The sequence below is a fragment of the Streptomyces liliiviolaceus genome (assembly GCF_018070025.1).
GTDB classification, from domain to species: domain Bacteria; phylum Actinomycetota; class Actinomycetes; order Streptomycetales; family Streptomycetaceae; genus Streptomyces; species Streptomyces liliiviolaceus.
Genome location: NZ_JAGPYQ010000002.1, coordinates 2355937 through 2411740, shown reverse-complemented (window position 1 = coordinate 2411740; position 55804 = coordinate 2355937). Strand labels below are relative to the sequence as shown.

The 55804-nt window shown below is 69.3% G+C and carries 64 protein-coding genes and 1 pseudogene (1 of these 65 cut by a window edge); 19 read left to right on the top strand and 46 right to left on the bottom strand.

The window, feature by feature from the left end; all coding sequences use genetic code 11:
- The 25 genes from J8N05_RS45855 to J8N05_RS45745 form a co-directional block, all read right to left on the bottom strand.
- On the bottom strand, window positions 1-104 hold the 5' portion of the coding sequence (locus tag J8N05_RS45855) for a TraM recognition domain-containing protein (protein WP_210893895.1). Its footprint begins 1687 nt before the window's first position; the window shows 104 of its 1791 coding nt (coding positions 1-104); its start codon is at window positions 102-104; the stop codon falls past the left edge of the window.
- A 31-nt stretch (window positions 105-135) separates the two neighbouring features.
- Complete coding sequence (locus tag J8N05_RS45850) at window positions 136-903, bottom strand: DUF317 domain-containing protein (RefSeq protein ID WP_210893893.1); 768 nt, start codon at window positions 901-903, stop codon at window positions 136-138.
- A 2-nt stretch (window positions 904-905) separates the two neighbouring features.
- Window positions 906-1430: a hypothetical protein gene (locus tag J8N05_RS45845; protein ID WP_210893891.1), complete on the bottom strand. Its 525-nt coding sequence runs from the start codon at window positions 1428-1430 to the stop codon at window positions 906-908.
- 74 nt (window positions 1431-1504) lie between these two features.
- A complete protein-coding gene (locus J8N05_RS45840; protein WP_210893889.1) occupies window positions 1505-2326 on the bottom strand; it encodes a DUF317 domain-containing protein in 822 nt (273 codons plus the stop codon).
- Between the two features lie 181 nt (window positions 2327-2507).
- On the bottom strand, window positions 2508-3350 hold the full coding sequence (locus tag J8N05_RS45835; protein WP_210893887.1) for a DUF317 domain-containing protein: 843 nt from the start codon (window positions 3348-3350) through the stop codon (window positions 2508-2510).
- Between the two features lie 190 nt (window positions 3351-3540).
- Window positions 3541-4335 (bottom strand): DUF317 domain-containing protein, encoded by a 795-nt coding sequence (locus J8N05_RS45830; protein ID WP_210893885.1) that lies wholly within the window; start codon window positions 4333-4335, stop codon window positions 3541-3543.
- Entirely contained in the window at window positions 4332-4715 is a 384-nt protein-coding gene (locus J8N05_RS45825) for a hypothetical protein (RefSeq protein ID WP_210893883.1), read from the bottom strand. Before J8N05_RS45825 ends, J8N05_RS45830 begins: the two co-directional genes overlap by 4 nt.
- Window positions 4716-4969: 254 nt before the next feature.
- On the bottom strand, window positions 4970-5377 hold the full coding sequence (locus J8N05_RS45820; RefSeq protein WP_247706974.1) for a hypothetical protein: 408 nt from the start codon (window positions 5375-5377) through the stop codon (window positions 4970-4972).
- A 16-nt stretch (window positions 5378-5393) separates the two neighbouring features.
- Window positions 5394-6026, bottom strand: a complete 633-nt coding sequence (locus tag J8N05_RS45815) for a hypothetical protein (RefSeq protein WP_210893882.1) — start codon at window positions 6024-6026, stop codon at window positions 5394-5396.
- The gene (locus J8N05_RS45810) at window positions 6023-6778 is read right to left on the bottom strand and encodes a hypothetical protein (RefSeq protein ID WP_210893880.1); all 756 of its coding nucleotides are present in this window, start codon (window positions 6776-6778) and stop codon (window positions 6023-6025) included. The genes J8N05_RS45815 and J8N05_RS45810 overlap by 4 nt, the downstream gene beginning before the upstream one ends.
- A gap of 25 nt (window positions 6779-6803) precedes the next feature.
- A complete protein-coding gene (locus tag J8N05_RS45805) occupies window positions 6804-7505 on the bottom strand; it encodes a hypothetical protein (RefSeq protein WP_210893878.1) in 702 nt (233 codons plus the stop codon).
- A gap of 263 nt (window positions 7506-7768) precedes the next feature.
- Window positions 7769-8194 (bottom strand): hypothetical protein, encoded by a 426-nt coding sequence (locus J8N05_RS45800; RefSeq protein ID WP_210893876.1) that lies wholly within the window; start codon window positions 8192-8194, stop codon window positions 7769-7771.
- A 99-nt stretch (window positions 8195-8293) separates the two neighbouring features.
- Entirely contained in the window at window positions 8294-8791 is a 498-nt protein-coding gene (locus J8N05_RS45795; protein WP_210893874.1) for a hypothetical protein, read from the bottom strand.
- 34 nt (window positions 8792-8825) lie between these two features.
- Window positions 8826-10625, bottom strand: a complete 1800-nt coding sequence (locus J8N05_RS45790) for a vWA domain-containing protein (protein ID WP_210893872.1) — start codon at window positions 10623-10625, stop codon at window positions 8826-8828.
- Window positions 10622-11764 (bottom strand): AAA family ATPase, encoded by a 1143-nt coding sequence (locus J8N05_RS45785; protein ID WP_210894406.1) that lies wholly within the window; start codon window positions 11762-11764, stop codon window positions 10622-10624. Before J8N05_RS45785 ends, J8N05_RS45790 begins: the two co-directional genes overlap by 4 nt.
- A 195-nt stretch (window positions 11765-11959) precedes the next feature.
- Window positions 11960-12157 (bottom strand): hypothetical protein, encoded by a 198-nt coding sequence (locus J8N05_RS45780; RefSeq protein WP_210894404.1) that lies wholly within the window; start codon window positions 12155-12157, stop codon window positions 11960-11962.
- Window positions 12158-12586: 429 nt separating this feature from the next.
- Window positions 12587-13018, bottom strand: a complete 432-nt coding sequence (locus J8N05_RS45775; protein WP_210893870.1) for a hypothetical protein — start codon at window positions 13016-13018, stop codon at window positions 12587-12589.
- 330 nt (window positions 13019-13348) lie between these two features.
- Window positions 13349-14557: a hypothetical protein gene (locus J8N05_RS45770; RefSeq protein ID WP_247706973.1), complete on the bottom strand. Its 1209-nt coding sequence runs from the start codon at window positions 14555-14557 to the stop codon at window positions 13349-13351.
- Between the two features lie 2 nt (window positions 14558-14559).
- Complete coding sequence (locus J8N05_RS45765; RefSeq protein WP_247706972.1) at window positions 14560-15120, bottom strand: hypothetical protein; 561 nt, start codon at window positions 15118-15120, stop codon at window positions 14560-14562.
- 23 nt (window positions 15121-15143) lie between these two features.
- Window positions 15144-15584: a hypothetical protein gene (locus J8N05_RS45760; RefSeq protein WP_247706971.1), complete on the bottom strand. Its 441-nt coding sequence runs from the start codon at window positions 15582-15584 to the stop codon at window positions 15144-15146.
- 368 nt (window positions 15585-15952) lie between these two features.
- On the bottom strand, window positions 15953-16747 hold the full coding sequence (locus J8N05_RS45755; RefSeq protein WP_210893868.1) for a hypothetical protein: 795 nt from the start codon (window positions 16745-16747) through the stop codon (window positions 15953-15955).
- Window positions 16748-17044: 297 nt separating this feature from the next.
- A complete protein-coding gene (locus tag J8N05_RS48030; RefSeq protein WP_282108206.1) occupies window positions 17045-17167 on the bottom strand; it encodes a hypothetical protein in 123 nt (40 codons plus the stop codon).
- A 299-nt stretch (window positions 17168-17466) separates the two neighbouring features.
- Window positions 17467-17922 (bottom strand): hypothetical protein, encoded by a 456-nt coding sequence (locus J8N05_RS47790; RefSeq protein ID WP_247706970.1) that lies wholly within the window; start codon window positions 17920-17922, stop codon window positions 17467-17469.
- Window positions 17855-18379 (bottom strand): hypothetical protein, encoded by a 525-nt coding sequence (locus tag J8N05_RS47785; protein WP_247706969.1) that lies wholly within the window; start codon window positions 18377-18379, stop codon window positions 17855-17857. Before J8N05_RS47785 ends, J8N05_RS47790 begins: the two co-directional genes overlap by 68 nt.
- Before the next feature lie 261 nt (window positions 18380-18640).
- Window positions 18641-19210, bottom strand: coding sequence for a hypothetical protein (locus tag J8N05_RS45745; RefSeq protein ID WP_210893866.1), 570 nt, complete (start codon window positions 19208-19210; stop codon window positions 18641-18643).
- A gap of 363 nt (window positions 19211-19573) precedes the next feature.
- Here J8N05_RS45745 and J8N05_RS45740 point away from each other — a divergent pair, with 363 nt between their 5' ends.
- The 3 genes from J8N05_RS45740 to J8N05_RS45730 are packed head-to-tail and all read left to right on the top strand — an operon-like array spanning window position 19574 to window position 22723.
- Window positions 19574-20650, top strand: coding sequence for a tyrosine-type recombinase/integrase (locus J8N05_RS45740; RefSeq protein WP_210893864.1), 1077 nt, complete (start codon window positions 19574-19576; stop codon window positions 20648-20650).
- A 4-nt stretch (window positions 20651-20654) separates the two neighbouring features.
- Entirely contained in the window at window positions 20655-20978 is a 324-nt protein-coding gene (locus tag J8N05_RS45735) for a helix-turn-helix domain-containing protein (protein ID WP_210893862.1), read from the top strand.
- Complete coding sequence (locus J8N05_RS45730; RefSeq protein WP_210893860.1) at window positions 20975-22723, top strand: site-specific integrase; 1749 nt, start codon at window positions 20975-20977, stop codon at window positions 22721-22723. Before J8N05_RS45735 ends, J8N05_RS45730 begins: the two co-directional genes overlap by 4 nt.
- 71 nt (window positions 22724-22794) lie before the next feature.
- Here J8N05_RS45730 and J8N05_RS45725 read toward each other — a convergent pair whose 3' ends face one another.
- From J8N05_RS45725 to J8N05_RS45695, 7 genes are all read right to left on the bottom strand, one after another.
- Entirely contained in the window at window positions 22795-24297 is a 1503-nt protein-coding gene (locus J8N05_RS45725; protein WP_210893858.1) for an ATP-binding protein, read from the bottom strand.
- Window positions 24298-24325: 28 nt separating this feature from the next.
- Window positions 24326-24772 (bottom strand): DUF6238 family protein, encoded by a 447-nt coding sequence (locus tag J8N05_RS45720; protein ID WP_210893856.1) that lies wholly within the window; start codon window positions 24770-24772, stop codon window positions 24326-24328.
- Between the two features lie 40 nt (window positions 24773-24812).
- Window positions 24813-26285 carry an SCO6880 family protein gene (locus tag J8N05_RS45715; RefSeq protein ID WP_210893853.1) on the bottom strand — a complete coding sequence of 491 codons (1473 nt, stop codon included), beginning with the start codon at window positions 26283-26285 and terminating at the stop codon, window positions 24813-24815.
- 75 nt (window positions 26286-26360) lie between these two features.
- The gene (locus tag J8N05_RS45710) at window positions 26361-27713 is read right to left on the bottom strand and encodes an SCO6881 family protein (protein WP_210893852.1); all 1353 of its coding nucleotides are present in this window, start codon (window positions 27711-27713) and stop codon (window positions 26361-26363) included.
- 18 nt (window positions 27714-27731) lie between these two features.
- Window positions 27732-28409: a hypothetical protein gene (locus tag J8N05_RS45705; protein ID WP_210893850.1), complete on the bottom strand. Its 678-nt coding sequence runs from the start codon at window positions 28407-28409 to the stop codon at window positions 27732-27734.
- A complete protein-coding gene (locus J8N05_RS45700; protein WP_210893848.1) occupies window positions 28409-28720 on the bottom strand; it encodes a DUF6112 family protein in 312 nt (103 codons plus the stop codon). Before J8N05_RS45700 ends, J8N05_RS45705 begins: the two co-directional genes overlap by 1 nt.
- A gap of 107 nt (window positions 28721-28827) precedes the next feature.
- Entirely contained in the window at window positions 28828-29943 is a 1116-nt protein-coding gene (locus tag J8N05_RS45695; protein ID WP_210893846.1) for a C40 family peptidase, read from the bottom strand.
- A 489-nt stretch (window positions 29944-30432) separates the two neighbouring features.
- On the opposite strand from J8N05_RS45695, the gene J8N05_RS45690 reads away from it, so the two are divergent.
- The 15 genes and pseudogenes from J8N05_RS45690 (at window position 30433) to J8N05_RS45620 (ending at window position 40963) form a co-directional block, all read left to right on the top strand.
- Complete coding sequence (locus tag J8N05_RS45690) at window positions 30433-31188, top strand: DNA-methyltransferase (RefSeq protein WP_210893844.1); 756 nt, start codon at window positions 30433-30435, stop codon at window positions 31186-31188.
- A 192-nt stretch (window positions 31189-31380) separates the two neighbouring features.
- Window positions 31381-31941: a DUF4913 domain-containing protein gene (locus J8N05_RS45685; protein ID WP_247707030.1), complete on the top strand. Its 561-nt coding sequence runs from the start codon at window positions 31381-31383 to the stop codon at window positions 31939-31941.
- Window positions 31938-32420 (top strand): hypothetical protein, encoded by a 483-nt coding sequence (locus tag J8N05_RS45680; RefSeq protein ID WP_210893841.1) that lies wholly within the window; start codon window positions 31938-31940, stop codon window positions 32418-32420. Before J8N05_RS45685 ends, J8N05_RS45680 begins: the two co-directional genes overlap by 4 nt.
- 16 nt (window positions 32421-32436) lie before the next feature.
- Window positions 32437-32670, top strand: coding sequence for a hypothetical protein (locus J8N05_RS45675; protein ID WP_210893839.1), 234 nt, complete (start codon window positions 32437-32439; stop codon window positions 32668-32670).
- Between the two features lie 13 nt (window positions 32671-32683).
- Window positions 32684-33436, top strand: a complete 753-nt coding sequence (locus tag J8N05_RS45670; RefSeq protein ID WP_210893837.1) for a hypothetical protein — start codon at window positions 32684-32686, stop codon at window positions 33434-33436.
- Window positions 33437-34009: 573 nt separating this feature from the next.
- Window positions 34010-34480, top strand: a complete 471-nt coding sequence (locus J8N05_RS45665) for a hypothetical protein (RefSeq protein WP_210893835.1) — start codon at window positions 34010-34012, stop codon at window positions 34478-34480.
- 11 nt (window positions 34481-34491) lie between these two features.
- Window positions 34492-34920 (top strand): hypothetical protein, encoded by a 429-nt coding sequence (locus tag J8N05_RS45660; RefSeq protein ID WP_210893833.1) that lies wholly within the window; start codon window positions 34492-34494, stop codon window positions 34918-34920.
- Window positions 34921-34933: 13 nt separating this feature from the next.
- A complete protein-coding gene (locus tag J8N05_RS45655; protein WP_210893831.1) occupies window positions 34934-35344 on the top strand; it encodes a hypothetical protein in 411 nt (136 codons plus the stop codon).
- 47 nt (window positions 35345-35391) lie between these two features.
- Window positions 35392-36243, top strand: coding sequence for a winged helix-turn-helix transcriptional regulator (locus tag J8N05_RS45650; RefSeq protein WP_210893829.1), 852 nt, complete (start codon window positions 35392-35394; stop codon window positions 36241-36243).
- Window positions 36240-36722, top strand: coding sequence for a regulator (locus J8N05_RS45645; RefSeq protein ID WP_210893827.1), 483 nt, complete (start codon window positions 36240-36242; stop codon window positions 36720-36722). The genes J8N05_RS45650 and J8N05_RS45645 overlap by 4 nt, the downstream gene beginning before the upstream one ends.
- A complete protein-coding gene (locus J8N05_RS45640) occupies window positions 36665-37936 on the top strand; it encodes an MFS transporter (protein WP_407700014.1) in 1272 nt (423 codons plus the stop codon). Before J8N05_RS45645 ends, J8N05_RS45640 begins: the two co-directional genes overlap by 58 nt.
- 34 nt (window positions 37937-37970) lie before the next feature.
- Window positions 37971-38290 (top strand): annotated as a pseudogene (locus J8N05_RS45635) (hypothetical protein).
- A gap of 49 nt (window positions 38291-38339) precedes the next feature.
- Window positions 38340-39563, top strand: coding sequence for an ATP-binding protein (locus J8N05_RS45630; protein WP_210893823.1), 1224 nt, complete (start codon window positions 38340-38342; stop codon window positions 39561-39563).
- On the top strand, window positions 39560-40444 hold the full coding sequence (locus J8N05_RS45625) for a DUF317 domain-containing protein (protein ID WP_210893821.1): 885 nt from the start codon (window positions 39560-39562) through the stop codon (window positions 40442-40444). The genes J8N05_RS45630 and J8N05_RS45625 overlap by 4 nt, the downstream gene beginning before the upstream one ends.
- Window positions 40445-40474: 30 nt before the next feature.
- The gene (locus J8N05_RS45620; RefSeq protein ID WP_210893819.1) at window positions 40475-40963 is read left to right on the top strand and encodes a hypothetical protein; all 489 of its coding nucleotides are present in this window, start codon (window positions 40475-40477) and stop codon (window positions 40961-40963) included.
- 303 nt (window positions 40964-41266) lie between these two features.
- Here the strand turns inward: J8N05_RS45620 and J8N05_RS45615 are convergent, their stop codons facing one another.
- On the bottom strand, window positions 41267-41656 hold the full coding sequence (locus J8N05_RS45615; RefSeq protein WP_210893817.1) for a hypothetical protein: 390 nt from the start codon (window positions 41654-41656) through the stop codon (window positions 41267-41269).
- 137 nt (window positions 41657-41793) lie between these two features.
- Here J8N05_RS45615 and J8N05_RS45610 point away from each other — a divergent pair, with 137 nt between their 5' ends.
- Window positions 41794-43248, top strand: coding sequence for a UDP-N-acetylmuramate--L-alanine ligase (locus tag J8N05_RS45610; protein WP_210893815.1), 1455 nt, complete (start codon window positions 41794-41796; stop codon window positions 43246-43248).
- Here J8N05_RS45610 and J8N05_RS45605 read toward each other — a convergent pair.
- The 13 genes from J8N05_RS45605 to J8N05_RS45545 all read right to left on the bottom strand — a co-directional run bounded on the left by J8N05_RS45605 (window position 43245) and on the right by J8N05_RS45545 (window position 55768).
- Window positions 43245-44642, bottom strand: a complete 1398-nt coding sequence (locus tag J8N05_RS45605) for a UDP-N-acetylmuramoyl-tripeptide--D-alanyl-D-alanine ligase (protein WP_210893813.1) — start codon at window positions 44640-44642, stop codon at window positions 43245-43247. The genes J8N05_RS45610 and J8N05_RS45605 overlap by 4 nt on opposite strands.
- A 245-nt stretch (window positions 44643-44887) precedes the next feature.
- A complete protein-coding gene (locus J8N05_RS45600) occupies window positions 44888-45211 on the bottom strand; it encodes an endonuclease/exonuclease/phosphatase family protein (protein ID WP_210893811.1) in 324 nt (107 codons plus the stop codon).
- 10 nt (window positions 45212-45221) lie between these two features.
- Window positions 45222-45719, bottom strand: coding sequence for an endonuclease/exonuclease/phosphatase family protein (locus J8N05_RS45595; protein WP_210893809.1), 498 nt, complete (start codon window positions 45717-45719; stop codon window positions 45222-45224).
- Between the two features lie 101 nt (window positions 45720-45820).
- Window positions 45821-46663: a zinc-dependent metalloprotease gene (locus tag J8N05_RS45590; RefSeq protein ID WP_210893807.1), complete on the bottom strand. Its 843-nt coding sequence runs from the start codon at window positions 46661-46663 to the stop codon at window positions 45821-45823.
- Window positions 46664-46741: 78 nt separating this feature from the next.
- Window positions 46742-47686, bottom strand: a complete 945-nt coding sequence (locus tag J8N05_RS45585) for an endonuclease/exonuclease/phosphatase family protein (RefSeq protein ID WP_210893805.1) — start codon at window positions 47684-47686, stop codon at window positions 46742-46744.
- Window positions 47687-47798: 112 nt separating this feature from the next.
- Window positions 47799-48647 carry a zinc-dependent metalloprotease gene (locus tag J8N05_RS45580; protein ID WP_210893803.1) on the bottom strand — a complete coding sequence of 283 codons (849 nt, stop codon included), beginning with the start codon at window positions 48645-48647 and terminating at the stop codon, window positions 47799-47801.
- 200 nt (window positions 48648-48847) lie between these two features.
- Window positions 48848-49747, bottom strand: coding sequence for a CPBP family glutamic-type intramembrane protease (locus J8N05_RS45575; RefSeq protein WP_210893801.1), 900 nt, complete (start codon window positions 49745-49747; stop codon window positions 48848-48850).
- 212 nt (window positions 49748-49959) lie between these two features.
- Window positions 49960-51354 (bottom strand): glutamine synthetase family protein, encoded by a 1395-nt coding sequence (locus J8N05_RS45570; RefSeq protein WP_210893799.1) that lies wholly within the window; start codon window positions 51352-51354, stop codon window positions 49960-49962.
- On the bottom strand, window positions 51354-52862 hold the full coding sequence (locus J8N05_RS45565) for an amino acid permease (RefSeq protein WP_247706968.1): 1509 nt from the start codon (window positions 52860-52862) through the stop codon (window positions 51354-51356). Before J8N05_RS45565 ends, J8N05_RS45570 begins: the two co-directional genes overlap by 1 nt.
- A 434-nt stretch (window positions 52863-53296) precedes the next feature.
- Complete coding sequence (locus tag J8N05_RS45560) at window positions 53297-54280, bottom strand: hypothetical protein (protein ID WP_210893797.1); 984 nt, start codon at window positions 54278-54280, stop codon at window positions 53297-53299.
- A gap of 196 nt (window positions 54281-54476) precedes the next feature.
- Window positions 54477-54953: an ATP-binding protein gene (locus J8N05_RS45555; RefSeq protein WP_210893795.1), complete on the bottom strand. Its 477-nt coding sequence runs from the start codon at window positions 54951-54953 to the stop codon at window positions 54477-54479.
- A 12-nt stretch (window positions 54954-54965) separates the two neighbouring features.
- Complete coding sequence (locus J8N05_RS45550; protein WP_210893794.1) at window positions 54966-55187, bottom strand: hypothetical protein; 222 nt, start codon at window positions 55185-55187, stop codon at window positions 54966-54968.
- Entirely contained in the window at window positions 55184-55768 is a 585-nt protein-coding gene (locus J8N05_RS45545) for a hypothetical protein (RefSeq protein ID WP_210893792.1), read from the bottom strand. Before J8N05_RS45545 ends, J8N05_RS45550 begins: the two co-directional genes overlap by 4 nt.
- Window positions 55769-55804: the final 36 nt, after the last annotated feature.

The window sequence follows — 55804 nt, the reverse complement described above, 5'->3', positions numbered from 1 at the left end:
AGCCAGGCGAGCTGGGACAGGGGGGTGACGACCGCGCCGATGCCGAGCAGGACACGGAACGCGATGTCGTACCCGTCGTTGGAGCGGGGGGAGGCAGGAGGCAAGGTACGCGGACTCCAGGCAGGAGGGGAGGTGTCAGCGGGTGCGGCGGGTGCCCGAGGTGCGCCGTGCGGGAAGGCCGGGCTCGGGCGGCGCTGCGGCGCGGCGGGCGGCGAGGGCGCGGACACGGTCCGGCAGGGCGGAGGCGACCTGGGTGGCGGGCACCTCCTTGCGGGAGACGGTGATGAGATTCGCATTGCGCGTCGGGAGGCTGGAGAGGCCCGCAGCGCGCGCCACCGGCCGGGGATCGGCGAGCGCAGCAGTGAACGCGGTGATCAGGTGCGCTGGGGTGTGCTCGCTGAAATGGGCCTGCCACAGGAGCGTGCGGAAGCTGCGGAGGGCGATGTCGACCCGCCAGGCGCCTGTCGGCTCGTCGGCTTCCACACGGACGGTGCCGTCAGGTGCGACGAGCCGGCTGTTGCGGTAAACCGCAGACCAGCCTGCGTCCCAAAGCGGCTTCCGCGGATCCTTGTGGTCTGCTCGGTCGGCGGTGGGGTCGGTCAGTGCATCGGTGAACGCCGCGATGATCTCGACGGGTGTGCGGGCGTCGAAGTTGGCGATCCAGGCGGGCCGATTCGGTGCGGGGGCATGCTGCAGCGTCCACCACCGTCCGTCGTGGTCGGGCTCCACCCGCAGGAGGGCCTGCTGGTCGGGGCTGGAGAGCAGGACGCGCGGCGCGAGGGGGTCATGGCCGTGGCTCCAGCCGCAGGCGTCGTGCAGGGGCACGGTGATCCACGCGGGATCGCCGCCGCCGGCCAGGCGCCGCGGCTGGATGAAGTCGACGCTGACGGTGTCGGCGGGCATGGTCACCTCCGTGCCGTGGGCGGGCGGCTGTTCGCCGGTGCGGGCAGCGCGGTGGGCGGCGGGGGCAGCGGTGAAGGAGCGGCGGTTGCGGTGGTGTTGATTTCACGCAGGATGTGACCGTGGCTGGCCCAGTCGTCCAGGTAGCTCCAGCACTCGGCCTGATGCTCGGCCAGGGCGGTGTCGTGGACGGGGGTGCCGGGCTGGGCATGGGCGGGGAGGCTGTCGCGCGTGCCCAGCCAGTCCTCCTGCAGGGCATCGAGACGGTCGAGGCCATAGCGCAGAAGGTCCAGTTGGTAGATCCAACGGCTCTGGATCAGGGCGTTCGGTATGCCAGAGAGCTGTTTGCCCGCGGTCTCCAGCAGGCGGCGTGCACCGGTGTGCAGCGTTTCGAAGGCTTCGGCGGTGTCCGCGTCGCGTCGCTGCTGGCGCAGGCCATAGGCGTCGTCGTCATGGGGCCAGCCGGCGAGGTCGGTGTGCTCGTCGGAGTAGGCGTCCCAGGAGTCGAGGATCTCCTTGCTGTCTCTCACGTAGTCGTCGAGGCGGCGCAGGAGGTCGCGGTGTGCGTCATGGTCGGGGGAGATGAGAGTGAAGTCCCGTCGTTTCAGCGGTGGACGGCGGACTGGGAGGTGTGGGCCTTCGCCGGGGTCGTTGCGGGGTTCGTCTGCTGCCGGCGGGCAGAGCGCGCCCGGGCACGGAGCGACTCGATACGCGCGGTGTACGCGCCGGCCACCTGCTGCGGGCTCAGCAGGCTGGGCTCATTTACGGCGTTGTAGTGGCCGGTGCGGTCGTACATGCCGCGCTGGAGCGGGCTGCGGTCGGCCAGCGCGGTGAGAAAGGCGCCGACGAGGTGAGTGGGCGTGCGCTCGTCGAAGTAGGCGTGCCAGATCTGGGAGCCGAGCCACGGTCCGTCGTTGGGCTCGCGGGTTTTGATGTGCCAGGACGGCCGGTCGTGGAATTCGCTCAGGGCGCGCAGTGCGATGTGGCACATGGAGTCCGGCGAGTGCGCCGTGTCGTCTGCGTCGCGGTGCCAGTTCGCCGAGGTCACCGGCTGCCACGGGTCCTGCTGGTGTACAGGCGGGGCGATGAGGGCGTCGGTGAAGCCGGTGAGGACCTCGGCGGGCACCAGTTCGCCGAACTCGGCGTACCAGCCGGGCTCGGTGTCGGTGGGTCCGGCCCGCAGCCGCCACCATGCGGAGGTGTTGGACTGCGGGTCGAACTGCAGGCGGTGACGCTGATCAGGACTGCGCAGGAGGATCTCGGCGCTCAGCGGGTCGGAGACGGCGCTCCATCCGGCGGCGGCCAGACCGTGGGTGACGTGGCGGATATCCCCGGGGCCGGCGAGGTGGCGAGGGCTGGTGTCGAAGGGGATCTGCCCGGCGAGCTTGTCGGCGAAGGCGGCGACCTGCCGTTCGCTCACTGCCACGAGCCACATCCCGCGGTGTTCCCCGAGGCGGAAGCGCGCGCGGGTCCTGGGACCTGGCCAGGCCAGCTGGTGCGCCCGGGCGGAGCGGGTGGTCTGGCCGGGTGCGGGTCGTGGTGCAGGTGCTCGGTGGGGGCGGTGCTGGTCAGTTCGGGCATGGAGGTCCTTGAGCTGGTCGGCTGGGTCAGTGCGCCGGGCGCAGGTGCGGCGGTGCAGCGCCGGTGGGCGGTGCGGGTGTGCGGGATGTGCCCGGCTGGTGGGGGTGGCGGGTGGTGCGTGTCTGGGCGGCGATGGTCGTGATCCGCTTGGTGTGGGCGGTGACCACCTGCGCGGGGGAGAGCAGGCTTGCTGTCTGGAGGGCCGATCGGTGGGCTGTTTGGTCGAACTTGCCGCGCTGCAGAGGAGCGGTGTCCGTCAGCGCCGTGAGGAAGGCGTCCACCAGGTGCGCGGGGGTGTTGTAGCGGAATCGGGCATGCCACAGGAGGGGCCCCAGATAGCCGTTGACGCTGGGTTCGCGTACATAGACCGACCAGTCGGGCGTGTCGCGGGACTCGCTGCGTCGGTGTTGTTCGATGTGGCACATGCCGTCGGCGGAGCGGGCAGCGCCGTGCGCGTCCCGGAGCCAGCCGGCTGCCTCCACCGCATGCCACGGGTCGGGTGGTGCGGCCGGTGGTGGGGCGGTGAGGGCGTCGGTCATATGGGCGATGACCTCGGCGGGAGCGAGCGCCCCGAAGGAGGCGTTCCAGTACGGCTCGTCGCGGCCGGAGAGTCTGGTGGAGATGTGCCACCAGCGGGCCAAAGACCCCGTCTCCGGGGTGAATTCCAGAAGATGGCGGTGGTCGGGGCCGGCCAGCGTCATGTGCGTGCTGAAGGGGTCGGAGATGCGGGTCCATCCGGCCGCTGCGAGACCGTGGGTGACGTGCCGGGCATCCCCGGGGCCGGCCAGGTGGCGGGGGCTGGTGTCCAGCGGTACCTGCCAGGCGTGCTTGTCGGCGAACTCGGCGAGTTGGCGTTCGCTTACCGGCACCGGCCACCTCCCGCAGCGTTCGCCAGGACACAGACACCCGAGGACTCGGTGAGCCGACCGGGCAGCCGTACCGGCTTGACCGGAGGGAAGGAGGTACGCGCGGATGCCCCGGCCGGGCCAGGTTGCCCGGTGCCGGCGGTGGAAGCGGTGCGGATCAATGCGGGCACGGTGGTCCTTGTGATCGGCTGGGTCAGCGGCGGGCGCGGCGGCCGGCGGCGTTGAAGCGCAGGGCGGTGCGGGGCTGGCCGGCACCCGCGTTCCGGGCCCATGCGGCGGCGCCGGCAGCCTGGATGCGGGCCTGCCGCCAGACGGCGAGCTGAGAGGGGAGAACCGAGACGGAGGTGGTGAAGATACGCATGCTGTGCGGGACGCGCCCGCGGGGGCGCATCACGGGCTCCGGACTGGCCAGCGCGGTGGTGAAGGCTTGCACGAGATGCAGCGGCGTGGTCGCGGTGAACGTGGCTGTCCAGCCGTTGCCCTGCTGGTCCCCCGCCCCGGACCACCACACCGGCGAGGCGGGCGGGTCCTCGTGGAACTGCATCCAGGACGTGCCGTCCGGACTTTCAGCGGTGAACTGCCCGCCACGACGGGCGATGGACCAGTGCTGCTGCTTCAGCGGCGCCCAGGCGGTGGGGGCGTGCGCGGACCGCGGCTGGGTCAGCGCGTCGGTGAGGCCGGCGATGATCTCCACCGGCGTCTGCGAGCCGAGCACCGCATTCCACGCGGCCTGCTGGCCGTGCGCCGCGCCGCTGATGGTCCATCCGCCGGGCATGACATGAGGGTTGTAGGAGACACGGACCGTGCGGTCCTGGCTTTCCATGATCAGGGGACCGTGTCGTGGGGACTTGTCCCGCCAGCCGGAGACGCGCAGGAATTCGGAGACGTGGCGGATGTCGCCGCCACCGGCGAGCGCACGTGGGCGGATGAGGTAGTGCTGTTCGGGCTGTGCCGTGGTGTGCAGGCCCGCGCGTGGTTTTGCCTTCACCGGCGCCGTCCGCCGGTCAGCGGGGCAGGGATGGCAAGCGCCGCCGTTGTGGGGGCGGGCTGGTTGGTGAGGCGGCGCAGGGCGTCGTGGTGTTCGTCCAGGTCGAGGGCGATGTCGTTGAGCTCGTTCGCGGCCCGGCCCAGCGCGCGCCACACCTGGGCAGGGAGCGTGCCCTGCTCGGCCTGGTCCTTGGCGAACCTGCTGCCGGTGATGAGGAGATGGGTGATGCCGCCGAAGACACCGTTGTCCGGGTCCCGGACGCGGGCGATGACCCGTGTGGCCTGGGGTGGGGGGAGATGGGCGAGCCGGTCGGTGAGTCGGCCGAGTTGCCTGGTGATGTCGTCGGCCAGGGCGATCGGGTCAGGCGTGGGGTGAGACATAGTCCTCCGGGCCGGCGGGTGAGTCCGGCCATGCGGTGATCGTGGTGGCCATGGGTGCTGGGTCTTGGCGAGAACGGCTTTTGGACGGGCACCGGCCAGCGTGGTGCCAGGAGCCGGTGGGGATACAGGTGCTCAGGTAGCAGATCCGCTGTCGGCAAGGACTTGAACCGGTGGCTGATCAGTGGAGGTGTACGAGGTGCTTCCGGTCCTTCGGGAACTGAGCGCGCCGGTGGCTCAGCCGCTGTCCGTGTCCCCTACGGGGCGCGTCGGACTGACGCGGGGGCCGAAGGGCGGGGAACCGGGGTCGGCTTCTGCACGGCGAGGCGCTCTGGGCCGGTGCGGGCTTCCTGTACGGCCTGCCGGAAGGCGGCTTCGTCGAAGACGTCGGGCGCACAGTTGACCTCGTACTCGGCCAGCAGCAGGGTGGCGATGGCCCGGGTCGCCAGTCGCTTCTGCTCGTCGGCATCGAGGTGTTCAGGCACGGTGTGCCAGATGAAGAGCGGCGCGCCGGCGGGCTGCTCGTGACGTTCCAGGCCGAGCTGTTCCAGCAGGCTGTGGAGTTCGGCGGGAGCGCCGCTCGCAGTGTCCGCGTGGATGGTGGTCGTCGGGGCCTTGATGTAGATCTCGACGTCCGTGCCGTACTCGTCGGCCAGGTTGGCCATGCGTCTGTCTCCAGGGTCAACGGTGGCGCAAGGTCGAGGGCCGGGCGGTGCCTGGCGGCGGTTGCGGTGCGCGCGCGGTGTGGTTGCGGGCGTGCAGGATCAGGTCTGCGGCCTGGCTCATGGAATTGGCGATGTCCCCGAGGCGTGCGAGGGGTTCGGGTTCCTCGCCGGGAGCAGTCCCCTGGAGGTCACTGGCAACGATCCCGGCCAAGACGACGACTTCCCTGAGGAGAGGCAGCAGCCCGTGGACGGGAGCGGCGATCTCGGTCAGTACCTCGGCGATCTCAGTGCTGGTCTCGGCGGCAAAGACTCGTGCGGCGAGATGGGCGAGGTAGCGCAGGGCCGCGTCGTAATCGTCGTTCGGCGTGGCCAGCGCGTTCAGGGCGGGGTCGAGGTGGACGCTGTGACCGGCGGCGAGCAGGGCGTGCGAGGCGGTGGTCGCCTTCAGACGCTGCTGCTCGACGGGCAGGCCGTGGGGAAGGCGGTGGTAGTCCCCGCGCGGTCCCGGAGCAGTGATGAAGCCCCCGGTTCGCTGGAGGATGTCCGCCGCCTTTTCGGTGCCGCCGATGGCAACCACCAGGTCCGTACGCGGATCCTGGGTGATGGTGACGTACTCCAGCACCCAGAAGTCGGGCTCCTTGACCGTCATCGAGCCCGAGTGGCCGGGGTACGGGTGCCGGCCGGGGCCGAAGGCGCGGTGGCCGGGGCGGAGGTGCGTGAGGTCCGGCCTGCGGGGTGCTGCAGGGCGGTGCCGATGCCGAGCGTGTCCAGGTGCGGGCCGATCTCCCGCAGGGCGCGGGCCTGGGCCTGGGTGTCGTCGCCCTTGAGGCGGTAGACGCCGCCCTGCGGGTCTCGGGTGAAGCAGTGGGCGATGAGGATCTCGCCGGCACGGTCGTCGAAGGGGACGGTGGCGATGCTGCCGTCCGGCTGCCAGGTCAGGACGACCAGATCCGGCTGGGAGGGCTGGATGCCGGCCAGGGCATGCCGGGCCTGGGCGAGCGCGCGGTCGTAGCGGGCGAGCAGGTCGTCTGCGACGCGCTCGGCGCTCAGGAACGGATCGTCCGTCAGCGCGATGCCGTTGGGCTCGCGGACGCAGCGGTATGCCTCGGCGGGCAGGCTGAGGGGGGCGAGGGCGGCGATGAGAAAGCTGTGGCGTTCGTCGTTCCGGTCGAGGAGGGCGAGCTGGGCGCCGTCGGGGCGGCTCAGGACGGCTGCCTGCTGGAGCGGGTGCTCGGCCAGTGAGGCGGCGACCAGGTCCAGGTCCCATATTCGGTCGGCCAGTTCGACGAGGTCGTCCTTCTCCTCCGGCGGGAGGTGCGTGCTGTGCCAGGTGCCGGGCAGTTCGCCGGCGAGGATGTCGGCGAATGAGGCAAGGCGCTCGGAAGTGTCGTGATCGCGCATGGTGTCCTTGGTCGAGGAGGTGGGGTCAGCGGTGGAGTCCGGCGGCGCCCGGGGGCGGCGGGGCCGGGAGCGTGCGCGGCGAGGCTGCAGGCGGGCAGGTGCACACAGCGGATCGCTCGTGTTCGGTGGCAGGGACCTTCTCGGTACAGGCGCTGCGGCCGGGATGCGGACAGTGCCGGTCGGCGAGTGCGTTGCGGGTGTGGATCAGGTCGGTGCGGATGACGTCGAGGTACTCGTCGGCGAGGTAGCGCAGCCGCCGGGCGGTGTGCGGATCGGCGGGCTGGCCGAGACCGTCGTGGAACTCGGCTGTGGCGGTGAGTACTTCCTGCAGCGCAGTGAGGATGCCGTCGTGGGAGGCCGTCAGTTCGGTCAGCACGTCGGCCGCCTCATCCGTGGTGGTGGCGTCGCGAAGACGCTCGGCGAGGTGGGCGACGGAAGCGCCGAGCGGCAGGAAACTGGCCGGACGGGCGTCGGTCTCGAAACCTGAGTCGCAGTCGACGAGGTATCCCACTGCTCGCAGGCGGGCGACGGCGTTGATGGCGAGTGACGACGCGTCGGCGTCGGCCAGGCCGGTGGGGACCCGGTGGTAGGTCTCGTGCAGACGCACGACGGGGATGAATCCCGCACGCTGAAGGATGCTGTACGCCTCGGAGTCCCCGCCCCGGGCGAGGAGTTCGTTCGAGTGCGGGTCGCGGCGGATGGCGAGGTATCGGCTGGTACGAGGCAAGGAGGAACGTCCCTCACGAAGATCGGTGCGTGGTATGCCGGGCGGTGGTCGGGGTGGCGGCGCCCCGGGGCTGGAGCAGGTGGGCCGCGATGCTGTCCAGGTCCTGCCCAATGAGGTGAAGGCGGCGGGCGATCACCTCCAGGTCCGGCGCGGGTAGGCAACGACCATGTATTGCGTCAGGCCCTCGCTTGAGGAGAGCGTCTGTCCCAGCGCCTCGGCGAGCGGTTCGTCCGGAACGCGGGTCCGTTCGTCCAGGCGGGGGATCACCGGCCGCCCCGGACGTCAGCGATGTGCACCAACTCGCCCAGGGCGGTGGTGGTGTACCAGCCGCAGTTGATCAGTTCGTTGCGGCCGGCGTACCGCGGCAGCAGCGCGTCCTCCATGGCCCGCAGGTAGATCAGGCAGTCCGGGCAGCGGCGCGCGAGGTGTACGAGGTAGCGGGGATGGGCGGTCACGTAGGAGCGGGCGCCGCCGGTCGCATTCCGCAGCCTCCACCCGTTCTCGTCGGTCGGGGTGTGCCACGACGGGGCCACAAGACGCATCGCGTCGCCCCACAGTTCGTTGCCGGCCACCCCCTTGAGGACGACGACCGTGTCGCCGGCCCGGAAGTGGGCGTGGGTGATGTCCCGCTCGGGGGTGAGCGGGTCGGGAGTCGGCGCGAATGCCGAAGTGGGTGGGGTATCTGGCATGAGTTCCTTCCACGCAATCGGTGCCGGGGTGGGAGGAACAATGGTCCGCAGGAACGCCGGTTTGGCTAACCGGCGTTTCCCGGTTATAGTCCGCCGCGATCAGCGAAATGGGTTCTCCGTGCCATGGTCCGCCTCGGTGGTCGCATCGAGGAGTTCCAGCAGGTCAGTGCCTTCGGCATCACGCTGGTCGATCCACCATCCGGCCCGGGTGACGGTGCGGGCCTTCTCCTCCAGGTCCGCCCAGTCCGTCTCGCTCCAGGAGCCCTCGATGACGAGCACGGCGTGCGCGGCGCTCATCAACTGGTGGCGGGATCGCTCGCCCCAGTCCAGGGCACGCTCAGGCCCGTCGAGCGGCGGCATGTCGAACCGGGCGGCCCACTCGGCGGCGGCCTGCTGTTCCTCGGCGCGTTTGGCGGCTAGCCACTGCTCCTTGGACTGCGTATCGGCACCGCGGGTGCTCCTCCAGCAGTCCGTGCAGTCCTTGCCGGCGAGCCAGCGGGCGAATCCGGCCCGGCGGTCGGCGGGACGGCCGGACAGGTCATGCGTGACCTCGTGACCGCACGGGTGCTGGACAGTCCAGGAGGTGCGCACTGTCATGTGGTTGTTCCTGCTTTCTGTCTTCCGCGTCGTCTCAGCGTGTCCTGCGGATGGCGTCTGTGGCCGCCGCAGCGATGGCGGCGGGAGCGCTGGAGGGCCGGGGCAGGTGCAGCAAGGTGGTCCCCGGCAGGTGGCGGGACTTCGCGGTGAGGGTGAGCTGGAGTACGGCGCAGCCGGCGGTCGTGAGCCGCTTGACGCGGGTGACGGCTTGAGCGGTTTCGTCGCTGCCGTACCGGGCGTCGGTGACGATCACGAGGAGGCGGCCGGCGCCGGGGCGGCTGAGTTCGAGGCCGTGGTCGAGTGCGTCGATGGCGTCGCCGAGGTTGTGGTCGCCGCCGTTGGCGGCGAACAAGGTCACGCGCTTCGGTGCTCGGTGGGTGGGTCGGGTCAATGCGGTCAGGTGCATGTCATAGGCGATGGTGGCGGTACGGGAGTCGGGGTCGGTCAGGGCTGCTGCGCGTGCCACGATCCAGGCAGCGGACGCGACGGGCGCGGTGGCGGCACGCATGGAGCCGGAGACGTCGACGGCGATACCCACACGCAGCGGTGGGGTGGGGGAGTTCCGGCGGCGGGTGTGGGTGAACGGTTGTGCGGTGGGGACCGATCCGGCCGCGCGCTGAGCGTCGCGGGCGAGGGCCGCGCGCATGTTGAGGCGGCCGGGCGGGGTGGGGCTGGTGACTCGCTCCTCGGTCCGCTCGCGGTAGGCGGCGGCGCGCAGGGCGCGGCTCAGGCGCGCGGCGGCACTGTGCTCGGCGGCGGTGGGCCTGCGGGTGCCGGTGACCGGGTTGTCGTGGGGCGCCGGTGTGCCGTCGGGGGTGACGGTGGTGCCACGGGTGTTGAAGACCGACGTGGCGGTGGCGGCGGCTTTGCGTCGCTGGCCGGCCCGCTGGGCGCGGTCCTGTGCCTGCGCCTTGGACTGCGCGGCCACGGCGTTGGCCGCTGCGACCTGTGCCGCGAGGTCGGCGGCGTCGGTGGCGGCCGTGCTGTCCATGACGACCCCCACGGCGCCGGACAGCAGATCGGTGAGGTTCTCCGGCACGGGCAGGGCGGGGGCCGTGGTGTCCAGAGCCTCGCACCATTGTTGAGCGTGCGCGAGCATGGTCGTGGCGTCGTGGTCGGCGCACTGGTGGGCTGCGGTCCAGATGCGGGTGAGGGTGGCCAGCAGGTTGGCGCCCAGCACCTTTTCGCACAGATCGGCGACGGCCCGGGTCTCGCCGGCGTCCAGGATGCCGACGTCCCGGCGGCCGAGGACCAGGGCCGCCACGGCGGCGGCGTGCTCGATGCCCTGGAGGGTGGGGTGGGCGATGTCGGGCATGACCAGGGTCCGGGCACTGGTGCGCAGGTACGTGCGGTCCGTGGGCCGCGTGATCAGGTGTGCGCCTTCGACACGGCTCTCCTCCAGCAGGAGCGCGGCCTCGACGACACGGGGGTCCGCTCCGGCAGGCTGTGTCCAGACGGAGTGGGCCGCGTGCGCGGCCTCGTGGACGAACACGCCCCAGGCGGCGGGATACCGCTCCTCGTCGCCCACGATCCGCGGATGGATCTCGTGGGGCTGTAACGGGGCGAACAGGCGGGCGTCGAACTCGACCTCGCCCAGCGTGGGGAAGAACGCGGCCGGTGCGCCGCTGCGCGTGCCGGGGCGGCAGGTGACGAGGAGGTCCTGGCGGCCGGAGAGATCGACCAGCCGGTCGCCGAGTTCGGCTCCCACGCGCAGCCACGCGGCCGGGGAGGAACGGGGTTGCGCTGGCGGGGCGCCGTCGTCGTCCCAGCGCGCGAGGTCGGCGTCGTCGTCCGGCGTGGTGGCGGGGGACTGGACGTGGTGGTGGGCGCTCATCGCGCGTGGCCCCGGTGTGCGGAGCCGGTGCTGCCCGGGGGCTGCCGGGCGGCTGAGACGGGGAGCTGCTTGCCAAGGGTGAGGGGCGCGATCTTCTTGACGCCGGCAGCCTTGATGACGGCGGCGGCGACGGTGTCGCGATCCTCCACAGGAGCGATGCCTACCAGGTTCGCGAGCGCGGCGTTGGTGCCGAGGACGGCTTCGGTCTTCTGGTAGCTGAGCAGTTCCCGCAGTTGGGGGGCCCAGCCCAGCTCGCCGAGTTCGACCTGGTGGGCGAGGTTTCGGGCGACCCGAACCACCCGTGGATCGATCCTCAAGGCCAGGGCGAGGTCATAGTCCGTGCCGATCTGGATCTGCACGCTGAACCGGCTCGCGAGCGCCTCCGTCAGCACCGCGCCGTGGACGCCGGGATTGTGGCCCGCCACCACGTAGAAGCCCGGCTCGGCCTTGATGGTCTCGCCCTTGTGGGCCTTGACCTGGATCTGCCTGCGCCCGTCCATCGCGGGATACAGCGCCGCCAGGACCTTCGGTGAGATCAAGGTGGCATCGTCGATCAGCAGGGCGCGGCCCTCGGTCATCGCGGTGACCAGCGGACCGTACTGGAAGACGTAGCCTCCGCTGTCGGCTTGCGTGTACTCGCCGATCAAGTCGCCGACCGTGGTGTCACCGTCGCCGGCGACGGTGAGCAGGTCCTCGAACGCCGCCTCGACCAGACTCGTCTTGCCGGTGCCCGGAGGGCCGTAGAGCAGCACCGGCACGTCGGCGTCGCGCAGGCGATTCAGCGCCTCGACGTCGGGCAGATCGGCCAGCTCCCGGGGGTGGTAGAGCTGGCCCCCCGCGCGGCGGATCGGGCCGGTCTGCCTGGGCGTGGCTGCTGCGGTAATGGTCGTGCGGGCCGTGGCCGCCTGGGCGCGGGGAGAGTGGGTGCCCGGTGGGCTGATCACAGCGCTCTGCGCGGCTGCGGCGGTCTTCGCGTTCGCGCGGAACTCCGGTTGCCCGGTTCCGCCTTGGTCGGCCTCGCCGCGTAGCACCAGAGTGAGGGCGGCGTTACGGACGGCGCCGTGGGAGTGGCCCAGCTGCCTGGCCATCTCCCCGATGGTGAGCGTGTCCGCCGGCCGGTCGGCCAGCAGCCGGGCCACCTTGGCCCGTAGCTCGCCGGCCTTGGTGCGGGCTGAACTGGTGGGCGTTCCGGGCGTGGTCAAAGCGAGGGCCCCTTCAACAGGTGCGGGTGCGGGCGGGGTTGGCGATGCGCAGGAGAGGCTGGCCGCTCTCGGAGCGGATCACGGACTGTGCCGACATCAGCGACCGGCCCAACCGGGGCGTACCGTCGGCGCTCACCGGCCGGCCGAGGGCTCGGTCCCGGTGCAGGGGGTGGCCGGCGACGAGCAACTCGCCAGCTCCGTACCGGGTGCCGTCGCTCGGCAGGCGCAGCCTGGCGCCTCTTCGAAGCCGTCCTGGAGCAGGATCCGCCGCGCGGCGGCGTTGTAGCCGGTGGTGGTGACCTCGCCAGTGACGGAGTGCCGGATCGCCATGAACGGCTCTCCTGGTGCTTCGGGCAAGGCGGATCTCCTATCGGTGGTGGCGGGAAAGCGGTGCGGTGTTGGGTGAAGGCGAGGCGGGCCCGGAGCTTCCAGCACATCAACGCTGCGTGGCTGGACCGCGAACGGTGGGCACTGGCTGCCGACAGGCTCCAGGGCGGGCCCACCGCTCCGCAGCTACCTGACTCGCCCTTCCGCATGCTCTGATGGCCGGGTGTACCAACAACGGTCATGGGTGATCTTGTCGAAGTGCGCGTGCAACAGCGGGTGCTGGCGGGCTTGCCGACGTGCGGGTCCGGCACGGGTGGGCTGGGACAGCAAAGCCCGTGGTCAAGGGAGACGTGCGGGGGCGTGGCCAGGGGCTGGCGCCTTTGCCTGTGCCGCGCTCCTTTCAAGGGATACGGACCGGTTCTGTGCCGGGCGTCACCAGGACCGTGTGGCGTGCAGGTGGACGGTGGGGGCGTAAGCGGGCTTCGGCGGGAGCGCTCGCGCGGACGAGAGTTTGGCGGCGGGTTCTGTGCGTAGCTGAGGTGACATGCGGGCGGCGGCCTGAACCAGTCGGCCCCGGAGGTTCGTACGCGTCGGCCGGGGGCTGTCCTCAGAGGCGAGGTTGTAGTCGGTGTGTACCGCGTAGCCGAGGTGGCGCAGGTTGCGTGCGGCGCGCGCGGCCCTGCGCGAGCCGTCACGTTCGGGATCAGGGAGACGGAACAGACCCGGTGTGTCCGGTACGGGTTGGAACCGCTCCAGTGTCAGCAGCCAGTGGGCCAGCTGCGGGGGGATGGCGGGGTCGGTGGCTGCGGCGACGAGACCGTGCTGCGGGTGGGTGCCGATGGCGAAGTGTGAAGAGGTGGCCAAAGGGGAGGGTTCCTCGCGGTAGGGGGCAGCGGTGATGTGGTGGCCGTACGTGGTCGTGGTGAACCGGGTCAGGGCGACATGCTCGGCCGTTCACGGCTGTGCGCAGCGGTGGATGGGTAGTGCGCGTTCGAGGGTGTGCTTCAGGTCATGGCCCGGCGGGGCGACGGCGTCAGTGAGCTGCACCAGGCCGGAGATTTTCAGGGCTGGTTGGGGCGCTGTCGGCCGGTCCATCCAGGAGCTGGCCGGGTGATCGGGCGTGGCCTGTGGGAGAGGACGGCATCAGGTGGCGCGGAAGCGGTCAGCCGGCGGTCGACGACTGGCTACGCGGCCTCAGTGATGTGTTGCCGGTCCTTGGTGCGGGGCGCTGGGAGCGGGGCGTGGGGAGAGCCGGCGTGGGCTGGGGCCTGAGGGGGTGCCCGGGTTGCCGGGTTCTGCTGCTCGGGCCTGGCGTTCGAAGGGCTGGGTGTCGGTGAGCCAGGTTTGCATGGCCGGCAGGACGGCGATGCCGAGCTCGGTGCGGACGCGGCTCCACTCGTGGGCCGGCAGAGTCTGCGCAATCGACTGCAACTCGTCGCGCAGGTCGTTCCATTTGGTCCAGGCGTCCTGGCTGGTGGTGAGGGCGTCGCGCAGTCGTGTTAGTGCGGCGGAGTCCTCGGGCCAGGAGGTGGCGGATGGACGGCAGCGAGCGAGCAGGGGCGGCGCGTATTCCAGCACGTGGCGAAAGGAGAGCCATGCGTGGTCGGCGAAGTCCCTTTCCATGCCCTCGATCAGGCGCGAGCCGGAACCATGGGCAGGACCGGAGCCTTTGATGTCTTGGAGAGCCTGATGTTCGCGCCGAATACGGGTCAGCGCTGCCAGGACGGTTTCGAGGTTCCGGTTGTGCAGGGCGCGCTGCACGGCGGGCAGGAACGTGCGCACGACGGCTTGGGCGGCCAGGGCGGGATCGTCCGGCAGCACGATGCTGCGCGGCCTGGTGGGGTCATCGTGCGCGTGCTGCGTGTGGTCCGTGTCGTCTGCGAGGGCGCCGATGAGGTAGCCGTTGTGGTGGCCGGGGCGTTCGACCAGCAGCAGCTCGGTGCCGGCGTCGCTGGTCAGCACCGACGCGAAGGGGATGAGGTGGTCTTCCAGGGCCTGATGGATCTCCCCGGCTGACCACAGCCCGGTCCAGAGGTCCTGCTGCCACTCGGGATGGCTGTAGATCTGCAGTTCGGCACTCCAGGTGCCGGGCAGGCGGGCGGCGATCTCGGTGCCGATGTCGCCCAGGTACGGGCGGCTGCTCGTGGCGAGAGTGACACCGTGCTCGTGGGCGTGATGCACCAGAGCGCTGGCGGTGGCCCGAGCGGTTTGTGTATCGGCCAGGGGCGCGACGAATGCACCGTTGGGCAGTCGGCGCAGCCCGGCGTCGCGCAGGACGTCACCGGCCTTTCGGAACTCCTCGCCGTAGGTGGTGACGACGAGTCCCAGCGTGCGGCTGGTGCACAGGGTGATGACGGCGGAGGGGGTTGGCAGAGCGGGCTCCGGATGGTGAGAGGGAAGCAAGGTCAGCGACGGGCGGACGTGCGGGTGGCGGTGTCTGCGCCGTCGGGACGGGAAGTGACCGGTCCGGGCCCGCGAGAGGGCGTCAGAGCCCGGCTGATGGCGGAAGCGCTGAAGTCGCCGAGCGGGTCGGTCCCCCACGCAATGACGGGGCCGGACGTCCGGAACAGGGCGGGGATCACCTCGATGCCCTGCGGGCGCAGGACGTACCCCCACTCCAGGCCCTGGCCGGCAGCGGTCGCCTCGGTCACCGTCATCCGCGACGGTGGCGCACCATCCGCCGTGGTCAGGTGGTCCAGTGTGCGGCTGGGCCACTGCTCGCCGCCGGTCAGAGCGGCGATGGTCTGCGGCGGTGCGCCGTCGAGAAGGTCGGTGCCCAGCTCGTCCCAGCCGACGGCGACGTCGTCCACGAGATGGCGTGTCATCGCCTCCAGGTCACGGCCGAAGCGGTACTGGTAGACGGCCAGCAGCAGAGGCAGCTTCGCGCCTGGCTGGCCGTCGAAATGTACATAGATGCCGGTGTACCCGGTGAGGGTGGGGCGGGCGAGGAAGGAGTGCGTCGACAACGGCAGAGTCTCCGGGGCTGGTTCTACCGGCCTGGGGCCGGTCCGGCGGGCGGGGTACTGGGCGGTGTCGGGGGAAGGTTGGAGGCGGCCCGCTTCTTTGCCGGGGGCGGCGGTGGAGCCGGGTCGTACTCGGCACGCAGGAGTGCCAGGTCCGCTGCGTCGGCGAGGCCCAGCACGGACAGGCTGCGGCTGGCCGCCTCCATCAGCATCTTGGGCGGGGTCCCCGGCTCGGCGTTGCGGTGGCGGTCGTCCCAGCGGGCGATGGCCGCCAGGATGTCGCTGACCGCGTGCAGGGCTGGCTGCGCGGCGTCCAGGAGGTGCTGGGTGATGGCGCTGGCGTGGGCAGTCGTGGTCGCTGCGGCGAGGGCGGCGAGGTAGGGGGCCGGGTCCGGTGCCGGCATCGGCTCGCTGGGCAGCGGGTGCTCGGTGAGGAAGGCTTCGGCGTCGCGTTTGGCCCAGCGCAACAGGTCATCGTGGGTGGCGATGCCGAGCCGTGCGGCGGCGATCTGCTCGGCGTCACGGCCGACGTTGTCGTACAGCTCGAAGTCGGGGTTGCGTATGACGGGCTCCAGGGTTCAGTGGGGCGGACGGGACGAAGGCCGCCGTGTGCGGGCAGCGCCGGAAGCGGGCTGCGCGGCACCGGGAGGACCTTCGACGGACACGCTCACGGGCGGTCTCGTCACACCGTTGAGGTGGACGTGAAGTCCCCTGCGTCCCGTGCCGGTGGTGGGATGAAGCGACGTGGGGGCAGGGCATTGTCCGGATCGGGCAGGAGGGTGAAGGACGTCGGCCAGTCGTCGAGGCGGCGCACAGCGCGGCACGACGAGTGTGTCTACGCGCGGTTCGACCAGGACCCGGCCGGGGGACCGGCGGCGTCGGTGCGGGCGCAGGTGTAACCGATCAGCCGGGAGGGTGCGGCCTTCGCGGGGACGGTGGCGGCGTCGTTGCACACGAACGTGTACGTGATGGAGGTGCGGGGCAGGTCGTGGAGCCAGGCCCGTTCGTCCTCGCCAGGGTTGAGCTGCAGACCGGAGTGCGCGACGGTGTCGGTCTGGGTGTGCGTGTGGGAAAAGAGGACCAGCGCGCCGCCGTCGGTGGTCTTGAGGGCGTAGGCGTCCGTGTGCCGGTTGGCGGCGCCGGCGAAGACGGTGGTGGCCTGGTTCCCGTAGCGGGTGCCGGTCTTGTCGTGGACTTTGATCTGCCGCTTGCTCGCCTTGGTCGGGGCGAGGGTCTTCTTCCCGGTGCGCGTGCCTCCGGTGGCGAAGTTGTCGAGCACCGCGGTGCGCAGCACATCGGCGTCGGCTGCCAGCTGCTTGTTGCCGTCGGCGGGAACGGCCGTGGCGTATCCGTTGTGGTCGAGGGCGATGTCCGGCAGTTCGTGGCTGTCGAGGTCGACGACGGAGACCATCTCCCAGCGCTGGTGCCGGGGATGTTCGGCGAACACTCCGAGACGCGAGGGTGCCTTGCCCTTCTGGCCCGAGAGCGCGGCGGCGAACCAGCGGTCCTGTCCCGCCTTCAGACGGGGGATGTACAGCGTGGCGTTCGCCGCGTCGTAGGACCACGGCTTGTACGGGGTGCGGTCCGCCGCGGGAAGTCCTTCGGTCTCGGTGTAGTCCGAGACAGACATCGCGTACAGCGGTCCGTCCTCGACTGTGCCGAGCAGGCGCCGGTTGCGGTCGGTGTTGGCCTTGTTGTTGGTCTTCGAGTAGCGGCTGATGGCGTCGCGGGCCTGAGTGGCGGTGAGGGCGGGAGCGGGCCTGGGGGCCGCGCTGGCGCTGGGCGTCTGCCGGGAGGGAGAGGTGCCGTCTTCGCTGGTGCAGCCGGTGAGGACAAGGGCGAGGCAGGCGGCGCCGGAGAACAGAGGCAGGGCGGGGCGAGTGATGCGGATGATGGCTCCAAGGGTCTGCGGGAAGGGGGGGGCGGATCAGCGGGTACGGCCGGCCGAGGGGCTGGACGTCGGTGCCGCCGGCGGACGATGGGTGCTGGTGGCGGGCATCGAGCGGCGCAGGTTCACGCCGATGCCCTTGGCCGTGAGTTCCTGGACCACGCCGTGGACGAGAAGGGCGCGAGTGCTGTCCCCGTAGGCGGCGGGCAGGAGGAACGCCGCCCGGTGCAGGTGGTGCTGGAAGCGGTGGGCGTACAGCGTCGTGCGGGCATCCCCGGCACGCTCTCGTACGGTGCGCCGAGTGCTCCGTCGCTGTACAAGGTCAGGGTGAGGACCTGGTCGACCTGCGGCGGGCCGGCCCGGTGCAAAGGTTCGGGCTGGGCCGCTGCGTTGGTGAGTGCTTGTCGCAGGGCCTGCTGGTAGCGGGGCATGTATTCCTGGAGCGAAGCGGTGGTCCGGCGTCAGCGCCTGTGCTGCTGCGCCGGCGGGGGGAGGGGCGGCGAACTGGCCGCAGCGGAGGGAAGCTGTGATGCGGGCCCGGGTGGGGTTAGCGCGCGCATCCGGTCCTCGGCCGCGTCCAGGGCGTGTGCGAGGTTGCGGATCTCGGCGACGGCGTCGGCGAGTTCGTAGGACAGGTCGAAGCCGTCGTTTTCTTCGGCTTCCTTGGCTTTTTCTTCGGCGGCTTCGAAGAAGTCGCCGAGCTGCGCCAGCAGGCCGTTGGTGGGTTCCAGGATCTGGTGCAGCAGGGCAGCGGCGTCCGCATACGACTGGGCTGCGTTGAGTTGGTCGGTGAGAGCACGTAGTGCGTCGCCGTAGGTGTAGACCGGGGCGCGGTCAGCGTCGGTGCCGTCAGGGACGGTGGGCAGGCGGGGCGCCGGAGTGGGGGGACGGCGGGTGCAGGGCGTCGGCAGGTGCAAGGGGAGGCGGCAGCAGCCCGAGCTGTGCGAGGTGATGGTCGATCGCCGCGATCAGGGGCGGGACGCTGCCGCCGTTGCGGGCCTCGGGCCGGTGCACGGCACGGGGGTCGTCAGTGGGAGCTGAGTCATAGAACACGACGAACGAAGACTGGTCGTCGAGTGGTTCGTGGAGTGCGATCCAGCCTTCTGGGTCTCCCGGTGTACGATCGGAAGAGGGCTCCTGCGGCGGGCTGACGATCAGGTGACTGTCGTCGGGGAGCTGCACACGCACGATGTAGGCGCTGAGGCCGAACTCGATGTCGCACTTCAGCCCGCGCTCTCGCAGCGGCGTGGTGATGTGTGCGTGCTGACGCCACAGTTCCTGCCACAACGCGGTGTTCACATGGCGATGGTCGGGCAGCGGTGCGAGCGGAGCGGCGTGGCGCGCGTCTGGAGTGCCCTGTTCGTCAACGGCCATGGTTCCTGCCTGTGGGAGAAGGCCGACGATCCGTGCGGTTGGGCAGTCGGCGCGTGGTGTCCGCTTCCGGCTTCGGTTCCGGACGGAAGCCGAGTTCGGCGTTGTCGTGGGTGGCGCTCTGCTCGTGGTCCATCCGGGGTTGGTGATCGACGCTCTGTGACATGGGTTCGTCCTGATCGGCCTGGCACCGCTGGTGTTCGAACGGGCCGCTGTCGCTGAGGTGGGCGAGGTGGTTCACCGGGCTCCTCCAGGAGGGTCGGATCAGCGGCTGTGACCCTTGGGCCCGGGCGGTGGCGGCACGGGCCTGTCGCTGAGGGCAGGTGCGGAGAAGAAGCGGTGGAGCTGGAGGTGCTCGTGCAATGTCTGGGCCGCGTCGCGGAGGGACTGTGAGGTGCGCAGCAGGTAGTTGCGCGCCGTGGCGTGATCGATGACCATCTCGTTCTTCAGGTAATGCTGGTCCGTTGGGTCGGGCAGTCTCCGCAGGGTGAGGACGGCGTGTGCTGTCTGGGCGAAGTGCGGCACTGCATGGGCCGACAGGAAGCTCGCTGTCGAAAGATGGGCCAAGGTGTCGCGGCCGGCGGGGTTCGCGATGTGGGGTCTCGCGGCGAAGTCGGTCGTGGCCTTAAGAACGTCGCGGGACAGTTCCTGCGCGTCGGTGACGTGCTGGAACAACTCGGTGAAGGAGAGGGCAGCCGGCACACGGCCACTTCTGTCCAGGAGTTGCCACTGCTCGGTCTTGCTGGCGAATGTTTCTTTCATCGCGCTGAACTCGTCGATCAGGCGCAGGACGTCCTCGCGCGGTATCAGTTCGCGGTGGTAGCTGGGATTCAAGGGTCTCTTTCGGTTTGTCTGTGGGCCGCTGTCCGTGTTCAGGGGCGGCTCGCTGGGAGCGGGCTGCAGGCCGGGTGGCAGGGAGTGCGCGGGACTGGCGGCGACGTCCGCCGAATCTGCGACCTGTCCGCAATGGCCATCTGGCCTTGGGCTCATGGGAATCAGGGGCGCGGAAGGCGTGAACTCCCGGACCTTTGTTTGTAGGGCCGCGGGTTTGTCCCTCACTTCTCGTAGGAGCTGCGAACCCTTGCCAGCTCCTCCGGGGTGTCCGATGGCAAGGACGAGTTTTGAAGTTCCCTCATCCACAGTGAAGTTCAGTCGGTAGCATCGACATGACGGCACTCTCGGTGAAGGGAGTGGTCGATGAACCTGGCCGTGGTCCGCAACCTCTCGTCCGCGCGCGCCCTGCGAACGCCGCGTGATGTAGAGGACTTCGAGCAGGAAATCGTCGACCAGTACGCCATCGCCATGGCCGCTGCGAACCTCTCGGACAGCCACATCGGCAACGCACGCGCCGTGATCTTCGAGTTCGCGCGTTTCCTCAACGGGCCCATATGGACCGCGTCTTGCGACGACGGAGACCGGTTCCTTGCTCAGCAGCGCCTCGCCGGACACGCTCACAGCACCCGCGCGGGCAAGGCCGGACTGCTCGCCTACTTCTACGACTTCGTGATCAGGCGCTACCAGGGTGATGTCCACGCCTTGACCGGCTGCGTCGTCGAGCAGCCGATCGATGAGTACAACCGTCCGCGCAGCCCGCTCTATGCGGACGTGAGAGTGCCGCCCTCCGAGACGGAGATGGATCTGCTCTTCGGTCAGTGGCGCACGTCGATCACCGAGGCCCGCAAGTACCTGCCTGCAGCCCGGGACTACTTCGCGGCGTCCCTGTGGCGTCGACTCGGCTTGAGGATCAACGAGTCGGTGATGCTCGACATCCGGGACTGGCGCCCAGATCTGGGTGCCTTCGGGAAACTGCACGTGCGACACGGCAAGGGCAGCCGGGGCCGCGGCCCCAAGCCCCGCCTGATCCCCGCGATCAATGGCGCGGACCGACTGATCGACTGGTGGCTCGGCGACGTCCGGCACCAGTTCGGCAGCGACTGGTCCAACCCGGACGCACCCCTGCTGCCCAGCGAGCGGCGCGACCCTGACTTCGGCGGCTGCCTGCGTGTCACCGCAGACCCGCTGCGCAAGAGCCTGGCCGCGGCGACGAACACGTGGCTGCCCGCCTGGACCGGTCGCATTACCCCGCATGTGCTGCGCCACTACTGCGCCTCGTCGCTGTACGCCGAGGGCATGGACCTCAAGGCACTGCAGGAGCTGCTCGGTCACGAGTGGCTCTCGACCACGACCCGTTACATCCACGTCCACAGCGAGCACATCGAACGGGCGTGGACCGAGGCCAACCAGCGGCTGGAAGCCCGCTTCGAGGAGGCGTGACACCGTGCAGTGGAACCTGCGCATGAAGGCTGCCGAGCGCGGCATCTGGAAGTCGACCGAGATGCGGCGCCTGCTCGCCGAGGCCGGCGTGGAGATCAGCGCGGGCAAGATGTCCCAGCTCTGGACCGGCACCCCCAACATCGTCCGCCTGGACGAGCTGGACGTGATCTGCGCCATCCTGGACTGTGAACCATCGGACCTGCTGATCCGCGAACCGAACAAAGTGGCCGAGCGCCGGCCGGACCGACAGCAGGCCGCCTCCGCCTCTTCCGCGTCCCCGGTCGTCGCGCCTCGTTTTGGCAACAGGCGATCCGAGCCACCGCTATGAGCGTCACACCGCCACCACCCAAGTGCCCTGCCTGCAGGGTCAATCGAGCCGCCTGGACGAACCCGCGCGTCGACTTCTGCTACGCATGCCTGCCCGGCGGGCCGTTCACCCCGCCGCCATGTCGAACCTGCGGAACCCGCGAGTCCTACTTCAGTCAGGGCCGGTGCGAACGCTGCCACCCCGGAGCCCCGCTCTACCTGGGCGCGTGCCACGGCTGCCTGGCCTGGGGCGTCTACCGTCGTCACAGCTGGCTGTGCTGGACCTGCCGCTGGTGGCACGGCCACTATCCGGTCGGAATCTGCGCCTTCTGCACGCGGGAGACCTACATCAACGGCTCCGGAGCCTGCCGCCTGTGCTGGGAAAACGCCCGGCGCGTCCAGGAGCCCGGCCACGCCATCAACCTCACCGAAGCCAACCAGCACGGGCAGCAACTGTTCCTCGCCAACCTGCAGTACGACACCACCGGCGCCCGCCGGCGCCGCATCGCCCGCGAGCGGCACCATCGCCGACTGCAGCCGCCGTCCGCGCCCTTGGCCCTTGCCAACCACCGTCAGCCGCTGCTGTTCCGCATGCCGCCGGGCAAAGGAGCGATCAAGAAGCGCGCCCTGACACAGGACTCGCCGCTGCTGCGGCACTGCGATCAGACGCTGCGCGAGCACGCCCTGCGGCACGGCTGGAGCAAGCGGCTGGTGAACGGCGTCGCCCACACCCTCAAACTCCTCGATGCCCTCCAGGACACCCCGAGTTCCAAGATCCGTAGCAGTGACGTCCTGGCAGCCATCCGCTACGGCGCCACCGCGATCTCGACCCTGGAAGTCCTCGACACCGTCGGTCTCCTCGAAGACGACCGCGCCCTGGCCGTCGAGCGCTACTTCGCCCAGCACAGCGCGGACTTGCCCGCCGCCATGACCAACCAGCTCCAGCTGTGGTTCGACACCATGCTCCAGGGCCGCAGCACGGCGCCCAGGCGTCGAGCCCGGAACGTGGAAACGATCCACATCCACATCGTCGGCATGGCGCCGATCTGGCGTGCGTGGGCCCAGCAAGGCCACGAGTCGTTCGCCGAGATCACGGCCGAAGACGTCACCCGGGAGCTGCCGGCCAAGGGCTCGAACCGGATCTTCGCCGAACAGGGACTGCGTTCCCTGTTCACCGTGCTCAAGGCCCACCGACAGGTGTTCAGCAACCCGATGCGCGGGATGAAGGCCACCCGACCCAATGTCACCGTCCCGCTCCCACTCGACACCCAGAAGATCCGAGACGCGCTGAACTCGCCGGACCCGACGTGCGCTCTCGCCGTCGCCCTGGTGGCCTTCCACGCACTGAACGGACGGGAGCTGCAGAAGCTGGAATTGACCGACATCGTCGACGGCCGTCTTCGGCTCGGGCCTCGCATCATTCCGCTCGCAGTCCCCGTCAGAGCCCGGCTGGCCGCATACCTTGACCACCGCGCACGCAAGTGGCCGCAGACGATCAACCCGCACCTGTTCGTCAACAACAAGACCCAGGCCCGGACCAAGCCAGTCAGCAAGCAGTTCCCCTGGCGCATGCTGAACATCACCGCGCAGTCCCTGCGCGACGACCGCATTCTCCAGGAGATCTATGCCACCGGCGGCGACGTACGCCGCCTCTGCGACTTCTTCGACATCGGAATCGACGCCGCTCTGCGATACCGGAGCGTCTTGGATGACCCCAAACCGATAGCTACGACCGAGCACGACTCGGGAACCCACGACCCCACGTAGACTCATCGCTGCAGCTCCCTGGTACGCATCGGAATTGGGAATCCTTCAGTTGGGGTGAACCCACTGGGTTTTCAGTGCATGCGGGCGTCGGTGTCGAAGAGCGCCAGTTCGCGGGGGTGGAGGAGGTGTTGGACGATGAAGGAGCGTCCGGCGACCTTCCACAGGCCGCGTCCGCGGTTGAGGTGGGCGATGGCCTCGGTTTCGACGGTGGTCAGGCCCAGCAGCGAGGCGGCGGCGTGGAGTTGGTCGGATTCCTGGCGGTAGATGATCCGGGTGGAGCAGTCGGCGAGGAGTCCTTCGGCCAGGGCCCGGCCCTGGGAGCCGGCGTCGCCGGCGGTGAGCAGGTCGGACAGCCGGTGGATGACCATGAGGTTGGCGATGCCCAGGCCGCGGCTGAGTTTCCACTGGGCCTGCATGCGCTGGAGCAGGCCGACGTGGCGCATCAGGCGCCATGCCTCGTCGTAGACGATCCAGCGTCGGCCGCCGTGGGGGTCGGTGAGGGCGGATTCCATCCAGGCGGAGGCGCAGGTCATGGCGAGGACGAGGGCGGTGTCGTCGCCGGATCCGCCGAGTTGGGACAGGTCGATGGTCAGCATCGGCGCGTCGGGGTCGAAGCGGACGGTGGAGGGGGCGTCGAACATGCCGGCCAGGTCGCCGTGGACGAGGCGGCGCATGGCGTGGGCGAGGTCGCGGGCGGCTTCGCCCAGCCGGCCGGACATCGTCCCGGCCGCTTCGTCGAGCTGGGCGGGACGGTTGAGGGCGGTGGTGACGTCGCCAAGGAGCGGCGGACGGCTGGAGGCGCGGGCTTGGGCGACCGCGATGTCCAGGGCGATGTCGAGTGCGGTGTGCTCCATCGGCATCAGGTCCCGGCCGAGTACGGTGCGGGCCAGTGAACCGAGCAGGAGCAGGCGCCGCTTGCGGATCTCGCCTTCCCACTCGGTTTCGCTGGCGGAGGCGGGCTGCGGGGCTGCGTCCAGTGGGTTGAGCCGGCCGGGCAGCCTGGGGCCGAGGGCGACGGAGGTGCCGCCCAGGGCGTCGGCGACGGGGGTCCATTCGCCTTTCGGGTCGCAGGGGACGTAGATGCGGTAGCCGAAGGCGACCGAGCGCAGCGCGAAGCTCTTGGCGAGCGCGGACTTGCCCTGGCCGATGATGCCGGCCAGGAGCAGGTTGGGGTTGGTGAAGCCCTCGACTCTGCCGTACAGGGCGAAGGGGTCGAAGACGAAGGAGGCTTCGGCGTGCATGTCGCGGCCGATGTAGACGCCGTCGGCGCCCAGGCCGCCTTCGGCGAGGAAGGGGTATGCCCCTGCGGCGACGGCGGTGGTCATCCGGTGTGCGGGCAGTTTGAGCCGGTTGCCCAGGGCTGAGGCGGGGCCGGGGCGCCCGCCGGCCGGGTAGAGCGGTGTGGGCATCGTGTGCTCGGTGGGAAGGGCGTCGGCGAGGTGGGTCGTGGTGTCGGCGCGGGCTGCGGCGGCTGCGGCCAGTTGACGGCGGGCGGCTTTTCGGTCGGCGCGGCCGGTGCCGTGCGGGGTGAACAGAGGGCTGGCGAAGGCGCGGCGGGCGGACCGGTTGTTCACTTACAGCCCTCGTTTCGGCGGGTGGCGTTCATCGCACGCAGTGGGTGGTGTGCGGACGCTGAAGGTCGGTGGGGGTGGTCGTGCGGCGGACGATGTGTCCGGTACTCAGTTGCCGTTGGCAGATGGTCAGCAAGGGCGGTCCCTCGGGCAGCCGGCCGGCGCGGCACCCGGAGTCCGCGGCAGCGGCAGGCAGGAGGTGGAAGGCGGCGTGGATGGCGGTCATGGCCTGCCACAGCCGGGTGTGGGCCTCGGCCAGGTGCCGGCCTGCTCCGGGGAGCGGGGGGCGGGTGGCTTGGGCGAGGTGGTCCAGGAGGCGGTGCAATTCGGCGAGGTGGGCGTGGAGGATGTCGAGGTGGGACCGGTCTGCCGGTGCGGGCGGTGATGAGCGGTTAAGGGCGCGGGTGTGGTGGCGGACGCCGGCGCTGGCGGCCCGGAGGTAGGGGTGTGCGTCGTCGCGGCGTTCAGGTGAGGTCAATGGGGGCGGAAGTCCTTTCTGCCACCGGCGGGAGCGGGGTTCAGAGGGTGGTGCGGGCCAGGGGGAGTGCGGCGGCGGTGAAGGCGTCGGGCTGCTGGTAGGTGAGACGGCGCAGGTCGACACCGGCGGTGGCGGCGGCGGTCTCGATCTGTGCGCAGGCGGCGTCCAGGAGGGCGTCGGTGGTCGCGGTGACGGTGACCAGGCCGGTCAGTGCCACGTCGGCGTGGCCGGCGATGAGCTGCCGCTCGCGGGCCTTGACGTCGGCGTATTCCGCGGAGTCTTCCTCGCTGTCGACCTGGCCGCGGCGTGTGCGTTCGTTGGCGTCGGAGATGATGGCGGCTTTCTTGCGCTGGATGTCGCGCAGCGCGGACTCCAGAGCCTGGGGCACGTAGATGAGGGAGAGGCTGCGGCGTACTCCGGCGGTGAACATCAGGCCGTGGAGGAATCCGGCGCCCATCTCGATGCGCGGCCAGTTCTCCACCCAGTACGTGGTGTGGCGGGCGGTGTCGGTGGTGAGCCGGTCGTCCTCCTCGATCTGGACGACGGGCCCGGCGGCAGCCGCGTCTGCTTCGGCGCGTCCCGTGTCGGACCACTGCTGCAGGGCGCCGAGCGCCTTCGGGTCGTAGGCGGTGCGGATGACGGCGGCGATCTCGGCAGCGCTGAGCCAGCCGGTCACCATCAGACCGGCGTTGCGGGCGGCCTGGGCGATCGAGGTGGTGGTCTGCTGCATGACGGTGAAGGCACCGGGGAGCCCGCCGCCAGCTTGGCCAATGAGGCGTTTGGCGGCCTTCAGGTCGAGGGCGATGGCGAGGTAGGTCTCGTGCGGGGCGGCAGCCGGACCGGCGGACGCCACCAGGTCGGCATAGACCTCTGCGGCGAGGGGCGCATGAGGTCGGCCATGCCGGGTCCAGTGCCGGGTGAGGGTGTCACCGGAGTCAGGGACGGTGCGTTCCAGGACCTGCACGGCGGCGACGTGCCCGGTGCGGGCGATACCGGCCAGGGCCCGGCCCCAGCCGGTGACGCTGTGGTTCTGCGTCGTGGGGTCCAGGAGGGCGAAGGCACGGGAGGTGACACGGGCGACGGCGGTGAGGGTCTGGTGGTGCGGGTCGTGGACGGCGGCGGCACCGTTCGCGGAGTCGCCGGGCGTGACGACCGTCAGGGAAGCGGCGCTGCCGGGCAGGTGCAGGAGCCCGTCCCGCCGGGGCCGGGTGACCGGACGGGCCAGCCACAGGGTCTGTCCGGTGCCGCGGCGCCAGGTGTGACGTACGACGACGGGGGCCCAGTCGATCAGGGACCGGCCGTTGCGGCGGACGGCGACCAGGGCGCCGGCCACCGTCCACAGGGGGGTGAGGACGAAGACGCCGAGCAGTCCGGTGGAGACGACGGTCACCAGCAGCAAGGCCAGCGTGGCGGCGACGAGGAGGAGTTGAGGCAGGGTGAGGCCGAGGAGGATGCCCCGCCGGGAGCGGTGAGGGAACCTCACCGTCACCGGAGCCGTGGTCAGTTCGGGCACGAGCGGTCCTGGTGGGCTTGAGGTCCGGGGACGGGAGGAGAGTTCACCTCCCGTCCTCGGGGAGTGGGCAGGTGGTCAGGGGCCGGTCGGTGAAGCCGGCGGAGAACTCGGCCCGCTCGGCGGGGCGCCGGCCTGTATCCCCGGTGACGGCGCCGCGCCCTGCGGCGGCGGGGTGGTGGTCGGCGGAGCCGACTGCGAGACAGCGTGGTGGGCGGCTACGGCGCTGCTGTCGGGCGTGTTCGTAGTCGAGGTGCCGCCTGCCTGGGTGCTGGTGCCGTCGGTGGCCTGGGGCGTCGGAGGCTGGAGGCTCTGTTCGAGACCGGACGCGGTCCCGGCCGTGCCAGAGCCTGCGTTCTCCGTGCTGTCCTGGTCGTGGCCGGACGAGTGGGGTGCGATGTCGCCGGGGAATCCGCCCACTTCAGGTGCCGAGTCCGGTCCTTGCGGGGCGGCGCCTGCCGCTGCAGCGCCGCCGGTGGCTGTCATCGCGGCGGCCTTGCGGCCGGCCCGTTCGGCGTGCTGTCGCACGACCTGGGCGCCGGCGCCACCGGCCCGGTGCAGCGACTCGCCGTCGGATCCTTCGGCGGCCCAGTGCACGAACTTGAACGTCGCGTACGGGCACAACAGGACCAGCACCATGATCACGATGCCTGCGAGGATGTCGGCGAGGGCGCCCAGACCGTCCTTGGTCTCGGTTCTGCCCATGGCGGCGATCCCGAGCACGAAGATGATCGTCATCAGCAGTTTGGACACGACAAGGGTGACGGTGGCCTCGATCCAGCCCTTGCGCCAGCGGCGGGCGGCCTCCCAGCCGCCGCCGGCTCCGGCGAAGACGGCCAGGGTCACCATGACGAGGATGCCCACCTTGCGGACCATCATCACGCACCAGTACAGGACGGCCCCCAGGGCTGCTCCCAGGGCGGCGAGAACGGACACCATCCATCCCAGGTGGCTGATCGACAGCAGCGCACTGACCTTGAGGATGCGGCGGACCGCGGAGGCGACGTCGGTGTTCGCCGCTTGGAGCAGGCCCGCAGACAGGGCGTCAACTACTTCGAGGGCGATCGTCGTGCAGGGGATGGCGGCGAACGCGAAGAGCACACCGGACGCGGTGCCGGTGAACGCCTGGGTGAGGGACTGTCCGTCGCGCCGGAATGCGGCGCGCACGAGCTGTGCGCAGAAGGTGCCCACCAGGATGATCAGGCCGATCGGCAGGAGTGTCTCGTAGTTGTCGCGAAACCATGGGGCGTTGAGGTTGACGGTTGTGGTGGAGTCGACGGCCTTGGCCGCCAAGTCGACGGCTGTGGCGGCGAGTTCACCGGCGCTCTTCGCTAGCCAGTTGCCGATCGCCTCGCCCGGGTCGGTGACGAAGTCGGCTGCGTCGCCGACCGAGCAGACCGCTCCGGCGAGGGGGAGGTCACAAAAGCCCATGCAACAGCGTCCTTTCGCTCACGGTGCGACGGTCGGGGCGATGGCCACCAGCGAGCAGTCGGCCGATGGCCGGCACTGCACGGCGAGGGTGAGCGAGCGTTCCTCCGTACCGCCGGCCTCGGCCCTCTTCCACGCGAGGGTCACCTTGCCGGTGACGGTCACGGCGTAGATGTACGCCTTCGTGATCTGGGAGGGGTTTTCGGCGAGGGCCTGCCGGAACGCGGCCGGGTAGTGCCCCTCGACGATCGCGGCCGTGGAACGCTGCTCCTGGTCGGCCATCCGCGACCACAACGTCGGATCCGGCACCTGGGCCAGGACCGACGTCCAGTCTCCGTAGGCGTCCTCGCCCGTCATCCACGCCTGCATGCCGGCGAGCTGCTGGCTGCGGCTGGTGGTACGGGTGTCGTAGGACCAGAGCATGGCGGCGGCGGCCTTGGCGAAGGCCACCGGATCGGAGGTGCGCGGCGGGTCGGCCACTTCACCGCCACGGACTGCCGAATCTGCCGTGGCGGACAGGGAGGCAGCACCCGAGGGAGTGGCCGAGGCGCCGGCCGTCGCGGGAGGCTGGTCGCTGCGGGCAGTGAGGAGGGCGATCACCAGGGCAAGGGCGAGCAGGCAGGCCAGCCCTGCTGCGGCCCAGGTGATGCGGCGCTTGGCCGGCTGGCCGGATGCGTAGGAGGAGAGTCGTTTCCACATCAGCGGACCTGCGATCCCAGGGCGCTGAAGAAGGCGACGATGCCGTTGGCGGCACCGAGCCCGAGCGCGGCGCCGGCCGCGACGACTGCACCCTTCTTGCCGTTGGCCTCGGCCTGGTGGCCACCGCTGTGATGGCCCCAGGCCCAGACACCGAGGGAGACGGCGAGGGCACCGACGACGGCGATGATGCCGAACAGGTTGATGCTGTTGACGACGCTCTTCAGGACAGCCAGGCCCGGCAGGCCGCCACCCTTGGGGGAGATGCCCGGGTCGTAGGCGAGCTGGAGGAGACGGTCGGGAATCGATGCCACGAGTGAGTGGTGCTCCTTGTATACGCGGGCCGGCACTACCGGCGAACGGGACAGCGGGAAGGAAGAGGGCACGGGTGGGCGGGCGGAGCCGTGAGGAAGTGCGGGCCTCAGGTGACGCGGCGGACAGCCAGGACGTCCCAGTCCTTGACCGCGGTGATGCGCACCGGCTTGCCGGTGCGGGGCGCCTCGATGACCAGGCCCTTGCCGAGGTACATGCCGACGTGCTCGGGACGGTCCGCGCTCCTGCGGCTGAAGAGCAGGTCACCGGCCTTGATTGCCTTGGGCGAGACGGCCGTGCCCTCGCGGACCTGGGTGTATGTCGTGCGGGTGAGGGGGACGCCGGCGTGGGCGTACGCCTGCTGGATCAGCGAACTGCAGTCGCAGCGGCCCATCGGGTCGGGCCCGCGCGGCGCGGTGCAACTGCCGCCCCACTGATACATCGTGCCGAGCTGGTGCATCGCCCAGACAATCGCCTTGCGAGCCCGCGGGCCGGTGTCTGCCGGGATCGCGTACCCGTCCGGGACGGTGCCCTCGGGGATCGTTGTGAAGGACGACCCGTCCTCAGCCCCCTCGCAGCCTGCCTGAGCGGTCAGCTCCTCGTTCCCCTTGTTGGTCTGGTTGCTGTTGTAATCGGGCAGGGAAGCTGCGATGGCCTTCTGCAGCGCGGTTGCCAGCAGTTCCCACTGCGCGTACGCATCCGGATAGGCGGACCGCTGCACGCTCTGGGCGGCCTGGGCAAGGGGCATCTGCTGCCAGCCGTTGACCTTGAGCAACGCCTTGTAGAACTGCTGGGAGGCGTGGACCGGGTCGCGGATCTGTTCGGCGGTGCCCCAGTTCTGGCTGGGCCGCTGCTGAAACAGGCCCAGGGAATCACGGTCACCGTAGGCGAGGTTGCGCAGCCGGCTCTCCTGCAGGGCGGTGGCCAGGGCGATGATCCGGCCGCGGCCGGGAACGTCGAGGCTGATACCGGTGGCGACAATGGTCTGCGCATGGGGGATCTGCTCGGCAGGCAGGTCCAGCCCCGCGACACGGACAGCGGAGGCGTCCGCGCCGTCGAGGATCCGGGCGACCTGCTCAGTGACGTGTGCAGTGTCCATGTCGGAGAGACAGTCCAGGGCGGAAGAGTGGGCCGCTTCACTGGAGGTTGCCACCACCAGGGCGGTGCCGGCCAGGAGGAGCGGCGAGAGGAAGACGGCGGCGACGCCGGCGGCGAGCGCCTTCACCCGGTGCGGGGCACTCGCCGGCCACCGGCGTCGGGCAGAGGGCGGATCGGGTAACGCATCGTCATGAACGGATTCCCTTCGGGTAAGTGCCCGGCCGCCGTGGGCAGCGACGGGCAAAATCACGGCGGCCGGGGCGACAAGAGCGTCGACCGGCAGGCGCGTTGGCAGCGGATCTGAACATGTCTGTGCAGGGGAAAACCCCGCACAGGAAAAGAGCAGGACCGCTCGGCAGAGGCATGCGCCGGGCGGTTCCAAAACCGTAGAGGCGAATTGGCGGCTCACCAAAAAGTCGGCCGTGAGGTGCCGGTAATCGGCACCTCACGGCCGACTTTTTGGTCGTCGGCGCAATCGCCCCTACCGTTTTATCGCCGTCTTCGCCACCCGCGGTTCTGCAGCCCCGGGCATTCCTATGCCGTTTTCCGGGGCTAGCGGCGCCCTACGGGAGCGACTTCCTTTCCGTGCTCTCTCTACCCGAATCGGGGCTTCTCTTTGCCTTTTTCCCTGCACCACGGCGACGCGCTGAGCGTCCTGTCCGGCCTGCCGGACGACTGCGTCGATTCGGTGATCACCGACCCGCCGTACAACTCCGGTGGGCGGACCGCGCAGGAGCGCACCAGCCGCAGCGCGAAGCAGAAGTACACCTCCGCCGACGCCAAGCACACCCTGGCCGACTTCACCGGCGAGAACATGGACCAGCGCAGCTACGGCTTCTGGCTGACGCAGATCATGACCGAAGCCCACCGGCTCACCAAGGTCGGCGGGACGGCGTTGCTGTTCACCGACTGGCGCCAGCTTCCGGTCACCACGGACGCGATCCAGGCGGCCGGCTGGCTGTGGCGTGGCGTGCTGGCCTGGCACAAGCCCACGGCCCGTCCCCAGAAGGGCCGCTTCACCCAGAACTGCGAGTTCGTGGTCTGGGCGTCCAACGGCGCGATCGACGCCGCCCGCAACCCGGTCTACCTGCCCGGCCTCTACAGCGCTTCGCAGCCGTCGGGGGGCCAGCGCCGGCACATCACACAGAAGCCCGTCGAGGTGATGCGCGAGCTGGTCAAGATCTGCCCCGACGCAGGCACCGTCCTGGACTTCTGCGCCGGCTCGGGTTCCACCGGCGTCGCCGCTCTGGTGGAGGGCCGCGACTTCATCGGGGTGGAGAAGACCAAGCACTACGCGTCCGTCGCGGCCGACCGGCTCACCGAAACGGTCCGACAGACCCTCACCCAGGACGACATGACCCTCGTCACCTGACGGCCACTCCCAGGCCATTGGGAATGGAGGGTCGCTCAGCGGCACCTTCCTGTACGTCCTTATTTTCATGCCTTGTAGGAGGTTGGTTCTTTCATGTCTGACCCTGTGGAACCCTTATCCGAGGGGGAGATGGAACCGGTCCGGGTCCCGGATGCGCAGCTGGAGGGAATCGAGGCCAGTGTCCGGCGGCTGATGGAGCGGTCGGCGCAGCAGACACCGCAGCTCGACCACCTGGCTTCTGAGCCGCCCCTGCCGGCTTCCGGCGGATCGCCGTTCGCGGCGTTCGGCATGCCTGCCTTCAACGGCCCGTCTCCGACAGTGCCACCGGAGCCCCGCCCGATTCTGGAGCTGGAGGGCGAGGAGTACGAGGACGAAATCGACGCCCTCAGCGACTGGGTCGATGACTTCCTGCTCCCGGTCTACGGAGCGGAGGTCACTACGGCGGCGCCCTGGTGCCTGAGCTGGCAGGAGCACGACGACGTCGTGGCCTGGCTCCACGCTCTGTGGCTGGCCTACCAGCAGCACAAGGATCCGGAGGCGGGTCTGTCCGGGCTGTTGGTGTGGCACCGGGACTTCCTCACCCACGCCATCGCGGCGATCCGCGCACCCGGCGGTCCGCTGTCGGCGTGCATGACCTCCCCGGACCGCCCGGCGCACCGGATCCTGCCCGGCCCGCCGCCCTCGACCCGCTCGACCAAGCCGGCGGAACCCGAGCCGGCCGCGTCCGGTGAAACGCCCGAGCCGGTCTCATGAGCCAGGGGCAGCAGAAGTCGGCCTTCGGCCTGAGCTTCGACCCCCGCGCCCTGACCGACCTGCTCCAGGCCCCCAGCGATATCCGCGACCTCACCCTGGCCCAGTTACAGGACATCGTGAACGCCAGACACTTCGGCCTGCGTCTCACTGGTGATCTGGAGGGCTACCGCAAGCTGGTCGTGGACTCCCGCAGACAGTGGCGCGTCGTCTACGGCCTGCGCTTCGCGCCGGAGGGAGCCCTGCACCAGCGGGAGGTCCATGTCGTCGCTGTCCGGCCACGGGCGGACAACGACGTCTACGACGAGGTCGGACGCCGCCTGGGCATGGCCCGGCGACCGCTGAGCGCCCGTACCCATGCCGCACGCTCTCGCTCACCGCAACTCATCACACGTGCCCCTGATTATCGGCCACCGCTGCCTTCCGCGATGCCTGGCCTGCCCCGACCTGCCCAGAGCCCGGCATACCGTCCCGCCCACTGATGACCGCAAGGAGCCCATGTCGGTGGACACCGCCTCAGGTGCCCGCGTCTCCCCGGCCGACCTACAGCGCTCGCAGGCCACGGGTCTGCTCGATGTCGACACCACCCATCCCGCCTGTGCCGGACGGCCGGTCGTCCTGACCGCAGCCGTGCGGGTGGCGCTGACCGGCCGCTGCCCTCAGCAAGTCCGCGAGCAGACACCGCTGCCGCGGCCCGGAACACGGCCGGCCAGCCCCAAACCGCGCCACTGACCCACAGGACCGCATGACTCCAGACCAAACGCCCTTCCCTGCCGGTGGAGAGCCACGCCCCTACCTGGACTTCAGGGTTACGCAACTGGACGGCGACGAGCAGATCAGCCGGGCGTTCTATGACGCGGTCAGTGTCAATGACGACATGCTCGACCCGCTCGCCCAGCACCACAGTGCCGACGACGCCCACAGCTTCTTCGTCCTGTACGACCACACAGCGACCTGGGACCACCCAGGCGAGCCGCAGTTCATCGCTCTCCACCTGCAACGTGACGTCCAGAACCGAACGTTCCGTTTTGAACGGACAGTGCTGCCACTGCCCTCCATGGCTCAGTCCTGGCTGATCCACCGCGGCTGCCCGTCCGAGGCCATCGCGCTCGACCCCGACCGCGGTACGAAACCAGCCGACGAAGCGACAAGAGCTCTGCAGGAGCGGCTCATGAGCGTTGGTGACCACTACGCGCTCGGCTGGTCCTACACCAGCGACGACCCCGACGACCACGTCACGCTGGCAGTCCTGCGGGCCCGGGACGAACATGCCCCGTCCCCGTTCCGCGTCCTGGTCGAGGAGGTCGATTTCGATACGGGGACGCACACCCTGCGGGAGGGCGGCTTCGGCACGGTAGGAGAGGCTATGGACTGGTCCCGCGACCGTCTCGAAGGTGCTGCCCGGCCCCTCCCGCCGGTTCGCCCGAGGTCCGCACATTCACGGCCGACTACCGCCCCGAAATCAGCCGCTTCCCGCCCATCGGTCCGCGCCCCCTGAGAGCGCATCGCGACTGGCGCGGCGGAATATAACCGACGATCGCCGGTTGGCCAAACCGGCGATTCTCCGGACCCTGAGACCGGCCGCAGGAACAACTCTCCAGCCAACTCATCCGTTTGACCTCGTTTTACCGCACGGAGGTTTGCCCGCATGCCTGCCACGCGATTAGCCGTATCCGTTACGGTGCTCTCCGCACTTGCTCTGCCAGTGCTTTCCGCCGCCAGCGCCGCGCCGGCCGCCAGTGCGTTGGGGAGCGCCGTCAGCAGGTGCAGCAGCCGCTCGCCGCTGCCGTACACGGTTCACGCCGCAGCCGTCCCCATCCACTCCCAGGCCACCACGGGGTCCACCGTGCTCGCCGTGCACGGGAGCAGCGACAACCGGTGCTGTATCGGCGCCAAGAGCAGCGGGTTCAGAGCCGGGTCTAGGGCACGTGCGTCTACCGCGGTGTCCGCCGTGCCTCAACTGAAGTGCCGCCAGACCAAGCCGCGTTCGCGATGTCCTGACGGCTCTGCCCGTCTTCCCGCACCCTGCGCCGAGATTCTGTCATCCAGCCAAATGAGGGGGAGTTCTCCGTTGTCCGACTACGCATCCGACGGCGATGTCGTGGGCGTGCTCACCGCGCAGATCGAAGGCCATTTCGGAATGAGCATGGACCAGTTGAAGAAAGCGGTGGACGCCGCCCCGGTTGGGACCCCGGCTACCGCTGCCAGTGAGGTGGTCAAGTGGCATGGCATGGTCCTCGACTCGCAGGCGGCGTTCGAGCGTGCGGAGCAGGACCTCTTCACAGTGCTGCAGTCCGTGCCCTCGGACGATTCAAGTCCCTCCCAGGACCTGATCGACCGTGTTGCTGCGGCTGCGGCCTCACATGAAGGGCGCGCTCTGGTCGTCCGATGGCTGCTGAAGTCGGACGCATCCGGTGAGCACGACGTGGCAGCCGGGCAGCCGGCTCGCTCGCGCGGAACACTCCGGGAGATATCGGCCGCGCCGACCACTGCACCACCTGCGGCGAGTGCCCCGCAGCCGGGGCGGAGCGCGGTGCGGTGAGCGCTCGGACCATGCCCAGCTCCGCAGATGACCAGCTGAGCGATGTCTTCGGTGCCCCGGTGGCAGACCTGTACGAGAGGGCCGTCGGCGCCGATGCCCCCGCCGGCCTGGACCGTGCCCTGCAAGTGCGGTCGTTCCTCGCCCTGGCCGAGGAACAGGTTGCCCGGGTCCGCGACCGCGTGTACAGCGCCATGGACCCCGAGCGGGACATGGGGGAGTTGTCTGCCGACAACCTGCGCATGGATGCCGAGTGGCTTCAGGTGGCCCTCGAAGCCCGGGACAGCTACCGCACCGCTCTCGACGGCCTGCTGCTCACCCTGCCATCTCCCCGTGTACCCGCGCGGCCCGTGCACCTGGCCCAGCCGACGATGACCGCTTCCCTGCCTCCGGCCTCCCTGACACCCCAGCGTGCTGGGACGGGCCGAGCCCGCCGACCGTGAAAGCCCCGGCCGCATGCCCCACATGACGTCCACTGACATAGCCGGGCGGATCGAAGACTTGTACGGCTTACCGCTCGCCGACCTCACATCCCATGCCGAAACCCAGCCGCCCGGCATGCTCGCCGCGCTGTTGGCGATGCACCACGACCTTGCCCTCGCCGAAGGCAGCATCGCCGTCCAACGCGACCGACTCACTCAACTTGTCCATCCGGACCGCCAGATCGGCCCGCACGAGATGTCCCACGTCCTGGACTGCACCCGCCGCCTGGCCGCAGCCGTCACGGTCCGCGATGTCCAGGCACGGACGGCCCAGGCCGTGCTCCAAAGCCTCGGACGTGTTGCCGAGCCTGAACCGGCCGCTGCTCCGGCTCTGCCGGCGCTCACTCCTCCCGTCGCGAACACCGGAGCCCTCCGAAGCCGCTGAACGGCTCCGCCTCGACTTCCCAAATTCTCATCCCAGGAGTTCCCGTCTTGTCCCTCACCGGTCTGCCAGCTGACACCGACGCCGATATCGCCCGGGTTTCCGAGGCCCTCACGATGATCACTCCACGCTGGAACGTGCGTATCCTGCTGGCCCTTTCGGGGCCGCCGCTGCGCCACAGCGAGATCGTGAACAGGTGCGCCTGGCTGTACAAGAGCCAGCTCCACCTCAAGCTGCGGTCTTTATGCGACGCCGGCCTTCTCCAGCGCAGCGCGCTCGATGCCCGGCACGTCACCTACGGGCACACTGGCCGCGCCAAGGCCCTCTTGCCCGTATTGCCGTTGATCGTCAGTTGGGCCGAGCAGTACCTCGAACAGCCGGAAGGGCCGCAGAGCGCGATCGAGCAGATCGAGGACAGCCTCACGCTCCTCACCCGGCGGCACGCCGCTGCGATCTTGTGGACGCTCAAGGTCCGGGGCGAGACGAGCGGCCGGGCTTTGGCCACACGAGCCGTTCCCGCCCAAAGGTGGACCAACATCTACTCTCCGCTGCGGCAGTTGGTGGCCGACGGGCTGGTCGACACCGACGGCAAGGGACAGCCCTACCGTCTGTCCAGCGCCGGCGAGGGCCTCGCACCGGTCCTGGCCGCGCTGTCTACCTGGTCGGCAGGACAGCCGTTCACGCAGGCCGCCCGGCATCCCGTCTGGGGCCCAACCCTCACCGCCGATTCACACACCTCGGCCAGCCAGCAGGTCCGTACGCCGGCAGCGCGCACACGGCCGGATCCCATGGTGCAGACCCAGCCTGCACAACGCACGCACGGGCAGAACACCGACTTGTTCTCCCACCCCGCCCCGGTACGCCCGGCACTGGCCCTGCCGACTGGAGGAATTCGCCGATGAACGCGGCTCTCTCCCCGCCCCGGGTCCAGCATGCCTGTCAGAGTCTGTCCTCGGTGGGTTTGATCCGCCTGGTCAGTGAGATCGACGACCACGGGCCCATCCCGCCCCGCGCCCTGGCCCGCACGCTCACCGGCCTGTCCAGGACACAGGCCAAGCAGGCCAGAAAGCAGGCGGACATGCTCGTCCTTCTGGATGGCTCCTGCTCCGGTCTCGCACTCACCGAAGCCGGAGCTGACCTCGCCAGCTTTTACGATGCTGCCGCCCGCTGGGCCCGTCACCACGACTACCCGCACCACACCAGTACGTTCAGCGACCGGATCCGCCACGTCCTCACCCTGCTGTCGGAACCGGCTGAGACACAGCCGCAGCTGAAGGATGGGGAGGCCGCCGGCCTTCACGAGGTCGGCCTGCTGTTGCGCGAATGGGTCGACACCTACCAGCGGCAGCACGACCAGAGCATGTACGGCGCTGCCGCGTGACCCTCCAGGCGATACGGCGCCCACGAGTGCGCCTCCTCAACAGCCTTTACTTTCCCCGCGGGGCAGATGCGGCTGCATCCGCCATGATCACCTACGGCATTCCCCTGTTGGTCCTGGCCACCACCGGGTCGGTGGCCCGGACCGGGCTGGTTTTCGCGCTGGGGGCGCTGCCGCGCATCGGCGCGTTCACGGTGGCAGGTGGCTTGGTCGACCGCTACGGCAGTGCCCGCGTCTTCCGGGCTGCGAATCTGGCACGGACCGTGGCCGCGCTCACGGCGGCGGGCGCGCTCACCCTGCTCGACGCCCGGACTCTGGCCGCGACGGTTACGGTGATGTTGCTGGCGGCGTCCACCGGATTCCTCTCCGAGTTCAGCTACGTGGCGGCGGAAACCGCCGGAGGCCAGGCCAGCCGGGCGGCCGAAACCCGCGCGCACCGTGTGCAGTCCACGCTCATCACGATCGATCAGACCGCCCTGCTGGCTGGTCCCGTCGCCGCGGGCCTGCTCATCGAGCACGGCGGACCCGCCGCCATGCTCGGCACCCTCGCGGTCTTCTCCCTCCTCGCCGCTGCCCGCGGCCTGGGCCACGACCTGGTTCCGTCCCAGGCGGTGGCCCCGAAGCAGGGACTCAGTGCGGGGTGGGCGACACTGCGCTCGTTGCCGATGCTGGCCTGGCTGGTGGGCGGTCTCACCGTCTCCAACGGCGCTGTCGCCCTGCTGCAGGCCGCCGTGCCTGTCATCGTCGTCACGGAGCTTGACCACTCCAGCGCGGACGCCGGACTCATCTGGTCCGCCGCAGCCGTCACTTCCCTGCTCGCCGTCACGGCATCCCGCCGGGCCATCGACTGCTGGGGCCTGTGGCCGGTTGGCGTTGCTGCCGGCACCGTGGCGGCCACCGCGACGCTCGCCATCGCCCACGCCGACACGTATCAGGACTACTTCCTGCTGATCGCCGTTCTGATGGCCGCAGAAGGCGGTCTCACCGTCGTCCTGCGCACCGTGCGCTCCTACCTCATCCCGGCCGACCGGTTCGGCAGCACCCTCGCCGCGACCATCCTGCTGCTCCTGCTGCCCTACCCCGCCGCCGGTCTCCTTGTCGCGACCCTCTCGGCCACCCAGCTCGGCCATGCCATCACCGCCGCCGCCCTGCTGCAGACCTTCGGCCTCGTGGCCGCCTTCGCCCACCTTCGACACCTGCCCAGAACCCAGAAGTGAACCGCCCCGGTATGAGCGGAGCCCCACAACGCCCATGTCCCTCGGTACACAGGACGCCCTTCCCGGGCTCGGCCGGCCATCCCAGGCCGGGAAAACGATCACCGAGCAGTTCTGCGCCCTCGGCGACCACCACCCTCACGTCTACCGCGCACTGGACGCATGGCCGCCCGGCGCCTGGCTGGCGGCGCCACGCGTATCAGCCTCAAAGACCTCTTCGAGGACCTGCGTCGCCGGCTCCCGCCCGGCGTCACCGGGCTGAACAACAACTACACCGCCCTCTACGCCCGCCGCCTGATCGAAAACCATCCCGATTGGGCCCCTGCGTTCGAACTGCGCTGCCGCCGGGCCGACTGACGCCTTCCTGCTCTCAGCTTCCTGCCGCTCACTGATCGGAGAATTCCTCTTGTCCGCTCGCCCCCTCGTACTCGTCGTCTCCCCAGGCGATGAGGCATACCGCGGCTACTGCCTGGAGCAGGTCGCCACCGCGTACGACATCGTCCTGCTGACCGGCACCGAGCCGTCATGGGAGAAAGTGCACATCGTCGACCACGCCGTCGTCGATCTCCACGACACCGACGCCCTGCTCGCCGCGGGGCAGGCTCTGGCGGACCGCCACGACCTCGCCGGTGTCCTCACATGGGATGAGTGGCTTCTCCTTCCGACCGCGCGCCTTGCCCGTGCCCTCGGCCTGCCCTCACACACCGTCCAGGCAGCTAGAGCATGCCGCGACAAGGCCACTGCCCGAACTCTCTTCGCTCGCCACCAGGTTCCGTCGGCCGCCTCTACGAGGGTGCGTACCTTGGAGGAGGCCCAGGCCGCTGCTTCGTGGATCGGATACCCGGTCGTCCTCAAGCCTGCCGCTCACGCCGGCGCCGTGGGGGTGCTCCGTGTCGACACCCCTGCCCAGCTCGCCGCCGCCTACCGCGCCGCGCACCAGACGGCCAAGCCGACGGCCGAGAACAATGCCGTGCTGGTGGAAGAGTTCCTCGATGGCCCGGAAATCTCCGTCGAGTGCGTCACCTACCGCAGTGTCACCACCGTGATAGCGGTCAACCGCAAGACCATCAGCGAGCCCCCCCACTTCGAGCAACTCGCGCACTGCGTCGACGCCAACGATCCGCTCCTTGACACCGTGGCCCCTACCGCACGGGCCGCCATCCAGGCACTGGGAATCACCGACGGCATCAGCCACGTCGAGATACGGCTGGTCGATGACCAGCCGCGCCTGGTCGAGGTCAACGGCCGCCTCGCCGGAGACATGATCGGTCACCTCGTCCACCTGGCCACCGGCATCGACCTGCCGCGCGCCGCCGCCGACCTGGCCTGCGGCCGGGCACCCAACCTCACCCCCACCCGCTTCCAGACCGCCGCCATCCGCCTGATCTACCCCATGGCATCCGGCACACTCACCCGCCTGCGGCACACGGGACCCCGCCGGCCGTGGCTGGACCGGTTGCACTTCCAGCGCCGTCCCGGGCACCGGCTTCTCTTGCCACAGGATGGCGGCAACCTGTTCACCGCCCGAGCCGGATTCTTCATCGTCACCGGACGCAGCACTCCCGAGGTGACCCAACGGCTCGACACGGTCGCCGACGAGATCACCCTCACCATGCAGGCGGACCGATGAGCCCTCAGGCCACCCAGCAGCCCGACATCGACGGGGACGTCTACGTCACCCCGCGCTACCTCGCTGCTGCCACCTATCCCGGCGACCCCGCCCTTGAACCACTCCTTGCCCTCAGCTGGGACCTCCGCCACGACGACCTCGGCAACGTGTACGTGAATGCCCCCGACGAGCGGGTGCGCCTGGGCTACCTGCCCGAAGGCGAGGATGACGGGCTCTGGCGCATCAACGCCTACACCAATGCTCATAAGGACCTGTTCGGTTTGCCGGCGTGGGGCGTCTGTTTCAATGACCGCGTTCCCACCGAATTCGTCCAGGCATTCACGACTGCCCTTGCCACGGCCTACGAGCAGGGGCCGGACGCATACCTCGCCCGGCCGGACTCCGGTACCGACGAACACGACCCCTTCCTCGCCATCGTCCCGCTCCTGAAACAGGGATGGGAGATCGACCATCCGCGCTGGGGCGTCCTCGCGGTACAGGCCCCCGACGGGCTCGCCGGCCTGGAGTTCACCACCGGCCACCTCGACCCGGAAGCCGAGCTGACCACGCGGGATGCCCGCTGGCAGCTGTGGGCGGGCAAGTCCATCGACCGGCCCGCCTGGTACGCCACGGCCAGCACCGACACCCCCGTCGCCCTGCTCGCCGCCGTCACCCAGTGCGTCGCCGACCCGGCTCCGCTGCCCCGATGGCGTAAGGAGACCTTCAGCTACATGAAGGACATGGCCCAGCTCACCTCGATCCTTCCGCCCAGGCCGCCGGCCCCCACCCCGCTCGACGTGCAGAGGGCCTTCGCGTCCCGCCGCCCGGCTGCGCTGCCCGCGGCCAGCGTCCCGCGCTGGAGTACCACCAGCCGTCCTGCTCTGCCCGGCCCACGCCGCTGACGCCAGCCCCACCCTGATCGGAGACCTCTCTTGTCCCTGCAAGCTAGCGAATTCTACGCCGAGTTGTATCTCCCCTTCCTCGATCATGCCGTTGTGGGCAACACCTATTTCGCCGCTCCCGTCCCAGGCACGCCTCTGCGGTTGCGGATCGACTTCAGCCGCACCATCTACGCGAACACCTACGGCGGTTTACGCCTTGCAGTCGTCCACCCCGACCGCGGTGAAATCGACGCGGTGACGCTCAGCTTCGTAGACCACGGCACCTTCCACCGCCGCGACGAAGCAGCCAACACCCACCCGAACACCAAGCAGTACGGCACCTTCGGAACATACCGCCCCACAGGCCGACCGCCGTGGGACGGGGCCGTCACCAATGGGCTGCGCGACGCCATCGAGCAGTACAGCACCGTCTGGTTCCCCGGCGCCTGGACCGCATCGGCGCCCGGCCGCGGGGCGGCCCACGCCGCGGCCCCGTCTCGCGCCGTTGCGGTCGCCCGAAGTGGTACCCGCGCTCGCTGAGCCGCGCTCGCATCGCTTCGGCATTCCGTCTTCCGTCAACAGGAGCCCTACCTGTGACGACCCATTTCTTCCCGGCGGCGATACATCACGTCCTGGCCGAGTGTCCATGGCTGGCCGCTTCCATGGACGGAGTGACCGCCGGAGGCCAGATGAGAGCGGCCGGTCTCAGGCGAGAGGGGGGGTGTCGCGGCCGTCACCGTTCCCCGGTTCACTGGGAGGTTGACGTAAAGCGCAACCTCCATCACCCCTGGAACGCCAACGGCCGTGTTCTGTTACACCTGTCCGCCGTCTGCCGGCGAACTCCTATGCGGGTGGGCAGCGCGAGATGGAGTCCCGTATCAGCTCGTGCACGTAATGCTCCAGCAGCATGTTCGCGGCGGCGGCCTTCACCGCGAGACCGTGGTACTCCTTCGGGTCCAAGAAGACGAGCACACCACGCGCGGGGCCAATGCCCAGGAGCTGCGGGCTGTAGGGCCTGCCCAGGTGCTCCGTGAGGAGTTCAGCGAGCAGGCCGGGGACAGGCGGCCGGGGTTTCTCGCCGTGGCGTATCCACCGGCTGACGCGAGAGCGGTCGACAGCAACAGCACGGTGTCCGTGCTGGAGAGCGCGGCAGTTGATGCGGCGGGCCGTCTCGCTGTTGTTCCATCCAGCCTCAGCGAGGGCGACCGCAAGGGGATAGTTCGGGGTCCTCATAGCGCTCCGCGTTGCGAACGCTTTCGCAACACCGCAGGTCGTAGACGGTTTACGCAGGGGAGCGGGACGGTTGCGGTGCGCCTCCCAACGAGGAGGCGCTCGGAGGCGGCTGAGGCCGCCTTGAAGGAGGCACTCTCATGGCAGAAACCGCAGTCCCGAAGATCAACCCGGATGTATCGGCCGCCGGCCCGGTCGACCTGACCCGTGCGCACTTCGTCGGCATCGCCGGCACGGGCATGCTGCCGGTGGCGCGCGCGTGCGCGCAGTCGGGATTCACCGTGTCCGGCAGCGATTCCCGATCGACACAGGGACTGGAGGAACTGACTCGCCTGGGCGTCGATATCCATGTCGGACACGCGTCCGCCCACGTACCGGCGGGCGCAACCGCGGTCGTGTTCACCCACGCCGTCGGGGAGGACAACCCGGAGATTTGCGAGGCCCGACGGCGCGGCATCCCGCTGGTGCACCGTTCGGCCGTGCTCAACGCGCTCATGGCCACCCGGCGTACGCCCATCGCCGTCATGGGGACACACGGAAAGTCGAGCACGTCGGGCATGGTCGCGTTCGCTCTCGCCCGTATGGGACAGGAACCCTCGTACGTCGTCGGTGCTGACCTCGACGGTGCGGGCAGCGGAGGTCATGCCGGGAAGGGCGGATTTTTCGTCGCCGAGGTCGACGAGTCGGACCGTTCGCACATCGGCGTCCGCATGCGCGTGGCGGTGATCACGAACATCGGGCACGACCACCTGCAGAACTACGCCGAACAGACCGACCACGTCGACGCGTACGAGCAGTGCGTCCGCCTCGGTCTGCACGAGAACGGCACTCTGCTGCTCAACATCGACTCTGCTGGCTGCCGTGAACTGGCCTCCCGGTTCGCCATGACCGACGACGGTCCGCGTGTGGTGACGTTCGGTACGTCGTCGGCGGCCCACTGGCGGCTGACGGAAAGGGGCAGCGAGCAGGGCCGCAGCACTGCGGTGCTGCTCGGGCCGGACGGGCAGGAGTTCAACCTGACGCTGCGGGTGCCGGGTGTCCACCAGCTCCTGAACGCGGCTGCCGCGATCGGCACGCTCCACGCCGTGGGGCAGGACTACGACCTCGCGGCGCAGCAGTTGCGCTACTTCGACGGTGTGGCGCGGCGCATGACCCCGGCCGGCGAAGCGGCCGGGGTGCGGGTCTTCGACTCGTACGCGCACCACCCCGACGAGGTGCGTGCGGACCTTGCGGCCGCGCGCTCCCTGGTCGTCGGGGGCGGCCGAGTGGTCGCGGTGTTCCAGCCCTCCGACCAGGCCCGTCTCGACGCGTTCAACGTGGAGTTCGGAAAGGCCCTGGCCGCCTGCGACGAGGTCGTGCTGACCGACAGCACGCACGGGGTGGCGTTGACCGCGCTGGAGCTGCTTTCGGCTCGTGTGCGCGGCGAGGGCGGCTACGCCCGGCACGTGCTGCCGGGCCGCGCCGAGGCCGTCAGGCATGCGGCTGCGTCGGCGCGGCCCGGTGACGTGGTCGTGCTGATGGGCTCCGGTGACCTCGTGGAGTCGGGGCCGGTGCTGCTGGCCGTACTCGGCCGCGTGATCGCTGCAGCTGCCTAAGCGTCGCCGGAGCTGGGGTTCAGTTGCAGCAGCGCCTGGGCGAGCTGCTGCAACTGGACCCCTCGGCTTGCCTTGATCAGGACGACGTCGCCGGGCTGCAGGGTGGTGCGGAGCAAGTGCAGGGCGGCGTCCTGGTCGGGAAGATGGACGGCCGTCGCTCCGGTGCTGCTTGCTCCCTGCTGCATCCATCCGGCTTCTTCTCCTCCCACCAGGATGATCTGGTCCAGGCCCAGCTCGGCGGCGTATCGGCCGATTTCCTCGTGCGCGGTGCGCTCGTCCTGGCCGAGTTCGTTCATTCGGCCGAGAACAGCGACAGAGCGCTGGTCGTGACCACGGGTCATGGAGGCAAGGGCGTTCAGGGAGTGACGCATCGAGTGCGGGTTCGCGTTGTAGGCGTCATTGACGATCGTGACGCCGTCCGCCCGGGTGGTGGTCTCCATCCGCCAGCGCGAGCGGGGAAGGGCTTCGGACAGGCCGGCTGCGATCTGCTCGACGTCGAGCCCGGCCTCGCGGGCGACGGCTGCCGCAGCCAGGCTGTTGTGCACCTGGACTTCTCCGACGAACTGCAGGCGGACGCGGGCACTGCCTTCGGGGGTGGTGAGGGTGTACGAGGGGCATCCGTGCCCGTCGATCGTGATGTCCACGGCTCGAATGGCGGCTTGTTCGTCGAGGCCGTAGGTGACGATGCGCCCGCGGGTACGGTGGCCCATGTCGCGCACAAAGTCGTCGTCTGCGTTGAGAACGGCGAGCCCGCCCGGTTGCAGGGCTTCCACGATCTCGCCCTTGGCCTGCGCGATGTTCTCCCGCCCGCCGAATTCGCCGACATGTGCCGTGCCCACGTTGGTGATGACGCTGATGTCCGGCTCGGCGATCCGGGTGAGGTCACGGATGTCGCCGATGTGGCGGGCCCCCATCTCCAGGACGAGGTAGTCGGTGCCCGCGGTGGCCATGGTGATGGTCAGCGGGAGACCGATCTCGTTGTTGAACGACTGCGGAGTCGCCACCACGTCGCCGGGGAGCACCTGGGCGATGAGGTCCTTCGTGCTCGTCTTACCGGCCGATCCGGTGATGGCCACCACCCTCGCGGTGCCGAACGCATCGTGGAGGAGGAAGCGGCCGAGACGCCCCATGGCGGCCAGGACGTCGTCGACGACGATGGCAGGAACTCCGACGGGCTTGGTGACCAGGGCCACGGCGGCACCCTTGTTGACGGCGGCTTCCGCGTAGGCGTGCCCGTCCGTGTGCTCTCCCCTCAGCGCGAGGAACAGCGATCCGGGGACGACTTCGCGGGAGTCGAACACGGCGGGCTGCGTGACCTGGGCCTCGGGGTCGAGGACGTCGGCCAGACGACCGCCGACGACGTCGGCAAGCGTGGTCAGAGATGTGGGGTGCACGCGGTTCTCCCTGCTCAAGATGGTTAGTGGCGACGTTATCGGGCGGGATGCGCGCTCTGTGGACTGCGGCATCCCGTGCCGCCCCGCGTCGCCCGCCAACAGGCGACGCGGGTGCTTTTGGGGATGCGGTTCCCGGCCACCCGCAGACGTCCCTGGGGCTTGGCGATGCTGGGTTCGAGCGCCGGGATGAAGGAAAGCGGGATGGTCGGGGCGCACCGTTGTCCTTGGCTTCTTTCGGGAAATGGTCAGAAGGTTCTGTGGAGGTGCGCCACCACCGGGAGATGGTCCGCGGCGGCACGTGCGCGGGGCGTGTCGATCACGGTGTAGGACTGCACCCGCCAGGAGAAGTGCTTCGTGGGCAGGATGTAGTCGGACCGGTGGTCGCGGTCGCCCTCGCGCCAGTGGCCGGCGGTTCTGGCGAAGTCCAGCCCCAGATCGGCGGCGGGGTCGACGAATCCGGCGGCCAGCAGCGCACTCATCGCGGCCTTGTCCAGGTCTCCGTAGCTGCCGTCCGGATGCTGAATCCGATTGCCCGAATACTGCGTGGGCGGGAGCCAGTCCCAGGTCATGGGCTCGGGATCACCGGGGGCTTCGGTGTTGAGGTCGCCGACGAGGAGTGTGTCGTCCCGGTCTGCGTACTGCGTGAGCCATCTGGCCTCGGCCCCCCCGGTCCGCTGGGGAGAAGGGGTCGAGGTGAGTGTGCAGGACACGCAGCGGCGTTCCCACCCCCTCCACCTGGAGGACGGCAAGGGAGACCGTGTGGTGGAAATTCCCCTCCGCGATGTCCGGGTAGAAGTGCAGAAAGCGCACTCGCGGCGGCCGGACCAGGGTGATGAGGTGGCAGCCGTGACTGGCCGAGCGAGCGAGCCGGGGCTCCATCTCCAGCGCCGCGGCGACCGCGTTGACTGTTTCGCCGCCGTTCTCGTCCCAGAGCTTGCCCTCCTGCAGACACACCACGTCCGGTGCGAGTTCCTTGAGCATGTCCAGCTGGTCGATCAGCCGGTGCAGCGAGCCGTCGCGGTCACGGCCGCCATTGAGTGTGTTGTAGCTGACGACGCAGAGAGGCGATAGCGCCATGTCATCTCCTTCTCATGTTGAGTGGGCAGCCCTTGCACCGGACGTCGCCGCCCGCGAACAGAGGCCAGAGGCGGCGGTCATGGGACGCCCCACCGAGGGCTCTATCGGGGTGCGGCTGGCCGGTGGCCGGGTTCGAAGCGCTGGCGCCAGGCTTCCGGATCGCCATCCGCCATCGTCGGCAGGAGATCGGGCTCGGTCCATACCCGGTTGAACACGTCGAGGCCCACGGCGTCGATGAGCTGCGCCACGGCACCAGTGCTCCGGAGGAGACCTGCCTTGATCTCCTCCGGAGCGGAGTGGCTGGCGAGTTCGCGCCACAGCTCGGAGGCGTCCGGGGATGTCCCGCCGTTCAGGACTGGCGCACTGAAGATCTTGGTGGTGACATGCGCGTCCGCCCAGTACGCGTGTCCTTCGAGGAGGAAGGCGTAGTTTCGGCCTGCGACTCCGCGCTCCTGCGGGAAGAAACTTTCCTGCTCGTCCCATATTCCGCCGCCGCTGGCCGTGTACTGCGCCAGGTGTGTCCCCTCGTGGGCCAGCATCTTGTGCAGGACGGGGTCGTCATTGAGCAGGCCCGCATGCTGGAGCGCTTCGGGAACGATGACCAGTTCCGGACAGCCGGGAACGAGGTCGACGGCTTCGCCGACCATCATCGGCCAGAACTTGAAGCGCATGGCGAGCAGGACCGCGCGCCTGTTATGAGCCTTCATCTTGCCCCCGGCACCGACGCCGAACTGTGCGGCTTCGTCGCGGAGGCGCTGCAATGAACGCTCCTCATGCGCCTTCTTCCAGTCGTTGAACGTCATGAGGTGGATGACTGCGGGATCGGGCAGCTGTAAACCCGTGACGGTCTCGATCAAGGGGCTGGTGACCTCGGCTATGGCCGACAGGCGGCCGCCGAGTTGGTCGAATTCGGGGCCGGCTTCCTGACGTACAACATGTGGCATGTGCGGTACAGCTCCTAAGCGGGGATCTTGTCTGCTGTTCCTGGACGCCTGCCGGCGTCCGTCTACCGACGGCCGGTCTCAGGAAGCGGTCGGCAACCCGTGCTGGCTCCGCCTCAGGTTGAGGACGTCCGATAGGCCGTCGCCGTCGATGACGGCCCGGACGATGTGGTGGTCGGATTCCTTTTCGTGCACTTCGATCACGTCGACGCTGAGCACCACTTCCGCTATGTCGGGGGTGGCGTAGTAGCGGTCGATGCGGGCGTCCGGCCCGTGTGTGGCACATCTGCTGACCGTGCGGGTGACCGCGGTCCGTTCCCCGTAGGTCGCTGCTCTGTAGCGGGCCACGTCCTGCAGGCCGGCGGTGCGCAGCGTCTCGTCGGGGCGGTCGTCCATTCGTCGTTTGCCGTCCGGGCCGATGTACGAGCGGTGCAGGCGGTGGCGCCGGTCCTGGATGTTCTCCAGTACGGGCAGCGGGGGGTCGCCTGGGGTGCCGGGGACGGGATAGCTGTTGTTGTCCCCGCCGAGGAGGCAGGGCATTCGTACGGTCTGGCCTTCCGGGGTGGTCCACCTTTTGTCGGCGAGCCTGGACAGCCACTGTGCTTCGGTGAGGCGTTGACTGCTGGATGAGTAGTCGAGGTGGTAGGAGCCTAGGACGATCGGTGTGGCGTCGGGACTGGCTGGCAGGTAGCGCATGGCGAGCGCGGTGGGTGGCAGTTCCCACGAGGGCGCGGGGGTCACCGGCCCGGAGGCGAGCGGTGGCCACTCCCGCACGGGCTGGAAGTGCTGGGGGTGGGCGAAGAGCGCGGTGCACGACTTCGCGCCGAGCCATCCGCGCAGGCGCAGGATGGTCTCCAGTTCGTACATGGTCGCTTTGCCGCTGAGGTCCGCGTTCGGCATCTCCTGGCGCAGCACGAGATGCGGGTCGAGGGATGCCAGCCTCTTGTGGGCCCGTATGCGCTTGGGGCGGTTGTCGCCGCCGTTGTTCTCGAAGTTCCACAGCAGCGCGGTGAGTCTGTTTTTCATGCCGTACCTCCGATTTCGCCCGGCATCAGGGCGGGACGCCGAATCTTGGAGAGCGGGGTGCTGCCGGTGGGTGGGCTGGAATGCGAGGCCCCAGCCCACCCACCGGCCGGTCTCAGGAAACGGCCGGTACCGTGTGCGGGCCGTGGTCCAGCTTCAGGCGGCGGCCCCAGGCATCGGGGTCCGCGACCTCCGCCTTGGTGGGAAGGAGCGAGATGTCTTCCCAGACTCGGTTCACTGTGTGTGCACCGTGGAGCCCCACAACGTGTTCGATCATTGCGCCCCCTTGTTCGTACGCTTCGCGGTCGGGGCCGAAGCGGCGGATGAGGGGGTTGTCGTGCAGCCGGTAGCGCAAGGACTTCCGCGCCTTACGGTGATTGGCCGGCGTACCGAACAGACGGGTGGTGACCATCCGGTCAGCCCAGTCCGCATGTCCTTCAAGGACAAACGAGATGCTTTTTCGCGAGGCCCTGCCCAGCCCGTGCTTGTGTGGGAAGAGGCTTGTCCACACCGCGCCGATGCGGGCCTCCCTCTGCACCTGGTGCACCAGCTCGTGGGCTATCACCTGGTGGAGGGCAGGGTCGCTGGCCAGCACTCCGGCGTGGCGCCAGGTCGCGGGAGTGCTGATGGTTTCGCACTGGCCATCTTTGGCTTCCTGAGTGCTTCCGAGCACAAGGGGCCAGACCAGGGGCGGGGTAAATCCCGCGACTTTGACTATTACCCGGCCGGCCTTGATCTCTGGTGGTTCCAGGTCGCCGATCTCCTTGGCCAGAGTCCGCTGCGGGTACAGGCGGACTTCCTCTCGCCACGCTTTCGGGGCCAGCAGGCGGAAGCGGACCGTGGCAGGTAAGGGAAGGTCGGTGATCTCCGCCACGAGCGGGGCCACCTTGTCCAGGACTTCGAGGACCCGATCGCGTAGGTCCGGGTTACGGCGGGTCTCGTCGAGGACGATGAGCTGGGTCACGAAGGTTCCTGTCTTGCGGGGGCTGTTGGGGCGGGTGGTTATGGGTAGTGCGGTGCCGTCGGTGGGCCGGAGCGTGCGACCCTGGCCCACCGAACGGCCGCTCTCAGGAAGTGGTCGGTATGAGTCTGTTCGTCATGCGGCACCTTCGCTTTCGCCCGGTGTCAGGGCTGGATGCATGGGGATGGACCAGCGGGGTTCGGTCATGGGGTTCTCGCCTCGTCGCTCGCAGCAGCGGTTGAGGACCCCGGGGAGGGCGCCGACTTTTTCCCCTTGCCCGTGGCCTTCTTCAGCCGCATGTCGACCAAGCTGAAGGCGAGGCTCAGACAGAGAAGGAGCGCTACCCGAGGAATGAGGGGAAGCGACTGGAGCGGCGGCTGGAGCGTGGGCACGAAGTCCCACAGGGCGTGCGAGACCATCAGCGGCAGGAGGCTGCGGTAGCGCAGGTACAGCCAGACACGGCCGGCGGCCATGGCAGCGGCGCCGATGGCGGGAAGGCCGAAGTAGGCGTGCAGTGCGACCTCGATGAGGCAGATCAGGGTGTAGATCTCCCACGTGGGTCTGCGGACAGCCTTCATCAGCGTGACCGTGGCCGCGACGATGATGACGTCCTCGATCACCACGGCGCGCACGACGGCGAGGACGAGCTCCGTCGGACTGCTGATGCCGAGTGTGCTCATCTGATCGTCCTGCATGATCGGCACGGAGTCCGGGCCGATCCACAGGAGCAACGTTGCCAGCCATCCGAAGAGGAAGCCTGCCGCGGCGCAGGCGACGAACCCCATCTGTGCGATCTGCCAGGCGTGCAGCCGCTGAACGGTCGTGTAGGGCGCCCCGTTGTCCGCCCACACCCCGTGCGCCCGGCAGACTTCCACGGCCAGCCATGCCACCGCGCACCCGAACAGCGCAGGGCCCACGTCGTCGTGCAGCATGTCGTCGACGGGGATGGCCGTGAAGAAGACCGTGGTGGAGAGAAGCCCTGCCGCGCGCGTGCGGAGTTGAGGCCACCATCGCGGTGTGCCCTTCGAGTCCCGCCGTTGCCTGACTCTCCAGGTGAGCCAGGCGCCCAGTACAGCGCTGCAGGCGAGTTGGGTCGTCCCCAAGGAGGTCACTCACCTCCCACTGCACGCCATACATGGCGGCCACCATCGCCGCCCCGTTGATCAGGCTCCCCAGGGAGGCGAGCAGCAGCAGCCCCGCCAGTTCTCCCAGCACTCGCCCCGCCGGCGTGGCGGTCAGGGAGAAATTGGCTGCTTTGGGAGGTAACGCGTTCTTGTCGCGGAACGCTCCCCGGGTGCGCTCTCCGATGGTGGGGTCAGGCACGGTCGAACCCCCGTCGCAGTTCCCAGTCCGTGACCTGTCCCTCGGCCACGGCGAGTTCGATCTCGGCGGCGTGGGCGTAGTGGTCCACGGCGGAGGCGCCGAATGCGTTCTGCGCGATCTCGCTCTCCGCGAAGTCGGTGAGGGCTTCGTCCAGGTTGTTGGGCACCGGCAGTGCGTCGTCGGCGCTGTAGCCGTCCCCGGTGCAGGGTTCCGGGAGTTTCGGCTCGTTGCGCAGGCCGTAGTTGATCGCTGCGATCACCGCGGCCAGGGCCAGGTACGGGTTCGCATCGGCACCCGCCAGGCGCACCTCCAGGTGCGGGTTCGTCTCCTCGCCGATGACCCGGACGGCACAGGAGCGGTTGTCACGCCCCCAGGTGAAACGCGTCGGCGCGAACGAGCGCGGCCTGTACCGCTTGTACGAGTTCGCAAAGGGCGCGAACAACGGGACCATGTGCGGCAGTGCCGCAATGAGCCCGGCGATGGAGTGCTGCATGAGTTCGGAGGGCAGCACGTCGGGCTGCGGCGCATAGAACGCCGGGTCCTCGTCGTCGTGCCACAGGGACACGTGCAGGTGCAGACCACTGCCTACGCCGGTCCGCGGGGCGGCCATGAACGTAGGAACCATCTCGTGCCGTTCGGCGAGGTGGCGCACGGCGTGCTTGTGGACGGTGTAGTCATCGCAGGCCCGCATCGGATCCCCGTACGGCCACGTCACCTCGACCTGCCCGGGGGCCCCTTCCGTCTTGAACGCCTCGGGCGGGCATCCGGCCCCGTGCAGTGCCGACCGGAGATCTTCGAAGAACGCACTCACGGCCGGCGGGTGGTCGAGCGCATAGTCGAGGTTGTAGGGCGAGACGGGCGTGAGCCCCCGGTACCCGCGGCGGCGCACCTGCGCCTGGGTGCCGTTGTAGAGCATGTATTCGCTCTCCACGCCGGCTTTGGCCTCCAGGCCGAAGGAGCGGAGAGCCTGGAGTTGCCTGTGGAGCATCTGCCGTGGGGCGACGTCGACGGGCCGGCCGTCGTGGTGAACGGCGTCGCCGTGGACCAGGACGGTACCGGGCAGGTAGGGCAGGCGGCGCATGGCCTGACCGTCGGGGACGGCACGCAGGTCACCGAAACCGTCGTGCCAGCCCGTGAGGGCATATCCCGGCTGCGGGTTCATGTCGACGTCCGTGGCGAGCACGTAGGCGCACATCTCCGACCCGCCAAAGCGGTGCATGAAGCCGCGGGCGTCGTGGAGTTTGCCCTTGAGGCGGCCCTGCATGTCGGGGACCGCGAGCACCACGGTCGTGATCTCACCGTCCCGTACCAAACGCTCCAGCTCTTCCGGCTTCAGAAGCGGCGGATGGGCGACGTACAGGGGATCTGAGCTGGTTGCGCTGGTCATCACACCACGCCTTCGGACAGGGCCACGGTTTCGGCGTCGGTGCCCAGCGGCGGAATCTTGTAGGAGCGCTTGCCCTTGGTCATCCAGGTGAGCCACGCGACGAACAGGACGGCCAGGAGGGCGACGCCCGCGTAGTTGAACGAGGTCGTGGTGATCGGTGAGGCCTGCGGCAGGCAGAACACCACGGTCAGCACGACCACGTAGACGACGGAGATCCAGCCGAGCGGCTTGCTCCAGCGGCCGAGGTTCCACGGGCCCGGCGTGAAGGCCCCGGGGTAGCGCCGCCGCAGGTAAACCGGGATCACGTACGCGGGCGTGATTCCGATGACGTTGATCGCGGTCACCGCCGCGTACGCGGTCGGCGAGTACAGGCTGGGCGCGGCCAGGAACAGCGCGACGCCGACGGACAGCCACACCGCGTACACGGGGGTCTTGGTGCGGCTGGTGACGCGCCGCCAGGTCGTGGAGCCCCACAGCGCCCCGTCCCGCGAGAACGCGTACACCATGCGGGACGCGGCGGCCGTCTCGGCGTTCCCGCAGAACAGCTGGGCGACGATCACGACCAGGAGCAGGCCCTTGGCGACGCCGGTGCCCAGGACGTCGATGAAGATCTGCGCGGGCGGCACGCCGGTGCTGGTGCCCAGGGTGCCCGCATAGTCCTCGATCGCGAACAGCAGCCCGGCCAGCAGCACGAACCCGGCCGCCCACGACCAGGCGATGGCGCGGACGATGCCCTTGGGGGCCGCCATCTGCGCGTCCCTGGTCTCCTCCGACAGGTGAGAGGAGGCGTCATAGCCGCAGAACGTGTACGCGGCCAGCAGACAGCCCAGCGCGGCCACATAGACGGGGTTGTCGAAACCGGTCCCGTTGTTGAAGTGCGTGAACACGAAGTCCGCGCTCTGCCGCTCACCCGGGGCGAAGGCGAGCAGTCCGACGATCAGCGCGACACCGCCGAGCTGCCACCACACCGATATCGAATTGAGGACGGTGACCAGCTTGATGCCCAGCGAGTTGAGGGTCCCGTGCAGTAGCAGGATGCCGGCGAATATCAGCATCGTCGTCTCGGGCGTGGGCACCAGGCCCCACTGCAGGTTCGCGAACGCCCCGACGAACAGCGCGCACCCGTAGTCGATACCGGCGATCGCGCCGAGCAGGCCCAGCAGGTTGAGCCAGCCGGTCACCCACGCCCAGCGCGGGCCACCGAGCCGGTGGGCCATGTAGTACAGGCCGCCCGAGGTGGGATAGACGGACGTGACCTCGGCCAGACACAGACCGAGGATCAGCGTCATGGCGCCGATGCCGACCCAGCCCCACAGCATGACGGCGGGACCGCCGGTGTTCATGCCGTACCCGAACAGGGTCAGGCCGCCGGCCAGGACACAGATCACGCTGAAGCTGACCGCGAAGTTGCCGAATCCGCCCATGCCACGGGCCAGTTCGGACTTGTAGCCGAGCTTGCGCAGCACGGCGTTGTCCGGCAGGCGGCTACTTGATCGTCTGTGATTCACCAGGCACCTCGGAAGAGAAGGAGGGGTGGAGAGGGCGTGAGGGGCGGCAGCGTTGTCAGGGAGGCCCCTGGTGATCAACGCCAGGCCGGTGAAGAGGCTGAACGTCAGCGCGACCTCGGGCGGGTAGCCGATGCTGCGCAGTTCGGCAATGTCTGTCAGTACCGCGCTAACTGATCGCCTGAATGGCACCGTGCACCTCCGGTGAGGAGGGAAGCGGGCAGAGCGTTCGCGTGTTGGCGGATGCGCTGGAGGCGGGCCCCTGAAAGACCAGCGACACGCCGCCGGTCAGGAGCAGGGCCAGCGAGATACGGAACACGCGGCGGGCGGCACGGATCGGCCTCCGCGCAGTGCGGTGTAAGTGCAACGGGAGAATCCTCTGAACGAGTCGGACGAGATATGACGCCTGGGGTGGGGTGGTGGTGGGCCTCGGATATTCATCGGCGGCCCCTGGCTTCCAGGGCAGGGCGGCGGGCCTTGAGGAAGTCCTCACGCCACTCGCCCGGGGTATGGGCGACCTGGGCCCATGGCGCTTTGGTCACATGGGGGCCGATCGCGTCGAACACGTCGGTCGCGCGACCCACGCCCGTGGCCGTCAAACCGTGGGCGAGGTGGTTCAGGTCCAGCAGTGACCTGGTGTCCGGGTGACCCTTCTCAGGCTGGGTCAGCTCGAACCAGTCCTCCAGGGCCCTTCGGATGTAGTGGACTTTGTCCTCGCTGACCCAGTACGCGAGCACACTCAAGGTCTGCTTGTCCTCCCACCGGAGGCGGAACTGCTCGACAAAGGCGTAGTGCGGCAGCAGCTTCAGCGGCGATCCGTCAGGTACGGAGGTCGCTACGTACTGCGCGTAGCTGACCCCCTCGTCGCCGCGGGCGTGGAAGAGGGCAAGCATCCGGTGGAAGCCCTCACGGTTGTGCGGGTCCAGCTCGTCCACCCGACGCAACAGCCTCCAGGGCCCCCGCGGCAGCATGTCCTTGCGGTCCAGCCAGTTCATCGGGTCGTGAGGGTCCCTCGGGTCGAGATCGACCTGCGCCAGAGCCATACGGCTCAGGTGGGGTACCGGACTCTGCGGCCACCGCTCCTCGGCGATGTCGCACGCGTACCGGGCTGCGAGGACGGCCTGCATGAGGTCCCGACGGTCGACCCCTTTTTTGTGGGCGATGACCACGGCCTCCGACAGTTCACGGGCCCGCATCATCCACGCGTTGTAGTTGTCGGGTTCCTCCTCGCACCATGCCGCGATAGCACCGGTTCCGACCGCGCCACGGCCGAGGACCTGGCTGCGGCTGCACCACAGGTCCCAGGTGTTCGTGTCCTCCAGCAGGGTCTTCGTCTCCAGCCACCGGCCCAGTCGAAGATCCTCCAGAGCACGGCTCAGCCGCGTGTCCCGACCAGCCGGGTGAGGAGTTGCCAAGGCCATGTCACTTCTGAACATCGGCACACCCCCGCCTCGGACGAAAGGGGTGAACCAAAGGAGCGCACTGGCCTGGTGCGCGTAAGAACGGCATGGGGGTTGAGTCCTCAAAGCAGGGGGCTGAGAGCCGCCGAGCGACAGTCCGGAGACCTCTGATCACATAGGGGGAATCAGAGGCGGAGGGCTGCGGCCCGGCGGCCGACTAGTGGGTGTCGCCCGGCGTGGGGCGGTAACTGATCAGTGCCTGGACGGTCTTCGTCATGCCGTCCTCTGAAATGAACCAGCTGAGTTCGCCGCCGAGGCACAGTACGAGGGCGAAACCCTTGTCCTCCGCGGCTCGGGCTTCCTCGAAGTTCGGGAACGCGGGACTCGGGTCTGCCACAGAGATCAGCAGTGCTTCTTCTCCATCAACGGACAGAGCGAGGCCGATCTCTTCTGCCGGAAGCTGTGGTTCGACATCCTCGATAGCGTTGTCCATCAGCTCGTCGATGATGAGCAAGGCCTTGTCCTGATCCCCGTGCCAGTCCATGGTCGTGAGCCGTGTTCGGCTGTGCAACCGAGCGAGCAGCACGGCATTCGGCGCGAGGGGGAAGCGCCGCTCACAAGCCTGCGGACGTTGCACGAAGGTACCGGCAACGCCCATACCCGGGAACAGGGCTAGCACCGGGACGTACTCCATGTCCGATCCTTCTCAGAAGATGAGGGATAGCGTCAGTGCGTCGTGTGCGGACTGGGCTTCGTTGTTGACCAAGGTGACCCAGACGGCCTCGCCACTGTCGACTATCGGTGTGATGCTGCACTCGTCTGCGGATGCAGCAACGAGGTGCATGTCACGTCCACCATCGGCCGCGAGGGAAGCAAGCGTCATGCGCGGCGTGGGGATCGCTGCCCGTACGGGGTTGAGCGCGCTCATAAGAGGACGCCTCCCACCCTCTGGCTGGCCTGCGCCTGCTGGATGAGTGTCACGACGTCGGCCGGGTTGCACAGCTCGCCAGGGGAGTCCATGGGCACGCACCAGTACGAGCGGCCAGTCGGGTCTAGACGGGTTACGGCCGGCACGCCAAGGATGGTGTCGCGGCCGAAGCACGCGACGCCAGGAAGCCCGCGCCAGCGCAGCGAGGTATGGCCCGGCACCAAGGCGTAGTAGTAGTGGGCATGCATGTCCATGAACACGGGGCCCCCGTGCAGTTTTTGCGCGAGGTAGACGTCCACCTCGTCGAACTGCGACGTCCCCGCAGCGGCCCACACCATCGATGCGGGGACGCGGACCGCGGACAAGATTCCGCCACAGGCGAGGATGGTGATTCCCCGCTCGGCCCACTGAACGCGAGCAAGCCCCATGTCCGGTGCCGCGCACAACAGCCAGTGTGAGACGGCCAGCTGCCGTTCCCGCGAGGTCATGACAGCAGTTGCGTCGTCAGCCTCGGCCAGCTTCGTTTGGTCAGTATCGTCGACTTCCAGCTCGGTGTTCATTCGTTGGAGTGCATCGGTCATGGCGACGCCTCCGGCACGGGGCGGGCGCTGTTGGAC

Bases quoted from the DNA above. Each gene is read 5' to 3' on its own strand.
- J8N05_RS45850 (WP_210893893.1), bottom strand. From the start codon at position 903: ATGCCCGCCGACACCGTCAGCGTCGACTTCATCCAGCCGCGGCGCCTG.
- J8N05_RS45825 (WP_210893883.1), bottom strand. From the start codon at position 4,715: ATGTCTCACCCCACGCCTGACCCGATCGCCCTGGCCGACGACATCACC.
- J8N05_RS45820 (WP_247706974.1), bottom strand. From the start codon at position 5,377: ATGGCCAACCTGGCCGACGAGTACGGCACGGACGTCGAGATCTACATC.
- J8N05_RS45815 (WP_210893882.1), bottom strand. From the start codon at position 6,026: ATGACGGTCAAGGAGCCCGACTTCTGGGTGCTGGAGTACGTCACCATC.
- J8N05_RS45810 (WP_210893880.1), bottom strand. From the start codon at position 6,778: ATGCGCGATCACGACACTTCCGAGCGCCTTGCCTCATTCGCCGACATC.
- J8N05_RS45800 (WP_210893876.1), bottom strand. From the start codon at position 8,194: ATGCCAGATACCCCACCCACTTCGGCATTCGCGCCGACTCCCGACCCG.
- J8N05_RS45795 (WP_210893874.1), bottom strand. From the start codon at position 8,791: ATGACAGTGCGCACCTCCTGGACTGTCCAGCACCCGTGCGGTCACGAG.
- J8N05_RS45790 (WP_210893872.1), bottom strand. From the start codon at position 10,625: ATGAGCGCCCACCACCACGTCCAGTCCCCCGCCACCACGCCGGACGAC.
- J8N05_RS45780 (WP_210894404.1), bottom strand. From the start codon at position 12,157: ATGGCGATCCGGCACTCCGTCACTGGCGAGGTCACCACCACCGGCTAC.
- J8N05_RS45755 (WP_210893868.1), bottom strand. From the start codon at position 16,747: ATGTCTGTCTCGGACTACACCGAGACCGAAGGACTTCCCGCGGCGGAC.
- J8N05_RS47785 (WP_247706969.1), bottom strand. From the start codon at position 18,379: ATGGCCGTTGACGAACAGGGCACTCCAGACGCGCGCCACGCCGCTCCG.
- J8N05_RS45740 (WP_210893864.1), top strand. From the start codon at position 19,574: ATGAACCTGGCCGTGGTCCGCAACCTCTCGTCCGCGCGCGCCCTGCGA.
- J8N05_RS45730 (WP_210893860.1), top strand. From the start codon at position 20,975: ATGAGCGTCACACCGCCACCACCCAAGTGCCCTGCCTGCAGGGTCAAT.
- J8N05_RS45710 (WP_210893852.1), bottom strand. From the start codon at position 27,713: ATGGGCTTTTGTGACCTCCCCCTCGCCGGAGCGGTCTGCTCGGTCGGC.
- J8N05_RS45705 (WP_210893850.1), bottom strand. From the start codon at position 28,409: ATGTGGAAACGACTCTCCTCCTACGCATCCGGCCAGCCGGCCAAGCGC.
- J8N05_RS45685 (WP_247707030.1), top strand. From the start codon at position 31,381: ATGGAGCGGTCGGCGCAGCAGACACCGCAGCTCGACCACCTGGCTTCT.
- J8N05_RS45680 (WP_210893841.1), top strand. From the start codon at position 31,938: ATGAGCCAGGGGCAGCAGAAGTCGGCCTTCGGCCTGAGCTTCGACCCC.
- J8N05_RS45675 (WP_210893839.1), top strand. From the start codon at position 32,437: ATGTCGGTGGACACCGCCTCAGGTGCCCGCGTCTCCCCGGCCGACCTA.
- J8N05_RS45670 (WP_210893837.1), top strand. From the start codon at position 32,684: ATGACTCCAGACCAAACGCCCTTCCCTGCCGGTGGAGAGCCACGCCCC.
- J8N05_RS45660 (WP_210893833.1), top strand. From the start codon at position 34,492: ATGCCCAGCTCCGCAGATGACCAGCTGAGCGATGTCTTCGGTGCCCCG.
- J8N05_RS45655 (WP_210893831.1), top strand. From the start codon at position 34,934: ATGCCCCACATGACGTCCACTGACATAGCCGGGCGGATCGAAGACTTG.
- J8N05_RS45645 (WP_210893827.1), top strand. From the start codon at position 36,240: ATGAACGCGGCTCTCTCCCCGCCCCGGGTCCAGCATGCCTGTCAGAGT.
- J8N05_RS45640 (WP_407700014.1), top strand. From the start codon at position 36,665: ATGGGTCGACACCTACCAGCGGCAGCACGACCAGAGCATGTACGGCGC.
- J8N05_RS45625 (WP_210893821.1), top strand. From the start codon at position 39,560: ATGAGCCCTCAGGCCACCCAGCAGCCCGACATCGACGGGGACGTCTAC.
- J8N05_RS45615 (WP_210893817.1), bottom strand. From the start codon at position 41,656: ATGAGGACCCCGAACTATCCCCTTGCGGTCGCCCTCGCTGAGGCTGGA.
- J8N05_RS45610 (WP_210893815.1), top strand. From the start codon at position 41,794: ATGGCAGAAACCGCAGTCCCGAAGATCAACCCGGATGTATCGGCCGCC.
- J8N05_RS45600 (WP_210893811.1), bottom strand. From the start codon at position 45,211: ATGACCTGGGACTGGCTCCCGCCCACGCAGTATTCGGGCAATCGGATT.
- J8N05_RS45595 (WP_210893809.1), bottom strand. From the start codon at position 45,719: ATGGCGCTATCGCCTCTCTGCGTCGTCAGCTACAACACACTCAATGGC.
- J8N05_RS45590 (WP_210893807.1), bottom strand. From the start codon at position 46,663: ATGCCACATGTTGTACGTCAGGAAGCCGGCCCCGAATTCGACCAACTC.
- J8N05_RS45585 (WP_210893805.1), bottom strand. From the start codon at position 47,686: ATGAAAAACAGACTCACCGCGCTGCTGTGGAACTTCGAGAACAACGGC.
- J8N05_RS45570 (WP_210893799.1), bottom strand. From the start codon at position 51,354: ATGACCAGCGCAACCAGCTCAGATCCCCTGTACGTCGCCCATCCGCCG.
- J8N05_RS45560 (WP_210893797.1), bottom strand. From the start codon at position 54,280: ATGGCCTTGGCAACTCCTCACCCGGCTGGTCGGGACACGCGGCTGAGC.
- J8N05_RS45555 (WP_210893795.1), bottom strand. From the start codon at position 54,953: ATGGAGTACGTCCCGGTGCTAGCCCTGTTCCCGGGTATGGGCGTTGCC.
- J8N05_RS45550 (WP_210893794.1), bottom strand. From the start codon at position 55,187: ATGAGCGCGCTCAACCCCGTACGGGCAGCGATCCCCACGCCGCGCATG.
- J8N05_RS45545 (WP_210893792.1), bottom strand. From the start codon at position 55,768: ATGACCGATGCACTCCAACGAATGAACACCGAGCTGGAAGTCGACGAT.